The sequence below is a fragment of the Pseudomonas sp. OVF7 genome (genome assembly GCF_030644265.1).
Lineage (GTDB): Bacteria > Pseudomonadota > Gammaproteobacteria > Pseudomonadales > Pseudomonadaceae > Aquipseudomonas > Aquipseudomonas gorinensis.
In genome coordinates this window covers 5095904-5153574 of sequence record NZ_CP128996.1, presented here as the reverse complement: position 1 = coordinate 5153574, position 57671 = coordinate 5095904, and the positions used below count along the sequence as shown (strand labels likewise).

The 57671-nt window shown below is 62.0% G+C and carries 49 protein-coding genes (2 of these 49 running past the window's edge); 20 read left to right on the top strand and 29 right to left on the bottom strand.

The window, feature by feature from the left end; translation table 11 throughout:
• Together QU606_RS23240 and QU606_RS23235 are read right to left on the bottom strand one after the other, a co-directional pair.
• Positions 1 to 643, bottom strand: partial view of an AraC family transcriptional regulator gene (locus tag QU606_RS23240; protein WP_024076263.1) — the 5' portion only. Its footprint begins 392 nt before the window's first position; only the first 643 of its 1035 coding nucleotides appear in the window; the start codon lies at positions 641 to 643; its stop codon lies beyond the left edge, outside the window.
• Between the two features lie 4 nt (positions 644 to 647).
• A complete protein-coding gene (locus QU606_RS23235; RefSeq protein ID WP_069076546.1) occupies positions 648 to 1778 on the bottom strand; it encodes a carbon-nitrogen hydrolase family protein in 1131 nt (376 codons plus the stop codon).
• A 212-nt stretch (positions 1779 to 1990) separates the two neighbouring features.
• On the opposite strand from QU606_RS23235, the gene QU606_RS23230 reads away from it, so the two are divergent.
• Both QU606_RS23230 and QU606_RS23225 read left to right on the top strand, forming a co-directional pair.
• Positions 1991 to 4030, top strand: a complete 2040-nt coding sequence (locus QU606_RS23230) for an NADPH-dependent 2,4-dienoyl-CoA reductase (RefSeq protein WP_069076545.1) — start codon at positions 1991 to 1993, stop codon at positions 4028 to 4030.
• Between the two features lie 58 nt (positions 4031 to 4088).
• On the top strand, positions 4089 to 4979 hold the full coding sequence (locus tag QU606_RS23225; RefSeq protein ID WP_069076544.1) for a 1-aminocyclopropane-1-carboxylate deaminase/D-cysteine desulfhydrase: 891 nt from the start codon (positions 4089 to 4091) through the stop codon (positions 4977 to 4979).
• Here QU606_RS23225 and QU606_RS23220 read toward each other — a convergent pair.
• From QU606_RS23220 to QU606_RS23210, 3 genes are all read right to left on the bottom strand, one after another.
• Complete coding sequence (locus tag QU606_RS23220) at positions 4976 to 5521, bottom strand: cytochrome b (RefSeq protein WP_069076543.1); 546 nt, start codon at positions 5519 to 5521, stop codon at positions 4976 to 4978. The two genes, QU606_RS23225 and QU606_RS23220, sit on opposite strands and share 4 nt — an antisense overlap.
• A gap of 114 nt (positions 5522 to 5635) precedes the next feature.
• Positions 5636 to 6463, bottom strand: coding sequence for a phosphonoacetaldehyde hydrolase (phnX, locus tag QU606_RS23215; RefSeq protein ID WP_069076542.1), 828 nt, complete (start codon positions 6461 to 6463; stop codon positions 5636 to 5638).
• A gap of 29 nt (positions 6464 to 6492) precedes the next feature.
• The gene (locus QU606_RS23210) at positions 6493 to 7602 is read right to left on the bottom strand and encodes a 2-aminoethylphosphonate--pyruvate transaminase (protein WP_304997569.1); all 1110 of its coding nucleotides are present in this window, start codon (positions 7600 to 7602) and stop codon (positions 6493 to 6495) included.
• Positions 7603 to 7727: 125 nt separating this feature from the next.
• Between QU606_RS23210 and QU606_RS23205 the strand changes: the two genes are divergently transcribed.
• Both QU606_RS23205 and QU606_RS23200 read left to right on the top strand, forming a co-directional pair.
• On the top strand, positions 7728 to 8636 hold the full coding sequence (locus QU606_RS23205) for a LysR substrate-binding domain-containing protein (RefSeq protein ID WP_069076540.1): 909 nt from the start codon (positions 7728 to 7730) through the stop codon (positions 8634 to 8636).
• Positions 8637 to 8745: 109 nt separating this feature from the next.
• Positions 8746 to 9453 (top strand): YebC/PmpR family DNA-binding transcriptional regulator, encoded by a 708-nt coding sequence (locus QU606_RS23200; RefSeq protein ID WP_069076539.1) that lies wholly within the window; start codon positions 8746 to 8748, stop codon positions 9451 to 9453.
• Between the two features lie 385 nt (positions 9454 to 9838).
• On the opposite strand, the gene QU606_RS23195 is transcribed toward QU606_RS23200, so the two are convergent.
• From QU606_RS23195 to QU606_RS23180, 4 genes are all read right to left on the bottom strand, one after another.
• On the bottom strand, positions 9839 to 11152 hold the full coding sequence (locus QU606_RS23195) for a protein kinase (protein WP_304997568.1): 1314 nt from the start codon (positions 11150 to 11152) through the stop codon (positions 9839 to 9841).
• A gap of 39 nt (positions 11153 to 11191) precedes the next feature.
• Positions 11192 to 12286 carry a cell division protein ZapE gene (zapE, locus tag QU606_RS23190; RefSeq protein WP_304997567.1) on the bottom strand — a complete coding sequence of 365 codons (1095 nt, stop codon included), beginning with the start codon at positions 12284 to 12286 and terminating at the stop codon, positions 11192 to 11194.
• Positions 12287 to 12488: 202 nt separating this feature from the next.
• On the bottom strand, positions 12489 to 13226 hold the full coding sequence (locus QU606_RS23185) for an anti-sigma factor (RefSeq protein WP_304997566.1): 738 nt from the start codon (positions 13224 to 13226) through the stop codon (positions 12489 to 12491).
• A complete protein-coding gene (locus QU606_RS23180) occupies positions 13223 to 13729 on the bottom strand; it encodes an RNA polymerase sigma factor (protein ID WP_102624838.1) in 507 nt (168 codons plus the stop codon). The genes QU606_RS23185 and QU606_RS23180 overlap by 4 nt, the downstream gene beginning before the upstream one ends.
• 168 nt (positions 13730 to 13897) lie before the next feature.
• On the opposite strand from QU606_RS23180, the gene QU606_RS23175 reads away from it, so the two are divergent.
• Positions 13898 to 14980, top strand: a complete 1083-nt coding sequence (locus tag QU606_RS23175) for a catalase family peroxidase (protein ID WP_102624853.1) — start codon at positions 13898 to 13900, stop codon at positions 14978 to 14980.
• A complete protein-coding gene (locus QU606_RS23170; RefSeq protein ID WP_024076249.1) occupies positions 14977 to 15516 on the top strand; it encodes a cytochrome b in 540 nt (179 codons plus the stop codon). Before QU606_RS23175 ends, QU606_RS23170 begins: the two co-directional genes overlap by 4 nt.
• 35 nt (positions 15517 to 15551) lie before the next feature.
• Here the strand turns inward: QU606_RS23170 and QU606_RS23165 are convergent, their stop codons facing one another.
• On the bottom strand, positions 15552 to 16703 hold the full coding sequence (locus QU606_RS23165) for a M14-type cytosolic carboxypeptidase (RefSeq protein WP_024076248.1): 1152 nt from the start codon (positions 16701 to 16703) through the stop codon (positions 15552 to 15554).
• Positions 16704 to 17168: 465 nt separating this feature from the next.
• Entirely contained in the window at positions 17169 to 17519 is a 351-nt protein-coding gene (locus QU606_RS23160; RefSeq protein WP_024076247.1) for a DUF3077 domain-containing protein, read from the bottom strand.
• A gap of 131 nt (positions 17520 to 17650) precedes the next feature.
• On the opposite strand from QU606_RS23160, the gene QU606_RS23155 reads away from it, so the two are divergent.
• Positions 17651 to 18286 carry a LexA family transcriptional regulator gene (locus tag QU606_RS23155; RefSeq protein WP_024076246.1) on the top strand — a complete coding sequence of 212 codons (636 nt, stop codon included), beginning with the start codon at positions 17651 to 17653 and terminating at the stop codon, positions 18284 to 18286.
• Here QU606_RS23155 and QU606_RS23150 read toward each other — a convergent pair.
• The 4 genes from QU606_RS23150 to QU606_RS23135 form a co-directional block, all read right to left on the bottom strand.
• A complete protein-coding gene (locus QU606_RS23150; RefSeq protein ID WP_304997565.1) occupies positions 18283 to 20208 on the bottom strand; it encodes an acetyl/propionyl/methylcrotonyl-CoA carboxylase subunit alpha in 1926 nt (641 codons plus the stop codon). The two genes, QU606_RS23155 and QU606_RS23150, sit on opposite strands and share 4 nt — an antisense overlap.
• Positions 20205 to 21011: a gamma-carboxygeranoyl-CoA hydratase gene (locus QU606_RS23145; RefSeq protein WP_024076244.1), complete on the bottom strand. Its 807-nt coding sequence runs from the start codon at positions 21009 to 21011 to the stop codon at positions 20205 to 20207. Before QU606_RS23145 ends, QU606_RS23150 begins: the two co-directional genes overlap by 4 nt.
• A gap of 133 nt (positions 21012 to 21144) precedes the next feature.
• The gene (locus QU606_RS23140) at positions 21145 to 22752 is read right to left on the bottom strand and encodes a carboxyl transferase domain-containing protein (RefSeq protein ID WP_024076243.1); all 1608 of its coding nucleotides are present in this window, start codon (positions 22750 to 22752) and stop codon (positions 21145 to 21147) included.
• An 11-nt stretch (positions 22753 to 22763) separates the two neighbouring features.
• Positions 22764 to 23927, bottom strand: a complete 1164-nt coding sequence (locus QU606_RS23135; RefSeq protein ID WP_024076242.1) for an isovaleryl-CoA dehydrogenase — start codon at positions 23925 to 23927, stop codon at positions 22764 to 22766.
• Positions 23928 to 24077: 150 nt separating this feature from the next.
• On the opposite strand from QU606_RS23135, the gene QU606_RS23130 reads away from it, so the two are divergent.
• Complete coding sequence (locus QU606_RS23130; protein ID WP_024076241.1) at positions 24078 to 25715, top strand: AMP-binding protein; 1638 nt, start codon at positions 24078 to 24080, stop codon at positions 25713 to 25715.
• A gap of 571 nt (positions 25716 to 26286) precedes the next feature.
• Here the strand turns inward: QU606_RS23130 and QU606_RS23125 are convergent.
• From QU606_RS23125 to QU606_RS23115, 3 genes are all read right to left on the bottom strand, one after another.
• Positions 26287 to 27186, bottom strand: coding sequence for a hydroxymethylglutaryl-CoA lyase (locus tag QU606_RS23125; protein ID WP_024076240.1), 900 nt, complete (start codon positions 27184 to 27186; stop codon positions 26287 to 26289).
• A 16-nt stretch (positions 27187 to 27202) separates the two neighbouring features.
• The gene (locus tag QU606_RS23120; RefSeq protein ID WP_024076239.1) at positions 27203 to 27598 is read right to left on the bottom strand and encodes a MerR family DNA-binding transcriptional regulator; all 396 of its coding nucleotides are present in this window, start codon (positions 27596 to 27598) and stop codon (positions 27203 to 27205) included.
• A gap of 115 nt (positions 27599 to 27713) precedes the next feature.
• Entirely contained in the window at positions 27714 to 28649 is a 936-nt protein-coding gene (locus tag QU606_RS23115; RefSeq protein ID WP_024076238.1) for a LysR family transcriptional regulator, read from the bottom strand.
• Between the two features lie 151 nt (positions 28650 to 28800).
• On the opposite strand from QU606_RS23115, the gene QU606_RS23110 reads away from it, so the two are divergent.
• Entirely contained in the window at positions 28801 to 30030 is a 1230-nt protein-coding gene (locus tag QU606_RS23110; RefSeq protein WP_024076237.1) for an acyl-CoA dehydrogenase, read from the top strand.
• Between the two features lie 123 nt (positions 30031 to 30153).
• On the opposite strand, the gene QU606_RS23105 is transcribed toward QU606_RS23110, so the two are convergent.
• Positions 30154 to 31488, bottom strand: coding sequence for a phosphate ABC transporter substrate-binding/OmpA family protein (locus QU606_RS23105; protein WP_304997564.1), 1335 nt, complete (start codon positions 31486 to 31488; stop codon positions 30154 to 30156).
• A gap of 211 nt (positions 31489 to 31699) precedes the next feature.
• Positions 31700 to 32512: an exodeoxyribonuclease III gene (gene xthA, locus QU606_RS23100; RefSeq protein ID WP_024076235.1), complete on the bottom strand. Its 813-nt coding sequence runs from the start codon at positions 32510 to 32512 to the stop codon at positions 31700 to 31702.
• Between the two features lie 168 nt (positions 32513 to 32680).
• On the opposite strand from xthA, the gene QU606_RS23095 reads away from it, so the two are divergent.
• The 8 genes from QU606_RS23095 to QU606_RS23060 all read left to right on the top strand — a co-directional run bounded on the left by QU606_RS23095 (position 32681) and on the right by QU606_RS23060 (position 45347).
• On the top strand, positions 32681 to 33331 hold the full coding sequence (locus tag QU606_RS23095) for an N-acetyltransferase (RefSeq protein ID WP_304997563.1): 651 nt from the start codon (positions 32681 to 32683) through the stop codon (positions 33329 to 33331).
• A gap of 64 nt (positions 33332 to 33395) precedes the next feature.
• Entirely contained in the window at positions 33396 to 35123 is a 1728-nt protein-coding gene (locus QU606_RS23090; RefSeq protein WP_304997562.1) for an autotransporter assembly complex family protein, read from the top strand.
• Complete coding sequence (locus tag QU606_RS23085) at positions 35123 to 38806, top strand: translocation/assembly module TamB domain-containing protein (protein ID WP_304997561.1); 3684 nt, start codon at positions 35123 to 35125, stop codon at positions 38804 to 38806. The genes QU606_RS23090 and QU606_RS23085 overlap by 1 nt, the downstream gene beginning before the upstream one ends.
• A 164-nt stretch (positions 38807 to 38970) precedes the next feature.
• A complete protein-coding gene (locus QU606_RS23080; RefSeq protein WP_168233670.1) occupies positions 38971 to 40008 on the top strand; it encodes an IS110 family transposase in 1038 nt (345 codons plus the stop codon).
• Positions 40009 to 40678: 670 nt separating this feature from the next.
• Entirely contained in the window at positions 40679 to 41152 is a 474-nt protein-coding gene (locus QU606_RS23075) for a MarR family winged helix-turn-helix transcriptional regulator (protein WP_024076231.1), read from the top strand.
• A complete protein-coding gene (locus tag QU606_RS23070) occupies positions 41149 to 42600 on the top strand; it encodes an efflux transporter outer membrane subunit (RefSeq protein WP_024076230.1) in 1452 nt (483 codons plus the stop codon). The genes QU606_RS23075 and QU606_RS23070 overlap by 4 nt, the downstream gene beginning before the upstream one ends.
• Positions 42601 to 42615: 15 nt before the next feature.
• A complete protein-coding gene (locus QU606_RS23065) occupies positions 42616 to 43818 on the top strand; it encodes an efflux RND transporter periplasmic adaptor subunit (protein WP_024076229.1) in 1203 nt (400 codons plus the stop codon).
• Entirely contained in the window at positions 43818 to 45347 is a 1530-nt protein-coding gene (locus tag QU606_RS23060; RefSeq protein ID WP_150056049.1) for a DHA2 family efflux MFS transporter permease subunit, read from the top strand. The genes QU606_RS23065 and QU606_RS23060 overlap by 1 nt, the downstream gene beginning before the upstream one ends.
• A gap of 154 nt (positions 45348 to 45501) precedes the next feature.
• Here QU606_RS23060 and lpxH read toward each other — a convergent pair whose 3' ends face one another.
• Positions 45502 to 46251: a UDP-2,3-diacylglucosamine diphosphatase gene (gene lpxH / locus QU606_RS23055; RefSeq protein ID WP_024076227.1), complete on the bottom strand. Its 750-nt coding sequence runs from the start codon at positions 46249 to 46251 to the stop codon at positions 45502 to 45504.
• Entirely contained in the window at positions 46248 to 46751 is a 504-nt protein-coding gene (locus QU606_RS23050) for a peptidylprolyl isomerase (RefSeq protein WP_024076226.1), read from the bottom strand. Before QU606_RS23050 ends, lpxH begins: the two co-directional genes overlap by 4 nt.
• A gap of 249 nt (positions 46752 to 47000) precedes the next feature.
• On the opposite strand from QU606_RS23050, the gene QU606_RS23045 reads away from it, so the two are divergent.
• Both QU606_RS23045 and cysS read left to right on the top strand, forming a co-directional pair.
• Positions 47001 to 48701: a glutamine--tRNA ligase/YqeY domain fusion protein gene (locus QU606_RS23045; protein WP_024076225.1), complete on the top strand. Its 1701-nt coding sequence runs from the start codon at positions 47001 to 47003 to the stop codon at positions 48699 to 48701.
• Between the two features lie 20 nt (positions 48702 to 48721).
• Positions 48722 to 50110 (top strand): cysteine--tRNA ligase, encoded by a 1389-nt coding sequence (gene cysS / locus QU606_RS23040; protein ID WP_024076224.1) that lies wholly within the window; start codon positions 48722 to 48724, stop codon positions 50108 to 50110.
• Between the two features lie 501 nt (positions 50111 to 50611).
• Here cysS and QU606_RS23035 read toward each other — a convergent pair.
• Positions 50612 to 51175 (bottom strand): dihydrofolate reductase family protein, encoded by a 564-nt coding sequence (locus tag QU606_RS23035; RefSeq protein ID WP_024076223.1) that lies wholly within the window; start codon positions 51173 to 51175, stop codon positions 50612 to 50614.
• A gap of 146 nt (positions 51176 to 51321) precedes the next feature.
• Here QU606_RS23035 and lepB point away from each other — a divergent pair, with 146 nt between their 5' ends.
• Entirely contained in the window at positions 51322 to 51990 is a 669-nt protein-coding gene (gene lepB, locus QU606_RS23030; RefSeq protein WP_277379495.1) for a signal peptidase I, read from the top strand.
• A gap of 174 nt (positions 51991 to 52164) precedes the next feature.
• On the opposite strand, the gene QU606_RS23025 is transcribed toward lepB, so the two are convergent.
• The 6 genes in view from QU606_RS23025 to QU606_RS23000 are tightly spaced (each overlapping or abutting the next) and all read right to left on the bottom strand, a layout consistent with a single transcriptional unit that may run on beyond the window.
• On the bottom strand, positions 52165 to 52503 hold the full coding sequence (locus QU606_RS23025; RefSeq protein WP_069076526.1) for a Na+/H+ antiporter subunit G: 339 nt from the start codon (positions 52501 to 52503) through the stop codon (positions 52165 to 52167).
• Positions 52500 to 52778 carry a K+/H+ antiporter subunit F gene (locus tag QU606_RS23020; RefSeq protein ID WP_024076217.1) on the bottom strand — a complete coding sequence of 93 codons (279 nt, stop codon included), beginning with the start codon at positions 52776 to 52778 and terminating at the stop codon, positions 52500 to 52502. The genes QU606_RS23025 and QU606_RS23020 overlap by 4 nt, the downstream gene beginning before the upstream one ends.
• Entirely contained in the window at positions 52775 to 53263 is a 489-nt protein-coding gene (locus QU606_RS23015) for a Na+/H+ antiporter subunit E (RefSeq protein ID WP_024076216.1), read from the bottom strand. Before QU606_RS23015 ends, QU606_RS23020 begins: the two co-directional genes overlap by 4 nt.
• Entirely contained in the window at positions 53260 to 54936 is a 1677-nt protein-coding gene (locus QU606_RS23010) for a monovalent cation/H+ antiporter subunit D (RefSeq protein ID WP_024076215.1), read from the bottom strand. Before QU606_RS23010 ends, QU606_RS23015 begins: the two co-directional genes overlap by 4 nt.
• On the bottom strand, positions 54933 to 55277 hold the full coding sequence (locus QU606_RS23005) for a Na+/H+ antiporter subunit C (RefSeq protein ID WP_007986256.1): 345 nt from the start codon (positions 55275 to 55277) through the stop codon (positions 54933 to 54935). The genes QU606_RS23010 and QU606_RS23005 overlap by 4 nt, the downstream gene beginning before the upstream one ends.
• A protein-coding gene (locus QU606_RS23000) for a monovalent cation/H+ antiporter subunit A (RefSeq protein ID WP_024076214.1) crosses the window boundary here: on the bottom strand, positions 55277 to 57671 show its 3' portion. The gene runs 527 nt beyond the window's last position; 2395 of the gene's 2922 nt are visible here — the last part of the coding sequence; the start codon falls outside the window, past its right edge; the stop codon is at positions 55277 to 55279. Before QU606_RS23000 ends, QU606_RS23005 begins: the two co-directional genes overlap by 1 nt.

The following is a 57671-nucleotide window of genomic DNA, read 5'->3' as shown; positions in this document are numbered from 1 at the left end:
GACAGTGCTGTGGGTTGCGCAGGGCCAGGGTTTGTTGGCTGAGGCGCAGTTGATTGATGTCTGCGCCGAAGTGGACCAGGCCGTCACCCAGCATGCTGTACTGGTCGCTGTACTCGGGGGCGTCGAATTCAATCTCGATGCGCTGTGCCTGCACCGGTTGCTGGGCCAGGCTCGACAGTTGGTGCAGCCACCCGGCGATGATCGAGTCCACCACAAAGCGGTTGTAGGCGTTGTAGGGGCTGATGGAATAGAAGCGCAGCCAGGCGCCTTCGGCATCCTCATGAAAACTCGATTGCCCGCGATAGTTGGAACCGTACAGCGCTTCGAAGCGTGTGAGGGTGCGCGCCGCTTCACGCACGTTGGGCGCCTGGGCGGCCGTGACCCCGGCCAGGCCGGCTTGGCTCAAGCGACTGAGTTGGCCCATGCGCAGGCCCAGGGCCTGGTCGCCGGTGAGTTGGATGGCGGCATGGCCCAGGCGCATATAGCGCGGGATCGACAAGCGCGCGCCCGCTTCGGCGAGGCGTGCCGGGTCAAGGCCGTATTGCAGCAGCAGGGGGTGCGGGTCGAGGCCGTGGCTGTGGATTGCGTCGGCCAGGGTGTGCACGAAGCCCACCGACAGATCCCCCAGGCGCACCGGTTTCACGGCATTACAACCAGATATTCAGCAGGCGTGCGCCGCGGGCGTCGCCGTCGGCGATGATTTGCCCGTTGCTGCTGAGGAAACTGTGCCCGGCAGTGCCCAGGTCCCAGAACTGCCCACGCAGGAACACGCTCATGCCGGCGCTGGCCTGGCTGATGGCGGGCTGGCTGATGAGGGTGAGACGGCGCCAGGCCTCGCCCTCGCTGAGCTCTTCGGGCTTGAGGCTGATTTCCGGTGGGGTGGACACACTTTTGAAGCCACGCCATGGGCGGTCCCAGGTGTCGCGACCGATGACAAACGCCGGCACCGCGATCAGCTGTGCGCCTTGTTCGTTGAGCTTGCGATAGTTGTCCGGGTACCAGCTGTCACTGCCGATCAGGATACCCAGGCGTCCAGCCGGGGTGTCGACTACGCTGACGATGGTTTCATCGCCCGGCTCGATAAAACCGCGCTCATCGTAGATCGGGTAGAGCTGGCGTTGCGGCTGGCCCACGGGCAAACCGTCGGCGGCAAACACCAGGCTGGCGTTGTACAGCGCACCATGGCCGACCTGCAAGTGACCTTGGCGGACGCTGGGGTTGGGCAGGGCGATGGAGCCGGCCACCAGGGTCACGCCAAATTCCTTGGCCAGGCCGCCGAACAGTACCTGGTAATCGCGCGCCATCTCCGGGGCTTTCATGCGCAGGTAGGCATCGTCCATGCGGTTATCGCCGGTGGCGCTGATCCAGGCCCGCAGGAACTGCAACGGGTTGCTGATCGACAGCCAATTCATCGCATCTTTGACATGGGGCGCTTGGTACAGCTCGTTTTTCTCACCGCCGAGCATCAGCCAGGTGCCGATGTGTTCCGGCAGCACCACGATGGTCTTTTCATTGATCAGCCCCTGGTCGCGGGCTTTTTGCAGGTAGGCCGCCAGCTTCAGGTGCAGGCGTTCCAGGCTCTGGTAGTCAGCGGGGAACAGCTCGGGCTGGATGCCCAGCAGATTGCCGCGGTCGGCCGGCTGGCCTTCGTTGACGGCCAGGGTAATGCGCAGGTCGGACAGGTAATGCGCCACGGGGCGCTCCTGGGTCCAGACCAGATACGCGGCGATGGCGGCAACCAGGGCCATGGTGACGGTAAGAACGAGAAGTTTACGCATGGGGGAACAGACAACGGACCAAGTGCAGGGTTCGCACCTAGGGTAGGGCCCATGCCCCGGCTTGCCAAGGGGCACTGTGCATTTGGATCAATAACTTGTCAGTTTCAGTCATTGAGCCGTCATCCCTCGCCTCTTAGTCTGTGGGACATAAACCGATGACGGGCCCTACGAGCCTGCCACACCCCCGTGATGATCCGTTGTGGAGCTTGACCATGACCGCTGCTGCGTACCCGCACCTGCTGGCCCCGTTGGACCTGGGTTTTACCACCTTGCGCAACCGTACCCTGATGGGCTCGATGCACACCGGCCTGGAAGAGAAACCGGGCGGTTTCGAGCGCATGGCGGCCTATTTTGCCGAGCGCGCCCGTGGCGGCGTGGGCCTGATGGTCACCGGCGGCATTGGCCCGAACGACGAAGGCGGGGTGTATGCCGGCGCGGCCAAGCTGACCACCGAGCAGGAGGCGCAGAAGCACAGGATCGTCACGCAGGCCGTCCATGACGCGGGCGGCAAGATCTGCATGCAGATCCTCCACGCTGGCCGTTATGCCTACAGCCCCAAGCAGGTCGCGCCGAGTGCGATCCAGGCACCGATCAACCCGTTCAAGCCCAAGGAGCTGGACGAGGCGGGCATCGAAAAGCAGATCCAGGATTTCGTCACCTGCTCGCTGCTGGCTCAGTCCGCCGCGTACGACGGCGTGGAAATCATGGGCTCCGAAGGCTACTTCATTAACCAGTTCCTCGCCGCTCATACCAACCACCGTACCGACCGTTGGGGCGGCAGCTACGAAAACCGCATGCGCCTGGCGGTCGAGATTGTGCGCCGGGTGCGCGAAGCGGTGGGCCCGAACTTCATCATTATCTTCCGCCTGTCGATGCTCGACCTGGTCGAAGGCGGCAGCACCTGGGAAGAAATCGTGCAGTTGGCCAAGGCCATCGAGCAGGCCGGCGCCACGCTCATCAACACCGGGATTGGCTGGCACGAAGCGCGTATCCCGACCATCGCGACCAAGGTACCGCGTGGCGCCTTCAGTAAAGTCACCGCCAAGTTGCGTGGCGCGGTGCAGATTCCGCTGATCACCACCAACCGCATCAACACCCCGGAGATTGCCGAGCAGATCCTTGCCGAAGGCGATGCCGACATGGTGTCGATGGCACGACCGTTCCTCGCTGACCCGGAGTTCGTCAACAAGGCCGCTGCCGGTCGCGCCGATGAAATCAACACCTGCATCGGCTGCAACCAGGCCTGCCTGGACCACACCTTTGGCGGCAAGCTGACCACTTGCCTGGTCAACCCGCGGGCGTGCTACGAGACCGAGCTGAACTACCTGCCGGTAAAACAGATCAAGAAAGTCGCCGTGGTCGGCGCCGGCCCCGCAGGCCTGGCAGCGGCTACCGTGGCGGCTGAGCGCGGCCATCAAGTCACGTTGTTTGACTCCGCCAGCGAGATCGGCGGCCAGTTCAATATCGCCAAGCGCATACCGGGCAAGGAAGAGTTCTTCGAAACCCTGCGCTACTTCAAGCGCAAGCTGCAGACCACCCACGTCGAGGTGTGCCTCAACACCCGTGTGGATGTCGCGCAACTGGTGGCGGGCGGCTATGACGAGATTATCCTGGCCACCGGCATTGCGCCGCGTACCCCGGCGATCCCGGGTATCGACAATGCCAAGGTGCTGAGCTACCTGGACGTGATCCTTGAGCGTAAGCCGGTGGGCAAGCGCGTCGCGGTGATCGGTGCCGGTGGCATCGGCTTTGATGTGTCGGAATTCCTCGTGCACCAGGGCGTCTCCACCAGCCTGGACCGTGATGCGTTCTGGAAAGAGTGGGGCATCGACACCCAACTGCAAGCCCGTGGCGGCGTGGCCGGGATCAAGCCCGAGCGTCATGCACCGGCGCGCGATGTGTTCCTGCTGCAACGCAAGGCTTCCAAGGTCGGCGACGGCCTGGGCAAGACCACCGGCTGGATTCACCGCACCGGGTTGAAGAACAAGCAGGTGCAGATGCTCAACAGCGTCGAATACTTGAAGATCGACGATGAGGGCCTGCATATCCGCATCGGCGCCGAGGGCGAGCCGCAGCTGTTGGCGGTGGACAATATCGTCATCTGTGCCGGCCAGGATCCGTTGCGCGAATTGCAGGACGGCCTGGTCGCCGCGGGCCAGCACGTGCACTTGATCGGCGGTGCCGATGTGGCGGCCGAGCTGGACGCCAAGCGCGCCATCAACCAGGGCTCGCGCCTGGCGGCCGAGCTGTAAGGAACCGAGGCGGGGCGGTGTTAGACTACCGCCCCTTTTTCATGCAGATGTTCCCCCGATGGGTCCCTTCGATTGGCTTCCCTGTGCGCCGCTTGAACCCTTGCCGCTGGACTGGCTGAACGGGGTTGAACTGGCCGTGCTGCGCCTGGACCGCATCGACCCGCTGATCAGCGGCAACAAGTGGTTCAAGCTCACCGGGCACTTGGCCCAGGCGCAACAGGCCGGTGCGAACGGAATCATCAGCCTGGGCGGAGCGCACTCCAACCATTTGCACGCGCTGGCGGCGGCGGGCAAACGCTTCGGTTTCCCTACCGTCGGCCTGTTGCGCGGCCATCCTCAAGACACCCCCACCGTGATCGACCTGAAAGCCTTCGGCATGCAGTTGCATTGGCTGGGGTATGGCGGCTATCGCGCACGCCACCAACCTGGATTCTGGGCGCCATGGCGTGAGCAGTATCCGGACTTACATCCTGTGCCCGAAGGCGGCGGCACGCTCTGCGGGGCGTCGGGGTGTGGCGTGTTGGTCGAGCAGGCTCGCGCGCAGTTGGGCAACCTGGGGTGGGCGGATTACACGGCCTGGTGGCTGGCGGCGGGCACTGGCACCACCCTGGCGGGCCTGGTGCTGGCAGAGGCTGGTGCGCATCCGGTGTTTGGCGCAATGGCGGTGCCGGATGATCACGGTGTCGCGCAAAACGTGCAGGCCATCGTGCAGCAGGGATATGAGCTGCTGGACGCCAGCCGGGGCGGGTTTGCCAAGGTTGACCCACTCCTGCTCGACTTTATCGACGCCACCGAACAGGCCTGCGGTGTGCCGCTCGAGCCGCTGTACACCGGCAAGGCGTTGCTGGCGTTGAAGCAACAGGTCGAGGCCGGACGCTTCGGTCGCGGCACTCGCCTGATCTTCATCCATACGGGCGGCTTGCAGGGCCGTCGTGGGATTGGCGCCTAGCGCTTGGGCATCATGCGCAACACCGTGTTATCGCGCATGAAGTAATGGTGGTAAAGGCCGGCCACCGCGTGCAGCCCGATCAACCAATAACCGATCGAACCGCCCAGTTCGTGCCATTCCTTGATCTGCTTGGCCAGGTCCTTGTTTTCACCGATCAGCGGCGGTAACTCGACCCCGTAGAACATCACGGAATGCCCTTGGGCGCTGACGATCAGCCAACCGGCGATCGGCATGCCGATCATGAACACGTACAGCGCCAGATGCATCAGGGTCGCCAGCGAGGACTGCCATGGCGGGGGGGCCGGAACGATCTTCGGTGCAACGCCCAGGCTGCGTGCAAACAGGCGCAGCCACACCAGCACAAACACGGTCAGGCCGAACATGAAGTGCATTTCGACGATCAACGCCCGCCCGCCACTGCCTTTGGGAAAGATCCCGCGAAACTCAATGCAGGCGTAGACCACCGCCAGCAACACCACCATCAACCAGTGCAACGCAATCGACATGGTGCTGTAGCGTGTATCGGAATTTTTCCACGGCATCGCTTTCTTCCTCACTCATCAGGGCAAACCTCCGTTCTTTGGCGACGAAGTCCTTTTACTGTAAGCCTGTTTTGCCGGATTTGCCCGACGCGAATGCCGTTGTGTTGACCTTGATCAGTGCGCTTGCGGCATTTCACCGCGTGCCAGGCGCTGGTTGATGTCCGTGATCACCGCCGGCAGGTCGCTGATGGTGTCGATCAGGTAGTGCGGGCGCGAGGCTTGGAACAGCGTCTCGATGCGCGTGCGTTCGCTGGCCAGGGTGGCGCTGTCCAGTGCGCGAAATTGCGCGTAGGTCAGGCCCAGGGCGTTGCCGGAGCAGGTCAGGGCCACGGTCCACATCCCGGCGCGGCGGCCTTCGAGAATGCCCGGGACGGTGTCGTCGACCTTGACGCAGGCCGCCACATCGTCAATGCCCAGCGCGATCACGTTGGCCAGGGCCTGGGCCGGCCATGGACGGCCATTGGGGACTTCGTCGGTGGCAACCACGTGGTCGGCGCTATAGCCGTTGCGGGCCGCCAGGGCGACAACCTTGTCCATCACTGGCTTGGGGTAGCCCGAGCAGGAACCGATCTTGATCCCCTGTGCACGCAGCGCCGCGATGGTGTCGAGGGCGCCGGGGATCAGGGCCGAGTGTGCGGCGATTTTCTCGATCTGCAAGGGCATGAAGCGCTGGTAGATGGCGGTGACGTCGTCATCGCTGGGCGTGCGGCCGAACACCTTGCGGTAGCGCTCGGCGACCGCCGGTTGGTCGCAGAGGGTGCGGATATGGTCCCACTTGCCCATGCCCATCGGGCCACGGGCTTCTTCGATCGAGACGGGCACGTCGAACTCGGCGAAGGCTTCGACAAAGATCTGCGTGGGGGCGAACGAACCGAAGTCGACTACGGTGCCAGCCCAGTCGAGGATGACGGCCTGGAGGGTGTTGGGGGTTTGATAGTTCATGGGTCGAATCCTGTGGGTCATGGGGAGAATCAAATGTCCAACACTTCCATCTCTTGCAGCACCTGGGCGACCGCCGCCACCGCCGCCTGCATCTCGGCGATATCGACGTGGCCGATGCAGCCGACGCGGAAGGTCTCGACCTCGGTCAATTTGCCGGGATACAGAATGAAACCCTTGGCCTTGACCCGTTCATAGAACGCCTTGAACTGGTAGCGCGGGTCTTTTGGCGCGTGGAAGGTGACGATGATCGGCGCCTGGATCGCTGCCGGCAGGAAGCTGCGCAGGCCCAGTTCGGCCATGCCGTCGAGCAACGCCTGGCAGTTATTGGCGTAGCGCTGATGGCGCGCGGGCAGGCCGCCCTCTTCGTGGTAGTGCAGCAGCGCTTCGTGCAGGGCGGCGACCACGTGGGTGGGCGGGGTGAAGCGCCACTGGCCGGTCTTGGCCATGTAGCTGTGCTGCTCGAACAGGTCCATCGCCAGGGAGTGGCAGTTGCCTTGGGCGGCGGCCAGCGCCTGTTTTTCGGCGAAGACAAAGCCCATGCCGGGCACGCCCTCCAGGCATTTGCCCGAGGCGGCGATCAACGCCTCGAACGGCACTTGGCGGGCATCGATCGGCAGTGCGCCGAACGAGCTCATGGCGTCGACGATCAGGCGCTTGCCGTGGCGTTTGACCACCTCGGCGATCTGCGGCAGCGGATTCAGAATGCCGGTGCTGGTTTCGCAGTGGATCAAGGCGACGTGGGTGATGGTCGGGTCGGCGTGCAGCAGGCGGTCGACGTCGGCGGCGGTAGTGGGTTCGTCCTCGGCGGTCGCAAAGGTGCTGAACGTACGGCCGAGTACTTCACAGATCTTCGCCAGGCGTTTGCCATAGGCGCCGTTGATCAGCACCAGCACCTTGCCGTCGCGGGGCACCAGGGTGCCGATGGCGGCTTCGACGGCGAAGGTGCCGCTGCCCTGCAAGGGGATGCAATGGTGGCTTTCGGCACCGTTGAGGATCGCCAGCAGTTGCGCGCAGGTGCTGGCAGTGAGTTGGTTGAAACGGTCATCCCATGACCCCCAATCCACCATCATTGCCTGGCGAGTGCGGGCAGAGGTGGTCAAGGGGCCAGGTGTCAGCAGGATCGGCGCGGCAGTGCTCATCTCAAGTCCTTGCAAGCTGTTTGGGGGTGAAGCTACGGCGCCTAAATTGCAGTTTGGCTTGTTATCAATCAAATTGTTTGTTGTTATGCGAGCTATCAGTCAGGCCGATAGCCAGGTCAATCCCCATGAACCTGTTCCAATTGCGCGCATTCGATGCCGTGGCCCGCGAGGGTAGCTTTACCCGTGCGGCAGCGCGGCTGTTCATCAGCCAGCCGGCGGTCACCGGGCATATCAAGGCCCTGGAGGAGCACTACCAGATCCCGCTGTTGCGTCGCACGGCGCGGCGGGTCGAGTTGACCGAGGAGGGCGCGCGCCTGGCGGCGATCACGCGCGCGATCTTCGGCCTGGTCGACGAGGCGCAGACCCTGCTGGAGGCCAATCGACAATTGCTCTCCGGGCGCTTGGAAGTGGCGGCGGACGGCCCGCACCTGGTGATGCCGATGATTGCCAGCCTGCGTGCGCGTTACCCCGGCATCACCGTCAACCTGCGCTTGGGCAATGCCCAGGAAACCCTGGCGGCGTTGCTGGCCGAGCACGTGGATGTAGCGGTGCTGACTGAGGCGGAGCCGCGCAATGGCTTGCACCTGCACCCCTTGGGCGAGTCGCGGATTTGCGCGTTGGTACCGGCCAGCCACCCGTGGGCGACGCTGCCCAAGGGCATTGGCCTGGAGCAATTGAACGAGGTGATCATGGTGCTGCGCGAGCCCGGCTCCATCACCCGACGCACCTTCGACGACGCCTGCCTGGCGACCAATGTGCAACCCAGGGTGTTGCTGGAACTGGACAGCCGCGAGGCGGTGACCGAAGCCGTCGCGGCTGAATTGGGGGTTGGCGTGGTGTCGTCGATGGAGGTCAGCCAGGACCCGCGCGTGCAGGCGGTGCCGATCCGCGGCGAGGGGCTGCTGAACCGGCATATGCTCGGGTGCATGGAGCGGCGCCGGTCGTTGCGTTTGATTCAGGCGTTCTTCGAGCTGGCGCCGATGAGGGGCTTGGTGCCGGAGCAGGATGCGACGATCAAACCCTTGCGAACCTGAGGGGTATGGCCGGTTTTTGGTGGATCAGAGCGTTTTTGCCCTATAAACTCTGCCCCCAAAGCGCCGGCCAGTAGACGTTTCGGCGCGATGGACGAGAAGAGAGTGAGTCATGGGCGCACAGTGGAAAGTCAAACATAAAGAAGCGGCAGCCAATGCCAAGGGCAAGATCTTCGGCAAGCTGGTGAAAGAGATCACCATCGCCGCGCGCAATGGCGCCGACACGGCGACCAACGCCCACCTGCGTCTGGTGGTGGAGCAGGCCAAAAAGGCTTCGATGCCCAAGGAAACCCTGGACCGCGCCATCAAGAAAGGTGCCGGCCTGCTGGGTGAAACCGTGCAGTACCACCGGGTGACCTACGAAGGGTTCGCCCCGCACCAGGTGCCGTTGATCGTCGAGTGCGTCACCGACAACATCAACCGCACCGTGGCGGAAATCCGCGTGGCCTTCCGTAAGGGCCAACTGGGGGCTTCCGGCTCCGTGGCCTGGGACTTCAACCACGTTGGCCTGATCGAAGCGTCGCCGGACAGCCCGGACGCTGATCCGGAAATGGCCGCGATTGAAGCCGGCGCCCAGGACTTCGAAGAAGGTGAAGAAGAAGGCACCACCCTGTTCATTACCGAGACCACCGACCTGGACGCCGTGCAAAAAGCCTTGCCGGAGCAGGGCTTCACCGTACTGTCGGCCAAGCTGGGCTACATCTCGAAAAACCCGGTGAGCGGCTTGACCGACGCGCAGATGGCGGAAGTCGAAGCCTTCCTCGAAGGTCTGGACAACCATGACGACGTGCAGGATATGTTCGTCGGCTTGGCAGGCTGATTGAGAGCTGAATAAGCTCGGCTTGAATGTGGGAGGGGGCTTGCCCCCGATGGCGGTGGGTCAGCCAACACACCTGCCAACCGTGCCACCGCCTTCGAAGCCTCGCTAAAGCTCGACATCTCCCACAGGGGATTAGCGGTATCCACGAGATCCACAGCCGGGCTGCTCTCTACCTGCCACCCGCGATCAAATGTGGGAGGGGGCTTGCCCCCGATGGCGGTGGGTCAGCCAACACACCTGCCAACAATGCCACCGCCTTCGAAGCCTCGCTAAAGCTCGACATCTCCCACAGGGGATTGGCGGTATCCACGAGATCCACAGCCGGGCTGCTTTCTACTTGCCACCAGCAACCCAGTGTGGGAGGGGGCTTGCTCCCACATTGGGTTCAGGGGTGTGGGATAGATTGCAGCAGCGCTTCGACTTCCTCGAAACTCGGCCGTGCCAACACCTCCGGCTGGCAGCAACGCGCCTGCAAGCCTTCTAGCACCTGACGCGTGTCGTCGCTCAAGCCCGTGTCGATCCGCTCCAGCAACTCCCCGAGCAACACCCCGAACGCCCGCACTTCAATGCGCTGCAACGCCCTGGTCTCCAGGGTATCTGCCGTGGCATGGAATGACGCGGCGCCAAAATCCCCCAGCAGGCAATCACCCGCCGCATTCCACAGGATATTGTGGCCGTACAGGTCACCATGGGTGATGCCGTGCCGGTGCAGGTGTGCGGCCACCGAGGCGATGCCCCGCGCCATGCGCAATGCCACGGCGAGGCTGAAGCGGGTGGCAGGGTCGTAGATGTCGCGGGTGCAGGACGCGAGGCTGGGCAGGGCGGCGAGGTTACGGTAGCTCGGTTCGATCAGGTCCATCACCAGCGCGGCCTGGCCGTCGGGGTGGCCCACCACACGGCCTTCGACCTTGATCAGGTTGGGGTGCTGCCCGGCCGCGATGCAGGCCTGCATTTCATGCAATGGCGAGCCGTCGCTGGTGATGGCGCCTTTATAGAGTTTGACCGCGACGGGCTTGGCCTCAGGTTGCCACGTGGCCTTGCGAATCACTCCGGAGGCGCCTTCGCCGAGCACGTCGGCGAGCGCCAGTTGCGCCCAGGGAATATCCGGTGTCGCGTCGTCGGCGGCCACGTCAACCGCCATTTCCACCGGGTTGCCAGCGTAGGCCAGCCAGGTCAGGCTCGGCAGTGTCAGCAGCCATTCGGGCAAGCGGGTCAGACGGTTGGAGGCGATGCGGATCAGCTCAAGGTTCTGGCAGTTGGCCAGGCTCGGCGGCAAATGCGCGAGTTGGTTGCCGGCCAGCATCAGTTTTTGCAGCAACGGCCGCTGGCCCAGTTCGTCGGGCAGTTGGCTGATGCGGTTATCGGTGAGGATCAGCCAGCGCAACTGCGGCGGCAGCGCGGCCGCCGGTACGTGGCGGATCTGGTTGGCCTTGAAGCCGATCATGCTCAGTTTGGCGCACTGGCCCAGGCATTCGGGCAGTTCCGTAAAGGCGTTGTCCGAGCAGAACAGTACGCGCAGGTGCGGCAGGCGATGCAGGTCATCCGGCAGGCTGCTCAGGGCGTTGCCGCTGAGGTTGAGGATTTCCAGGGAGTCGGCCAGTTCGAAGATTTCCCGGGGGAATTCAGTCAGCCCGCAGGACAGGTCCAGGCGCGTGATACCGGCCAGTTGGCCGGCCTTGAGTTGGGCGAGGGTATTCATGAACGGCGCGGTCACTCGGCAAGAGGGCGTAAAAGGCGCTCATGATACCGGGTCGGGCGCGCGTTGCGGGCTGACCGTTTGCAATTGGTTCAGGCGGCTGGCCGTGCGGGCCAGGTCGATGGCCTGGCCTTCCAGGGATTTGGCCAGGGGCTGTTCGCCGATCAGGGTCAACTGCTTATCGCGGTCGTAGAGTACGTCTACCAGGTTGATAAAGCGCTGTTGCACGGCGATCGGGCAATCCGCCAGGTATGGCAGCCCATCGATGATCCAGTGGTCGAAGTCGTCGCACAGCAGCAGGTAGTCCATTACCGCAGTGAGTTGTTCACACAGGTCGCTGAAGGTGAAAGCGATGCGGTGTGCTTCGCGCTGGCGGCAGGTCAACTGGCGGGCGCCGACGCTGAGGGGCTGCGGCGGGCAATCGGCGGTGGGCAAGCCAAGGGCCTCACGTTGTGCCGGCGTGCCCGGCCACACGTATTGCCCCTGGGTGAAGCGCTGTTCGGCATGGGCCTGGGGCAGGCTGCGGAAGTCGCGGGGCGAACTGACTTCCAACACCTCCATACGCGCCGCGATCAAGTCGATCACCGGCTTGAAACGCTGGTGGTACAGGGGGTTGGGCAACAGGCCCGCGGGCGGGTAGTTGGAGGTGACCAGCACCAGGACACCGCGCTTGAACAAGGCTTTGAACAGCCGGCTGATCAGCATGGCATCGCCAATATCGTGGACGTGGAACTCGTCGAAGCACAGTACGCGGCAGCCCTCGAGCAGCTCATCCAGGGTCGTGGCCAGTGCGTCTGGCTGCTGACGATGGGCGAACATGCCCCGGTGCAGGCGGGCGAAAAAGTCATGGAAATGCACGCGTTGTTTTTCGGCCATTGGCAACGCCTGGAAAAACCCATCGAGCAGCCAGCTTTTGCCGCGCCCCACCGGGCCGTGCAGGTACAGGCTGCGGGTCGGTTGGCCGGCCAGCAGGTGCGCGGTTTCGCGGGCCATGGCGGCGATCGCCTGGGCCTGGCCGGCGCTGAGGGTGTAGCCCTGTTGCTCGGCCTTGTGCTGAAAGAACATCGGGATGGAGGCGTCGACGCGGGTGCCGGGGTTTTTACCGAGCAGGCGTCGGATCAGGGGAAACACGGCCAATGCAAGTCACTCTGTGGTGCGGTGGTCGCTTACTTTAGAGCCCCGACCATGTTTTGACCAATCGAGAAGGGCGCCGCCAGCCATCTCGAAAAGGCATGGCCTGTAGACACCCGCCCAAGCGCTCAGCAGGCGGCGTGGGTTTGGGAGGGCCGGGTGCACCTGCAACGCCGAGACCTGGACCGATACCGTGGTGCTGGAGTTTCTAGAACTTCAACAGCGGCGCGGTGGGCTGATCCACCGGGCTGACCATCGCATAGTTGTAGCCGGCGCCGGACCAGTATTCGGCGTGTAAGCCGTCAGCGCTGCGGTTGCCACGGGGCAGAAAGCCGTTGTCCGGGCCCGGTGGGCGGATGTAGAAGCTGATGTGTCGACCTTGCGCGTCTTCGTACAACACCATCGCCGCTGCGCCTTGCTCGGTGGTGAGCAAGCGTGCGCTGACCGGCTTGAAACCTGCCTGGCTCAAGTCCGGCAGGCGGTGGGCCTGGTTGAAGTAACGATCAAGCCAGGTTTGCATCGTGCTGCTGTCCGAAGAGCGGTAGTCGGCCGGCATGATGCCGTCCTGGGCAAACAGGCGGTAGGCCTGCATGGCGTCGGCCATGGGCAGCAGCGGCGGTTGCGTGGCTTCACGGGCGTGCCAGCCGCCAATGCCTCCGAGGCTGACGGCAATCAGCAGCACCGCCGCTGTCGCGAAATGGCGGCGGGACTGATGCTTGATGCGCTGGCGAATCAGCATCGGGTCCAGCCCAGGGTTGGCCGGCTGGTGCAGGACGCCACTCAGTGCCGCGCGCAGCAATTGCGCATCCTGCTGCCAGGCGTGGACTTGGGCCGCGACCTCGGGGTGGGCCGCCAAGTAGGTTTCAAGCACACGCCGATCACTCTCCAGGAGCTGGTGATCGACGTAGGCATGCAAATCGCGTTCGCTGGGGGGCAGGCTGATCATTTGAGTATCCGCAGGGAAGGGCTGGCGATTTCGCCATCGCTGAGTTGGCGCAGGGCCTGGCGCGCCCGCGACAGGCGCGACATCACCGTGCCGATGGGCACGTCGAGGATTTCTGCGACTTCCTTGTAGCTCAAACCTTCGACCGACACCCACAGCAGCAGCGCACGTTGCTCGGTGTTGAGTTGATCGAAGGCTTGCAAGGTGGCTTGGGCCATCACCGTGCGCTCGACCGAGGGCTCGGCATCATCGCGCCCGGTGAAAAAATCGAGCATGCGTGCATAGCGGCGGCTGCGTCGATGGGCGTCGAGGAACTGCCGGTAGAGGATCGAGAACAGCCAGGCGCGCAGGTCGCCTTCCAGACGTTTGTCGTCCCAGCGGATGATCGCCCGTTCCAGGGTCGACTGCACCAAGTCGTCGGCGCTGCTGGCGTGACGGGTCAGGGACACGGCAAAGCGCCGCAGCCTGGGGATGAGTTCACGTAACTGTTCGTCGAGTGCGTGCATGGGATGCTGGCTGGTCGCTACGTTGGGACTAGAGAGACGTCCGGCGCTGAAGGTTATTCCCCTTTCTCGAAAATAAATCAAAGGCCAGGGAATAGAGCGGATCGGCATTCGTCTCAATGCACCGACCCTATGTTCACCGCCAAAGGCCCTTGGCCCTGGAGTTTCCTGATGGTAGATCACTCACCACCACCCCGTCTTGCGCTGAGTACTGCGAGCCTGATTGCTCGACTTGTCGGCATCGGTGCGGTTGTTGCGGTTGTTGCGGGGGCGTTTGCCTACGTCAACGGCACCCTCGACCCACAACGCCTGCGGCCCACGACGCTGGTCAATGCCCTGGAAACCAATAACGGTGTGCATCCGGGGTTCCGCCGCAACCACGCCAAGGGTGTGTGCGTCGCGGGTTATTTCGAGAGCAGCGCCGAGGCGCGCGCGTATTCCAGCGCCCAAGTCTTCAGCGCAGCCAAAACCCCCATCATCGGCCGATTTGCCTTGCCCAGCGGCAACCCCTATGCACCGGACAGCAGCGTGCCGATCCGCAGTTTTGCCGTGCAATTTACCCAAGCCAACGGCCAGCAGTGGCGCACCGGGATGAACAGCATGCCGGTGTTCCCGGTGGGCACGCCTGAGGCGTTCTACCAGCTGCTCAAGGCCGGCGCGCCCGACCCGGCCACCGGCAAGCCGAACCCGGCGAGTATGCCGGCGTTTTTTGCTTCTCACCCTGAGACCGCGCCGTTCCTGGCGTGGGTCAAGACCGCCAGGCCATCGGCCAGCTATGCCACTGAAACCTACAACGGCATCAATGCGTTTTACCTGGTGAACGCCGACGGCAAACGCCAGGCCGTGCGTTGGGGCGTCGTACCGCAGAGCCAGGATGCACCCGGCGATAGCGCACCGGCAGGCAATGACTTTCTGGAGAAAGACCTGGTGCAACGCCTGGCGGCAGGACCGCTGCGTTGGCAATTGAACATGACCCTGGCCAACCCCGGTGACCCGCTGGACGATGCGAGCAAGACCTGGGCCGGTGAGCACAAGGTCATCAACGTCGGCAGCCTGGTGCTGGACAGTAGCCAGCCACAGGTCGATGGGGATTGCCGTGACATCAACTTCGACCCGCTGATTTTGCCGAGCGGCATCGAGGCGTCCAATGATCCGCTGCTGGCGGCCCGTTCGGCTGCGTATGCCAGTTCTTACCTGCGTCGCGCTGGCGAAGTCAGCCCCTTGCACAATGCCCCTCAGGAGTCGAAGCCATGAATGCCCAACCACGGTTTTTCACGCCCCTGGCGCGCCTGCTGCATTGGTTGATGGCGCTGATGATCATCGCGATGCTGTTTATCGGTGCGGGGTTGGCCGCGTCGGTGTCCGAGCGGCATGAATGGTTGATTCACCTGCACAAGCCGTTGGGGATTGCGATTCTGGCGCTGGTGATCGTGCGGCTGGTGGTGCGCTTTTCCACGCGCCAACCACCGCTGCCCAGCGATTTGCCGTTGTGGCAAACACTGGCGGCCAAGGCGTCTCACCTGGTGCTGTATGCCTTGATGCTGGTGCTGCCGCTGCTGGGTTGGGCGATGATTTCAGCGGCGGGCGACCCGGTGATGCTGAGCAGTTCGATACAGCTGCCGGCGCTGGTAGGCGCGAATGCACCGTTGTTCGCGGTGTTACGCAAGGCCCATGGGTATCTGGCCTACCTGCTGTTCCTGACGGTGCTTTTGCACCTGGCGGCGGCGTTATTCCACGGGCTGATTCGGCGCGATGGCGTGTTGCAAAGCATGACCGGTACCAAAGACTGAGGCTGCCATTGAACCCTTGCCGGACCAGGCAAGGGTTAGCGCAGGACGGTCACGATATCGGCGATCGTGCTCAACACATCCTTACCCAATTGCATCGAGCGTTTGCCCGACCAGCCGGTGTGTGGGTTGGGCGCATCGTCGTTGTCCTTGAACGGCATTTCCAGGGTCAGCGAAAGGCAATCGTATTTCTCGCCGACGGCATTGCAGGCCAAGGTCATGTTGGCTTCGCCCGGCAGGTCGCGGGTGTAGCCGTGGGTGGTCTGGAAGTCACGGGTCAGCGCGCTCAGGTGGCTGCGGAAGTGTTTTTCCAGGGCTTCGATGCGCGGGGTGTATCCCGGGTTGCCTTCGCAACCGGCGGTGAACACGTAGGGGATTTCCTCGTCGCCATGGATGTCGAGGAACAGGTCGACGCCATGCTTTTCCATCTGTTGCTGCACGAACAGCACTTCCGGGCTGGTTTCCTGGTTGGCGCTCTGCCACGCGCGGTTGAGGTCCTGGCCCATGGCGTTGGTGCGCAAGTGGCCATGGAAGGCACCGTCAGGGTTCATGTTGGGGATCAGGTACAGGTCGGCAACGGCCAGGAGCTTCCTCAGCTCGGCATCGCCATCCTGTTGCAGGCGTTCGATGATGCCTTCCATGAACCATTCGGCCATGTGTTCGCCGGGGTGTTGCTGGGCGATGATCCAGACCTTGCGCCGGTTGCTGCCGCCTTTGCCACGACGTAGCAACTGGATATCACGGCCTTCGACACTTTTACCGGTGGCCAGCAATTTAGCGCCTGCGCGGGTCACGGCCTGCTCGATCAGCCAGTCGTGGCGTTCGCGGCTGTAGGGTTCGAAGTAGGCGAACCAGGCGTGTTTCTCACGGGTTTCGAGGCTGATGTGCAAGGTCTCGCCATCAAAGCGCGTGGGCACGCGGAACCAGTTGATATGGTCGTAGGAGGCGACAGCGTTGTAGCCGCTCCACGCATGCTTATAGGAAGAATGGCTGGCGTTGCTCAGGCGGAAAGTGTGGGTATGGCCCACGTGCATGCCTTCGGCCTTGAAGTGGAACCACTGGAAATGTGCGCTGCGGGTATCGGGTTCGATGGCGAGCAGCAACTGATAGGCATCGCTGGCATCCAGAACCTGGATATTGCCACTGTCGAAGTCGGTGCTGATCTTGATAGAGGTCAAGGCCACGGTCATAGTCGGGTTGCCTGGGTATGAATGTTGTGGCGGTTATATTACACAGGCACCGGGCAAAATCTTGACGCAAAATTGTTGCGGAGGAGGGGGGCGTCGTCCTTGACGCTGGGGCAGCTTAGAATCTATGAGATTGATTCTCAAGCGCTATTTCTCAAAGATCTGGGCTAGAGCCTTCGATCGGCTTTCTTTGGACGATGGTCTTTTGCTACCATGCGCGCCATTCAGCAACACACAGTCTTCATTAGCCTGAAGCCATGCCAGGGAAACTGGCAAAAAAAAAGACCCGGCCAAAGAGCCGGGTCAAAAACCGTGATTAGCCTGATGAGGAGATATTCCAAGAGTCCGACCTAAGGTCCCTTGGTCTATCGACTGATCTCGCGATCAGCTGAGCCCAATAATAATCATTATCATTTGCAAGTCAAATGTTTTTATCCGTGAGATAGAAATATTTTTCCTGCGCGCCCGTCACACGCTTGCCTGAGCCTTCGGCGCCTGCAGCGACTGCTCCACCATCGCCTTCGCCATATCGATCAAATACACCACTGAGAATGCCAGGTCGCGTTGATTGCCTTGATGGCTGTTCGCTGATTCGTAGGCGGTGGCGGCAGCACTGCGCAGCAGGTCCGAGGCGTGCACCAGGGCTTCTTCGTGGCTGATGTCGGGTTTGACGCGAAAGAAGGTGTCATCCGAGGGCGATGGCGACATATCTTCTTTCAAGTAATAGTCCAGGGCTCGCTGGGCGGCGCTGCTGCCGCGCATGTCGAGCAATTCGCTGGTTTCGGGTGTTTCAGGCAGGCGGTGCGGGCTTGTCGTCATAAGGGGCGGTACTCTGGGTGGGTGTCGAAAACCTTATGTTCGATGATAGTACGTATCGTATTTATGTCGTTTTATGGATTACTACAAACTGTTTATTGCCCTGAAAAATACGCATCGTATTGTCACGCACCATGGATAACTGGATAGCGTTGGTCAAAGCCAACATGAAAGACCGCAAGGTCACGCAGGATCAACTGGCCGAACGCCTGGGCATGTCCCAGGGCGGGGTGGGCCATTGGCTCAACAAACGCCGTGTGCCAAGCCTGGCCGACATGAACCGGGTTCTCGCGGAACTGGGGCTGGGCTACCTGGAAGTCGCCTTGCAGATTCGCGAAAAGACCGCCGAGGCACTGCCCGCGCAACCTCCCTACAACCCGTATTTTCGATACCCGGTCAACGATTGGACGGGCATGTGCGAAATTCGCGAAGAGCACGGCGCGTACGCCACCACCCGCTTCGAACTGACGGACTACCACGCCCGCGGGGACGCCTTCTGGCTCCCGGTGAGGGGAGACGCCATGACCGCCCCCAGCGGCCTGAGCATCGGTGCGGGCATGCTGATCCTGGTGGACCCGGCTATCGATGCCCAACCTGGCAAGCTGGTGGTCGCCCAATGGGCTGACAGCCCCCAGGCGACTTTTCGCCAACTCATGGAAGAAAGCGGCCAGCTTTACCTGGTGCCGCTCAACCCCACCTATCCGAAGCAGCGGTTCACCGAGGATTGCCGCATCCTCGGCGTGGTGGTGCAGGCCACGGCGAAGTTCTAGTCGGCTGTTTCGAGCTCCACCAGCGCGCAGCCTTCGGCAACCATTTCGCCTTCCTCGCAGAACAACGCCTTGATCACCCCGGCCTGGGGCGCACGGATGCTGTGTTCCATCTTCATGGCTTCCAGCACCACCAGTTGCGTGCCGGCCTCCACGGCTTGGCCGACTTCCACCAGCACCCGCACGATGCTGCCGTTCATGGGCGCGGTCAGGCCGCCTTGATGGAACTGGCCGGCCTCGACCGCTGCAATCGGGTCGAACAGGCTGACCGCGTGCAACTCGCCATCCCAGCGCAGGTACAGGGTGCTTTCGCTGCGCACCGCCAGATGAGCGCGGCGTACGCCCTGGTGCTCGATCAGCAGTTGTTCGCCGCGCAACAGCGGGGGCTGGGTGGGTAATGTCACCAACCGATCCTGCCCATTGCAGCTCACGTGCAGCGAGACTTCGGCGGGCAGGCCGGCACGAAAACCGCGCGTGTCCGCCCAAGGCCCGTCACCGGCCGGCAAGCTCTGTATGAACGCCGCGGCCGCGGCCTGCCAGAACTCATCGCTCAAGGCGCCAGGTACCGGCAGCAGCTCATCCTGATAGCGCGGGATAAACCCGGTATCCAGTTCCGCCGCGGCAAACGCGGGGTGGGCGATGATTCGACGCAGGAAGCTCAGGTTGGTCCGCAGCCCGCCCACCGCAAATTCATCCAGCATGCTCAACAGCCGCAATCGCGCCTGTTCACGGTCTTCGCCCCAGGCAATCAGCTTGCCGAGCATCGGGTCGTAGAAGGGCGACACGCTGTCGCCCTGCTCGACGCCGCTGTCCACGCGTCGCCCCGGGCCGGGGGCCGATTCGCGGTACAGCGCCAGGTGCCCGGTGGCCGGCAGGAAATCGTTGGAGGGGTCTTCGGCGTACAGCCGTACTTCGATGGCATGGCCGATCAGCGGCACTTGTGCCTGGGTGATCGGCAGCGCTTCACCCTGGGCCACGCGAATCTGCCAGGCCACCAGATCGAGGCCGGTAATCGCTTCAGTCACCGGGTGTTCCACTTGCAGGCGCGTGTTCATTTCCATAAAGAAAAACTCGCCACGGGCATCCAGCAGAAATTCCACCGTGCCCGCGCCCACATAGCCAATGGCCTGGGCTGCGCGTACCGCCGCTTCGCCCATGGCCTTGCGCTGTTCAGTACTCAAGCCAGGCGCCGGGGCTTCCTCGACGACTTTTTGGTGCCGACGCTGGATCGAGCAATCGCGCTCATTGAGGTACAGGCAATGCCCCTGCTGGTCGGCAAACACCTGGATCTCCACATGGCGCGGCTTGAGCAGGTATTTTTCCACCAGCATCTGCCCATTGCCGAACGACGACAGCGCCTCGCGCTGGGCAGAGGCCAATGCCTCGGCCAACTGACTGACATCCTCGACCACTTTCATTCCCTTGCCGCCGCCGCCGGCGGTGGCCTTGAGCAGCACCGGGTAGCCGATACGCGCGCAGGCGTCGCGGAACGTCTCCAGGTCCTGGGCTTCGCCGTGGTAACCCGGCACCAGCGGCACGCCGGCGGTCTCCATCAACGCCTTGGCGGCCGACTTGCTGCCCATGGCGTCGATCGCCGAGGCGGGCGGGCCGAGGAAGATCAAGCCAGCGGCCTCGACCGCGCGGGCAAACCCGGCGTTTTCCGACAGGAAGCCGTAGCCCGGATGAATCGCCTGGGCGCCGCTGGACTGGGCCGCGGCGATCAATTTGTCGATCTGCAGGTAGCTGTCCGTGGCTTTGCTGCCCCCCAGGTCGACGCGGATATCCGCCTCGCGACTATGGCGCGCGTCGCGGTCCGTGGCGCTGTGTACAGCGACGGTGGTCAAGCCCATGGCCTTGGCGGTGCGCATCACCCGGCAGGCGATTTCACCACGGTTGGCCACCAGTACGGTGGTCAGTGTGCTCATGAACGGGGCTCCTGGGATTGCCAGCTGGGCGTACGTTTTTGCAGGAACGCGCGCAAGCCTTCCTGGCCTTCGGCGCTGACGCGAATGCGGGCGATGGCATTTTCGCAATAACGGCGCAGGGCCGGGGTGAGGGCGCCGTTACCGACCTCGCGCAATAAGTCTTTGCTGGCGCGCATCGCCGCCGGGCTGTTTTGCAGCAGGTTGGCAACCCATTGCGCGACCTGTTGTTCCAGCGTATCGGTCGGATAGCTTTCCGCCAGCAGCCCAATATCCCGCGCCCGTTGGCCGCCAAACCGTTCGGCCGTCAGCGCATAACGCCGGGCTGCGCGCTCGCCGATCGCCTGTACCACAAACGGGCTGATCACCGCTGGCGCCAAGCCAATACGCACTTCTGACAGGCAGAACTGTGCGTCATCGGCACCAATCGCCATGTCGCAGCAACTGATCAGGCCCAATGCGCCACCGTAGGCCGCGCCTTGCACCACTGCCAGGGTGGGGATCTTCAGCTTCGCCAGGTTGTACATCAGCTCGGCCAGTTCGCGGGCGTCGTCCAGGTTGGTGTGGTAGTCCAGCTCGGCCGATTGCTGCATCCAGGCCAGGTCGGCCCCGGCGCTGAAGTGCTTACCGCGCCCGCGCAGGACCAGGAAGCGCAGGGACGGATCACCTTGCACCTGGTCGAGGGCGATGATCAGTTCGCGGATCATCTCGGCGTTGAATGCGTTGTTCTTGGCTTCACGACTGAGCCACAGCGTGGCAAAGCCACGGCTGTCGGTGATCAGTTCGAGGGTGTTGAAATCGCTCATGCAAGGAGCTCCATGATGATGAGAGGTCTCCTGTAGGAGCGAGCTTGCTCGCGAAAAACGTCCAGGCAACGCGTTCATCCAGAATGCTCGCGTTATCGTTAACGACCTTCGCGAGCAAGCTCGCTCCTACAGGTTACATGCGGAACACGCCGAAGCGGCTCGGCTCGATGGGGGCATTCAGCGCGGCAGACAGCGCCAGGGCCAGCACGTCGCGGGTCTGCATCGGGTCGATGACGCCGTCGTCCCACAAGCGCGCGCTGGAGTAGTAGGGATGGCCCTGGGTTTCATACTGGTCGAGGATCGGCTGCTTGATCGCCGCTTCTTCTTCGGCACTGAACGCAACCCCTGCACGTTCGGCCTGTTCACGCTTGACCTGCACCAGCACCCCTGCGGCCTGCTCGGCCCCCATCACACCGATGCGCGCGTTCGGCCACATCCATAAAAAGCGCGGGTCGTAGGCGCGGCCGCACATCCCATAGTTACCGGCACCAAAGCTGCCGCCGATGATCACCGTGAATTTCGGCACCTTGGCGCAGGCCACGGCGGTGACCAGCTTGGCGCCATGCTTGGCGATACCGCCGGCCTCGTATTTCTGGCCGACCATAAAGCCGGTGATGTTCTGCAAGAACAGCAGCGGAATCCCGCGCTGGCAGGCCAGCTCGATAAAGTGCGCGCCTTTTTGCGCGGCTTCTGCAAACAAAATCCCGTTATTGGCCAGGATCGCAATGGGATAGCCATGCAGGTGGGCAAAACCGCACACCAGGGTGGTGCCGAACAGGGCCTTGAATTCATCGAACACCGAGCCGTCCACCAGGCGTGCGATCACTTCGCGCACATCGAACGGTTGCTTGGCATCGGCCGGGATCACGCCATAGAGCTCCTCGCTGCTATACAACGGCGCTACCGGCGTGCGTTGCAGCAACTGGCCCTGCTTGTGCCAATTGAGGTGGGCGACGCTGCGGCGGGCCAGGGCCAGGGCGTGCTCGTCGCTGTCGGCATAGTGGTCGGCTACGCCAGAAATCTTGCAGTGCACATCGGCACCGCCGAGGTCTTCAGCGCTGACCACTTCACCGGTCGCCGCCTTCACCAGCGGCGGGCCGGCGAGGAAGATGGTGGCCTGCTGGCGCACCATGATCGCTTCGTCGGCCATCGCCGGCACGTAGGCGCCGCCGGCGGTGCACGAACCCATCACCACGGCGATCTGCGGGATGCCCTGGGCACTCATGTTCGCCTGGTTGAAGAAGATCCGCCCGAAGTGCTCACGGTCGGGGAACACTTCATCCTGGCGCGGCAGGTTGGCGCCACCGGAGTCCACCAGGTAGATGCACGGCAGGCGATTCTGCTCGGCGATGGTTTGGGCGCGCAGGTGTTTCTTCACGGTCAGCGGGTAGTAGGAGCCGCCCTTCACCGTGGCATCGTTGGCGACGATCATGCATTCGACCCCTTCGACCCGGCCAATCCCGGCAATCACGCCGGCGGCAGGCACGTCTTCGCCATACACCTGGTGGGCGGCCAGTTGGCTGAGTTCAAGGAACGGTGAGCCTGGGTCGAGCAAGCGGTTGATGCGCTCGCGTGGCAACAGTTTGCCGCGTGAAGTGTGGCGCTCCTGGGCCTTGGCGCCGCCACCCTGCTGCACGTGGGCGAGCAGGGTGTGCAGGGCGTCGACCTGTTGGCGCATCGCTGCGTCATTGGCGATGAACTCCGCCGAGCGAGGGTTGAGCTGGGTGTGCAAGGTGGCCATGACGTGCTCCTTCAGCGGGTTTCGTTGAAGAGTTCGCGACCGATCAGCATCCGCCGAATTTCACTGGTGCCGGCCCCGATTTCATACAGCTTGGCGTCACGCAGCAGGCGTCCGGCAGGGAATTCGTTGATATAGCCGTTGCCGCCGAGGATCTGGATGGCATCGAGGGCCATCTGCGTCGCGCGTTCGGCGCTGTAGAGGATCACCCCGGCCGCATCCTTGCGCGTGGTTTCGCCACGCTCGCAGGCTTGCGCCACCGCGTAGAGGTAGGCGCGGCTGGCATTGAGTTGGGTGTACATGTCGGCGACCTTGCCCTGGATCAGCTGGAATTCGCCGATGCTCTGGCCGAACTGCTTGCGGTCGTGGATGTAGGGCACGATCAGGTCCATGCACGCCTGCATGATCCCGGTCGGGCCACCGGAGAGCACCACGCGTTCGTAGTCCAGGCCGCTCATCAGCACTTTCACACCGCCGTTGAGGGCACCGAGGATATTGTCTTCGGGGACTTCCACATCATCGAAAAACAGCTCGCAGGTGTTGGAGCCGCGCATGCCCAGTTTGTCGAACTTGTTGCTGCGGCTGAAGCCTTTCCAGTCACGCTCGACGATGAAGGCGGTGATGCCGTGGGGGCCCTTTTCCAGGTCGGTCTTGGCGTAGATCACATAGGTGTTGGCGTCAGGGCCGTTGGTGATCCAGGTCTTGCTGCCGTTGAGCACGTAGCGGTCGCCACGCTTGTCGGCGCGCAGCTTCATCGAGACCACATCGGAGCCGGCATTCGGCTCGCTCATGGCCAGGGCGCCCACATGTTCGCCGCTGATCAGTTGAGGCAGGTACTTGAGCTTCTGCTCATGGTTGCCGTTGCGGTTGATCTGATTGACGCAGAGGTTGGAGTGGGCGCCGTAGGACAGCGCCACCGACGCCGAACCGCGGCTGATTTCTTCCATGGCCACCACGTGGGCCAGGTAACCCAGGCCGGCACCGCCGTACGCTTCCGGCACCGTGATGCCCAGCAGGCCCATGTCGCCAAACTTGCGCCACAGGTCGGCGGGAAACAGGTTGTCGATGTCGATCTGTGCCGCGCGAGGGGCGATCTCCTTGGCCACGAAGGACTGCACCTGGTCGCGCAACATGTCGATGGTTTCACCGAGGGCGAAGTTCAGGGAGGGATAACTCATGGACGGGCACCTTAAGTTGAGCTTTGTTGTTATGTGGGTGGGGCGCCGGGGGAGGGCGATCACCTTTACGTTAACGTAAGCTTGCGTTGCGGTGCTGTCAATCGTAGTTTACGTTTACGTCAACCTACAAAAAAGACAACAGGGGTCGTTATGGATCAACCGAATCCGAGCTACAGCCGTGGCTCCCAGGACAAGACGCTGCTGGCCATGACCATCGGTCAGGCCTTCGATCGCACCGTTGCGCAGCATCCCGATGGCGAAGCCCTGGTGGTGCGCCACCAACAGCGCCGCTACACCTGGCGGCAACTGGCCGAGACCGTTGACCTGCACGCCCGCGCGTTCCTGGCCCTGGGCATGCAAACCGGCGACCGCCTGGGCATCTGGGCGCCCAATTGCGCCGAATGGTGTATCAGCCAAATCGCCAGCGCCAAGCTCGGGGTGATCCTGGTCAATATCAACCCGGCCTATCGCAGCAGTGAGTTGGAATACGTGCTCAAGCAATCCGGTTGCCAGTGGCTGGTGTGCGCCGGGTCATTCAAGACGTCCGATTACCATGCCATGGTGCAGGCGCTGAAGCCCGACCTGCGTGGCGTCATCAGCCTTGACCCCAGCCCGCCCCCGGGTTTCCTGCCCTGGTCGCAGTTGGCGGCACTCGGGGCGGGAGTCGCGCCGGAACAGGTGCGCAGCCGTCAAGCCAGCCTGAGCTTTGATCAAGCCGTCAATATCCAGTACACCTCCGGCACTACCGGCTTCCCCAAGGGAGCCACCCTCAGTCACCACAACATCCTCAACAACGGCTACATGGTCGGCGAAAGCCTGGGCCTCACCGCGCAGGATCGCCTGGTGATCCCGGTGCCGCTGTACCACTGCTTTGGCATGGTGATGGGCAACCTGGGCTGTATCACCCATGGCACCACCATGATCTACCCCAATGACGGCTTCGATCCGCTGCTGACGCTCACCGCCGTCGCCGAAGAGCGCGCCACCGGCCTGTACGGCGTGCCCACCATGTTTATCGCCATGCTCGATCATCCGCGCCGGGGCGAGTTGGAGCTGTCGTCCCTGCGTACCGGCATCATGGCCGGCGCCACGTGCCCCATTGAAGTGATGCGCCGGGTCATCGGCGAATTGCATATGGGCGAGGTGCAGATTGCCTACGGCATGACCGAAACCAGCCCGGTGTCGTTGCAGACCGGCGCCGATGATGACCTGGAGCGTCGGGTCACCACGGTGGGGCGTACCCAGCCACACCTCGAACACAAGATCATCGACATCGACGGTAACACCGTGGCGCGCGGCGAGACGGGCGAGCTGTGTACCCGTGGCTACAGCGTGATGCTCGGCTACTGGAACAACCCGGAAGGTACCCGCGAGGCCATCGACGACGCGGGCTGGATGCACACCGGCGACCTGGCGACCATGGACGCGCACGGCTACGTATGCATCGCCGGGCGCAACAAAGACATGATCATTCGCGGTGGCGAGAACGTGTACCCGCGGGAGCTGGAAGAGTTTTTCTTTACCCATCCGGCGGTGGCCGACGTGCAGGTTATTGGTGTTCCGGATGAGCGTTATGGCGAAGAGATTGTGGCCTGGGTCAAGTTTCACCCTGGGCACGTGGTCAGCGCGCTGGAGTTGCACACCTGGTGCAAGGGGCGCATCGCGCACTTCAAGACGCCCAAGCATTTCAAGTTCGTGGACGAATTTCCGATGACCGTCACGGGCAAGGTCCAGAAATTCCGCATGCGCGAGATCAGTATCGAGGAGTTGGCGTCGCGCAACGACTGAGGGAAAGCGCCTCTGCCTGAGGCCAGGAGGCGTGCACACAGCACAAAGGGGACCCTAGGGTCCCCTTTAATTTGTCGTTGCCTGCTCTTTTTTTATTATTGAGGGGCGGTCTGTTGTTGTTTTTGGTAACCGTGACCCTTTACCGCTGTTTTTGGCGACCCCCATCCGGGGTCAAGAGCAAACGTATTTTTTTGAGCGCTGATCTGCTTCTTCGCAAGCGATCCAACCAGTGGCAGCTACCTGAGGTAGTTTTATTTTTCTCTATCCGGTTGCGGGTTTCGGCATGCCGTACCCTGCGAAGCACATCTTCTCCAAAAAAATCTGTTAGCTGCGTCTCTGCCGTGTTGTTTTTGTTATGTCAGAGTCGTTACGTCTTATTTTTATTAGGTTTGGCGCTTTTTATTCTTGTTATGCCATAGAGATAGCAGAACCCGTGCCAACTTTATAAAGTCTTTTAGAATCAATGAGTTAATTTTTGTGTGCGATTTGGCCTACGGCGAATGCCACAAAATATGTTCCCGTGTTACTCGATGTGTAGCGGTGCGGTAACACATCGTCACGGATCGGTTACTCACTGTGTGCTACGCACCTTGGCCACACGCGAACCGGTGGGGCGGCCCAGCACTGTGCAGATCTGTTGGCCGGCCCGGATCAGTTGCTCCAGGTCGATGCCCGTGTGGATCCCCAGCCCATCGAGCAGGTACACCACGTCCTCGGTGGCGACGTTACCGCTGGCGCCCTTGGCGTAGGGGCAGCCGCCGAGGCCCGCGATAGAGCTGTCGAACACATTGATCCCTTCCAACAGGCTGGCGTAGACATTGGCGATCGCCTGCCCATACGTGTCGTGGAAGTGCCCCGCCAATTTGTCCCGCGGTACCTGCGCACCCACCACCTCGAACAGCCGCCGCGTGGCGCCGGCCGTGCCGGTGCCGATGGTGTCGCCCAGGGACACTTCATAGCAGCCCATGGCATACAGCTCACGAGCCACTGCCGCCACTTGCTCCGGGGCGACCGCGCCTTCGTACGGGCAACCCAGCACACAGGACACATAGCCACGCACACTGATGCCGTGCTGCTTGGCCGCCGCCATGATCGGCGCAAAACGCTCCAGGCTTTCGCTGATGGAACAGTTGATATTGCGCTGGGAAAACGCCTCGGAGGCTGCCGCAAACACTGCGACTTCCTTCACGCCGGCCGCCAGCGCGTCTTCAAACCCGCGCAGGTTCGGTGCCAACGCGCCATAGGTGACACCGGGCTTGCGCTGGATCTGCGCAAACACCTCAGCGGAACCGGCCATCTGTGGCACCCATTTGGGCGAGACGAAACTGCCCACCTCGATATAGCCCAGGCCGGCGGCACTCAGGGCATCCACCAACTGCACCTTGTCGGCCACGCTGATGGGTTGGGCTTCGTTCTGCAAACCGTCGCGCGGGCCGACTTCGACCAGGCGCACGTGGGAGGGGAGGGACATGGCAACTACCTTCTGTTCAATGGCCAGCCTGGCCTTGGATGGTCTCGGCCAGGGCCTGGGTGCAGCGCTCTTCGGCGGTGTCCAGTTCCAGCTTCATTTGTTCGATATCCAGCAACTGTTGCTCCAACTGTTCACGGCGTTCGGCGATCTTCGCCAGCATGCTGTTGAGCTGGATATGGTTGCCGCTGGCGGGGTCGTAGAGTTCGATCAATTCACGGCACTCGGCCAGGGAAAAACCGATGCGCTTGCCACGCAGGATCAGCTTCAGGCTGACCTTGTCCCGCGCCGAGTAGATGCGTTCCTGGCCTCGGCGTTCCGGGGCCAGCAGGCCTTGTTCTTCATAGAAGCGAATGGCGCGGGTGGTGATGTCGAGCTCGCGGGCGAGGTCGGAGATGCTGTAGGTCGTGCTCATGGGGGCGCTCAAGAAGGTCTTGGCGTTAAGCTAATGGCAGGTTGACGTGAACGTCAAGGGCCGCTGCGCAGCCCATCGGGGGCAAGCCCCCTCCCACAGGGGAGGCTTTTCACCCTCAGGCCTGCTGTTTATCCAGCTTCTTTTCGTGAGCCGTGACTTGCTGGCACAACTCGATCATTTGCTCACGCATCCAGCGGTTGGCCGGGTCCTGGTCGGTGCTTTCGTGCCAGTACAGGTGGGTTTCCACCGGCGGCACGTCATTGACCGGCAGGTTGAACCAGTGCAGGTCATGACGGCGGGCGAAGCGTTCGGGCACGGTCATCACCATGTCGGTCTGCTGCAACACTTGGGAGGCCATCAGGTAATGCTGGGAGCGCAGGGCAATCTTGCGCTGGATGCCCATCTTGCCCAGGGCCAGGTCGACATGGCCCAGGCCATTGCGGCGGCTGGAGATATGGATATGGGTCAGCGACAGGTAGTCATCCAAGGTGAATTTGTCCTTGCCCGCCATGGGATGGCCCTTGCGCATGGCACAGACGTAGCGGTCTTCCATCAGCTTGACGTGGCGCACCTGCGGGTCGGTGTTGAGCGGCGCGTCCACGGCAAAATCCAGGCGCCCGGCGGCCAGTTCCTTGGTGGTTTCGCGGCGCTTGGACAGGAAACTCTCGATCACCACCGTCGGTGCCAGGCGGCGCAGACGCTGGAACAGCAACGGCAGGATCACCGCCTCGGTGAGGTCGGTCATGCTGATGCGATAGGTCTTGGCCGCCTGCTGAGGGTTGAAAATCCGGCTTTCCTGCACCGACACCCGCAGCAACGACAACGCATTGCGCACCGGACCGATGATGTTCTGCGCCATCGGCGTGGGCACCATGCCTTGGGCGGTGCGCACGAACAGCGGGTCGTTGAAGGTCTCGCGCAAGCGGGCCAGAGCGTTGGATACCGCTGGTTGGGTAATGCCGACAATCTGCCCGGCGCGGGTCAGGTTGGCTTCGGTGTAGATCGCGTCAAAGACGATGAAGAGGTTGAGGTCGACCTTGCTCAGATTCATTTCGTTGCGCTCTTATTGTTAGGTGGCCATACGTCGATCATATATCGGTGATGAATGTTAATACACGCCGAGAATAGGCTAGGTAAATTATCAACGCTGTTCTAGCATCGAATGCATGACCTAAACAACCTCTCCAAGAAGGGAGCTGCTCATGGATTTCGCCTATTCGCCCAAGGTTCAGGAACTGCGTGAACGCGTTACAGCGTTCATGGACGCTTACGTTTACCCGGCCGAGCCGGTGTTCGAACGCCAAGTCAGCGAAGGCGACCGCTGGCAGCCCACCGCGATCATGGAAGAGCTGAAGGCGAAAGCCAAAGCTGAGGGCCTGTGGAACCTGTTCCTGCCTGAATCCGAGCTGGGCGCCGGCCTGACCAACCTTGAATACGCGCCACTGGCCGAGATCATGGGCCGCTCGCTGCTGGGCCCGGAGCCGTTCAACTGCTCGGCCCCCGACACCGGCAACATGGAAGTGCTGGTGCGCTACGCCAACGAAGAGCAGAAACAACGCTGGCTCCAACCGCTGCTGCGCGGCGAGATCCGCTCGGCCTTCGCCATGACCGAGCCCGATGTGGCGTCCTCGGATGCCACCAACATGGCTGCCCGCGCCGAACGCCAGGGCGACGAGTGGGTGATCAACGGCAAGAAGTGGTGGACCTCCGGCGCCTGCGACCCGCGCTGCAAGATCCTGATCTTCATGGGCCTGAGCAATCCTGATGCACCGCGTCACCAGCAACACTCGATGATCCTGGTGCCGGTGGACGCCCCGGGGGTGAAAATTGTGCGCCCGCTGCCGGTGTTCGGTTACGACGACGCGCCCCATGGCCACGCCGAAGTGCTGTTCGACAATGTGCGCGTGCCGTATGAAAACGTGCTGCTCGGCGAAGGCCGTGGCTTTGAAATCGCCCAGGGTCGCCTTGGCCCGGGCCGCATCCACCACTGCATGCGCTCCATCGGCATGGCCGAGCGCGCACTGGAATTGATGTGCAAGCGCGCCGTCAGCCGCACCGCATTCGGCAAGCCATTGGCACGCCTGGGCGGCAATATCGACAAGATCGCCGACTCGCGCATGGAAATTGACATGGCGCGCCTGCTGACCTTGAAAGCGGCGTACATGATGGACACCGTGGGCAACAAAGTGGCGAAAAGCGAAATCGCCCAGATCAAGGTCGTGGCGCCGAATGTGGCGTTGAAAGTGATCGACCGCGCGATCCAGATTCATGGTGGCGCCGGGGTTTCCAACGACTTTCCGCTGGCCTACATGTACGCCATGCAACGTACCCTGCGCCTGGCCGACGGCCCGGACGAAGTGCACCGCGCGGCGATCGGCAAGTTCGAGATCGGCAAGTATGTGCCACGGGAGATGATGCGCAGCGGGCAGTAACACCGCGTCGCTTGCAATCGGGGGCAAGCCCCCTCCCACACTTTGAATGTATGCCCAAATCAAAATGTGGGAGGGGGCTTGCCCCCGATGAGGCCGGATCAGGCCCTGAAGATCCCACAGCCCTCAGTACACCCAAACCTCCACCCGCCGATTCTTGATCCGCCCTTCATCCGCGGTATTCGCCGCCACCGGCATTTGCGCGCCGAACCCGCGAATATCCCTCAGCACCACGCCGCTCTTGACCAATTCACGGCGCACCGCCATCGCCCGCAATTTCGACAGCAGCGCCGCGCGCTGCGGGTCACTCTTGGCATCGCCAAACCCTACCAGCGTCACCTGCTTGTCGAGCTTGTCGTGGCTTTTGATATAGGCCACCACGCGTTGCAGATCTTGACGCGCCTTGTTATCCAGGCTGGCGCTGCCTTCCTCGAAACGAAAATTCACCGTCAGGCGCTGGGCGTCGCGGGCGATCGCCTGATAGTCCTCGGGCATCGACGCGCGCGGCTCTACCCCAATCGCCTGCACCTGCTGTGCGATAAATCCGTTGGCCGCGACAATCGCCTGGCCTTTGCTGCTCTGGGTAAAGTCCACCAGCGCCTTGGCCCATGGATTACGTGTGGACGGTGGCAGGTAAAAGAACAGTCGTCGGGAGAGAGGGTAATCCTCCGTGGCGATCAGGCTGTTCAAGGGCAACATGGGTTGCGAGTCACCATCGACAATCGCCACCGCCTTGGCCTGACGCACATAGGGCAGGCCGATAAAGCCGATGCCATGGGGGTCACGGCTCACCGCGTCGGACAGTTGCTCGCTGGACTCGAAACGCTTGGCGGACGCCGCCAGGGGTTTGCCGCGCCGGCTCAGCACCAGTTCCTTGAAGGTGTCATAGGTACCGGACTGGTCATCGCGCGCGTACAGATTGATCGTCCCGCCGACACCGCCCAGGGCCTCCCAGGTACTGATTTCGCCATTGAAGATCTGCGCCAGTTGCTCGGTGTTCAAGGTGTCCAGCGGGTTGCGCGGATTGAGGATGATCGCCAGGCCGTCGATGGCGATGACCTGCTCGGCCTCAGGGCTTTTCAGGTCACCCAGGGGTTCGAGCTCCACCAGTTCACTGTCCTTGATCGGGCGGGATGAAGCTGCCAGGTCGGCGCTGGATTTTTTCAGCGCGACAAACCCGGTGCTGGAGCCATGGGCCGCGACCTCTATGGTCACGACCTTGCCCTGGCGCGTCTTGCCGACGCCCCGTTGTTCATTGGCGCCTTCGGCGGGTTCGCTGTGTACGCCTTGCAGCCCCTGCTGCTCCATCAAACCCTTGACCAGCGCCGGCCCCAGCGCTGCGCCAATAGTGTTCGAGCCCTGGATGCGCAGGGCAGGGCCTTGGTCGGGAACGGGTAGAGGGGCAGCAACAGCCGAGAGGGAAAACGCGCTACACAACAGGAACAGAACGCGCAGCATCATGCCGGCACCTTCTCAAGCCAAAGGGAGTGCCGCGAGATTAAGTCAGTCAGGTTGCATAAATATGACTGGCATGCCGCCAATCAAACGGTGGGAGGGGCGGTGCGACGATTCGACAAGCCCGCTCGCCACAGGGGTTCAAGTTTGTCGTGCGACCGCGCTAAATCGGAGATTCAGCGGGACCTCCCCCATTTGACCGAGTCCGGCCAGGGAATCAGCTCAGTTCCAACCAGATCGGCGCATGGTCAGACGGCTTCTCCAGGCCACGCAGATCGTAATCCACACCGGCATCCTTGACGCGCGGCAGCAAGCCATTGGAGGCCATGATCACGTCAATCCGTAGCCCACGCTTTGGCTCATCCTCGAACCCACGGCTGCGGTAGTCGAACCAGCTGAAACGGTCGGTCACATCGGGGTTGAGGTGACGGAAGCTGTCCACCAGGCCCCAGTTCTTCAGGCGGGCCATCCACTCGCGCTCTTCCGGCAGGAAGCTGCACTTGCCGGTTTTCAGCCAGCGCTTGGCGTTGTCGGCGCCGATGCCGATATCGCAGTCTTCCGGGGAAATATTCACGTCGCCCATCACCACCAGTGCCTGGTCATTGCTGAACTGGCTTTCCAGCAGCTGTTGCAGGTCTTCGTAGAAGCGCTGCTTGGCCGGGAACTTGGTTGGGTGGTCGCGGCTTTCGCCCTGAGGGAAGTAGCCGTTCATGATGGTCACCGGATGGCCATTTTCATCGGCGAAGGTGCCCCAGATAAAGCGGCGCTGGGCATCTTCTTCATCGCTGGCAAAGCCTTTGTGCACGCTCAAGGCTTCTTTGCGCGACAGCAGGGCCACGCCGTAGTGGCCTTTCTGGCCGTGGTAATACACGTGATAGCCCAGTGCCTGTACTTCGGCCAAGGGGAACTGGTCGTCATGCACCTTGGTTTCCTGCAGGCCAATCACGTCGGGTTGATGCTTTTCAATCAGCGCCGCCAGCTGATGGGGGCGAGCCCGCAGCCCGTTGATATTGAAGGAGACGATTTTCATGGTCGGCAGTCCAGTCTGGCAAAAGGGCGATGCTAGCGGACAAGTCGGACGGGGGCCAGCGTGGCGGTAGGACAGATGCACTGCTAATGTCTGGGAACGACTGGTGCCGCGTAAGTTCGTACTCATAAGAACGCCATCTTTTGAATGGCGCCCAGGGAGACTCACCGTATGCCTGACTCTTTAACCACCCTTGCCGAAGTTCGCTTGCTCAACAGCGACTATTCCCCCGAGGCCCGCTCCCTGCTGTATCAGGCTTATCGCCATGAGCCGACCTTTTCCTACATCTTCGAAGCCGAGCGCCCAGGCTATGAACAGCGGGTGCGCGCCACCGTGCGCGAACTGGTCAAGCAGCATTTCTTTCAGAAACTTCCCGCCATTGGCCTGTTCGTCAATGACCGGCTGATCGGCATCGCCTTGATCGCGCCGCCGCAACGGCGCCTGGGGATCACCGAAAGCTGGGCCTGGCAACTGCGCATGTGGCTGAGCACGGGTGTGCGTGGCACGCGGCGCTACCTTGATTACCATCATGCGGTGCTGGCATGCCTGCCCGCCGAATCGGTGCATGTGTTGCCGCTGCTGGGTATTCACCCACAGTTCCAGGGCAAGCATTACGGCGAACAGTTGCTGACGGCGGTGCACAACTGGTGTGCCGAGGACCCGCATTCGTCCGGTGTGGTGGTGGACACGGGGAATCCACGCTATCTGGATTTCTACCAGCGTCAGGGCTATGAGGAAATCGGCGAGGTTGCTGTAGGACCTGTCTTGGAACATGTGTTTTTTCACCCCAATCCCCAGGCGTTACAGGCTTCAACGGCTTAACGCAGAATTTTTCAGAATCATCTGTGTTCTAAGTTGCTCCCGAGGTCGTGTAGCATCCGCGCCTATGAAGTTTCCAGGAAGATTTACCAGCGGCTTGGTTCTGCTGTTCACAAGCTGCGGCGCGTTCGCGCAAAGCGAATTGGACGTACGGATCAAGCCAACGAACGATGCGCTGAAGGCCAATATCGAAGGTTATATCGGCGGGGTGGGCGATCGTGATGAAGAGGCCTTGCAACGGTTCAGCCGTGGCGCCGAGGAACAGGCGCGCAAAGCCGCCCAGGCGCTGGGGTTCTATCAGCCACGGATCGCAAGCGATGTGAAGGGCGGCAAGACTCCGCGCCTGATCCTCACCATCGACCCCGGCGAACCGGTGCATTTGCGCAACGTGACCATTCGGGTCGACGGCGAGGCCGCGAACCTCAAGGCGTTCCGCGTACCCGTCAGCGACGACCTAAAATCCGGCGCCGTGCTCAACCACGGCCACTACGAAGACGCCAAGCGTCTGATCCAGAACCAGGCCTCGCGCTACGGTTTTTTCAGCGGGCGCTTCACGCGCCAGACACTCTCGGTGGACCCCCAGGCGGGCGTCGCCGATATCGAACTGATCTATGACAGCGGCCCACGCTACACCTTGGGCAAGGTCAGCTTTGTCGGTGACACGCCGTTTGATGAAGAGCTGCTGCAACGCATGGTGCCGTTTAAAAATGGCACGCCCTACGACTCCGAACTGATCGCCGAACTCAACCAGGCCCTGCAATCCAGCGGCTTTTTTGAAGGCGTGCGCGTGGACGCCGCCCCGGCGGCCTCGGCCAATGATGTGATCCCGGTCGCCGTGCGACTGGAAACCCGCAAGCCGCGCACCATGGGCCTTGGCCTGGGGTATTCCACCGACGTCGGTCCACGGGGCAAAGCCAACTGGACCCGCCACTGGGTCAACCCCCAGGGCCATAGCTACGGCTGGGAAGCCGAACTGTCGGCGCCGCGCCAGAACGTCGGGCTGTGGTACGACATTCCGCTCGACCCGCCGCTCACCGACAAACTGCGGTTTGCCGGCGGCTACCAGAATGAAGAACTGGCCAACACCGACACCCTGAGCAAGCTGCTCACCCTTGGCCCTGAATGGCACAGCAAGTTGCCCAGCGGCTGGACCCGGGTGATCTCCCTCAAATGGCAACGCGAAGAATATCGCCTGGGCGATGACTCGGGCCTGAGCAACCTGGTGATGCCGGGGATCAGCTATTCCTACCTGCGCAGCGATAACCGCATCGACCCGCACCATGGCTACCGCCTGATGTTCGATGCCAAGGTCGCCAAGGAAGGGCTCGGTTCCGATACCAACCTGCTTTACGGCACGGCCACGGTCAAGGGCCTGACCACCCTGTGGGACAATCATCGCTTCCTGGCACGGGCGCAGTTCGGTGGCAGCGCCACCAATGGCTACAAGTCGGTGCCGCCGTCGTTGCGCTTCTTCGCCGGTGGCGACCAGAGCGTGCGCGGCTATGAGTACCAGACCCTGTCCCCGGAAAACGACCAGGGCGACCGCATCGGTGGTCGCTACATGGTGGCCCTGAGCGCCGAGTACCAATATTCCATCGCCGAGAAATGGCGAATCGCGACCTTCGTCGACCAGGGCAACGCCTTCAACACCCTGGAAATCCCCAGCCTGAAAACCGGCGTCGGCGTCGGCGTACGGTGGGTCTCGCCGGTAGGACCGATCCGCCTGGACCTGGCCCATGCCTTGGAAGAACCGGGTGGGTTTCGTGTGCACTTTTCCATGGGGCCTGAGTTGTGATGCGAGGTTTGAAAATAGCGGGGCTGGCCATCGTTGCCTTTCTCGCCTTGATAGGGCTGGCGCTGTGGACGGTGCTCGGGACCCAGGCGGGCAGCCGTTGGGCCTTGGGCCACGTGCCGGGGCTGAGCGTGGAGAATTTCCAGGGGCGCCTGGGCGGCCAGTGGAGCGCCGATCATCTGCTGTGGCAGCAAGACAGCAGCCGTGTCGAACTCGACGCACCGAAGTTTGATTGGTCGCCTGCCTGCCTGCTGCGCCTGACCTTGTGCATCGATCGATTGGAGGTGGATCAAGCCAGCCTGCAATTCCCGCCCAGTACCGAGCAGAGCAGTGGCCCGATCACGCTGCCGGACCTGACGTTGCCCGTCGCCATCCAGTTGGGCGAGGTTCGCGTCGGCCGGCTGCTGTTTAACGGCAGCGAACAACTCAAGGGCCTGCAACTGGCGGCGAATTGGACCGTCGCCGGTATGCAGATCGATACGGTGCACCTGCAACGGGACGACCTGGTGCTGGACCTGTCCGGCCTGCTGCAACCCACGGGCGACTGGCCGTTGACTGCCAGCGGCAACCTGAGCCTGCCTTATGCGCCAGGCGGTGCGCCGTGGAAGGTTGCGCTCAGACTCGACGGCGACCTGCTCAAGACCCTCAAGCTCGATGCCGACAGCAGTGGCTACCTGCCCGCCAAACTCAGTGGCGAACTGCAACCGCTGGTGGAGAACCTGCCAGCGCAGTTGCACATCACCGCCGATGGCTTCAAACCCAGTGCGGACTTGCCCGATACCCTGCAACTCAATCAACTCGACCTCACCGCCAAGGGCGACTTGAGCAGTGGTTACCAACTGCTGGGCAAAGCCATCCTGCCGGCGGAAAAAGGCCCGGTGGATGTATTGCTGCAAGGCACGGTCGACGCCAAGGGCGCGCAGATTTCCGGCCTGGATTTGACCGCCGGTGAGCAACAAAGCCTGAAACTCACGGCACAGCTGGACTGGCAAGAAGGTTTGAGTGCCGAGGCGAAAATCGCTTGGCTGGATTTTCCCTGGCATCGCCTGTATCCGCTGATCGACGAGCCTCAGGTCGCGTTACGTACCTTTAACGGTGAAATCTCTTATAAGGACGGCAACTATCTCGGCAACTTCAAGGCTGATCTCGACGGCCCGGCGGGCCGGTTCAATGTGGTCACGCCCTTCAGCGGCGATCTCAAGCAAGTGTTCCTGCCCGAGTTGAAACTGACCGCCGGCCAAGGCAAGGCCGAAGGCCACCTGAACCTGCAATTCGCCGACGGTATTGCCTGGGACACCGCACTGGACCTTTCGGCCCTGAACCCGGCGTACTGGGTCGGCGAATTGCCTGGCACCCTGGCGGGTCCGCTGCGCAGCAAAGGCGAATTCAAGAACGAGCAACTCAAGCTCAACGCCGACCTTGACCTCAAGGGCCGCCTGCGTGGCCAACCCGCCGTGCTGGCGGCCAAGGCCGAAGGCACAGGCGAGCAATGGACCTTGGCCAACCTGGATATCCGCTTGGGCGACAACCGCATCAACGGCAGCGGCAGCCTGCAACAACGCCTGGCCGGGCAGATCGATATCAGGCTGAGTCGCCTGGCCCAGCTGTGGCCGCAGCTACGTGGGCAGGTCAATGGCCGAATCGATGTGGCCGGTAGCCTCAAGGCGCCACAAGGCAAACTCGACCTCAAGGGCCAGCAATTGGCCTATGTCGATAATCGTCTGCAAAGCCTCACCCTCGACGCCACCCTCGATAGCGCCCAGCGCGCAAAGATCGACCTCAAGGGCAGTGGCATTCAAAGTGGCGACACCCAGGTCGGTACCCTGACCGCCAGCGCCCAAGGCGATATCCGGCGCCAGAGCGTCCAACTCGACCTGGCGGGACCGCTGCTCAAGCTGGCCCTGGCCCTCGACGGCAACCTCGACAACAGCAACTGGCGTGGGCGCCTCGCGAGCGGCGAGGTGCAGGCCGGTGGCCAGGACTGGAAGCTGCAGGCCCCGGCGAAAATCGAACGCCTGGCCGACGGCAAACTGACCTTCGCGGCCCACTGCTGGGTGTCCGGTGCAGCCAGCCTGTGCGGTGAAGACCAGCGCCTGATGCCCGAGCCGAAGCTGCGCTACCACCTCAAGCAATTCCCCATCGACAGCCTGGCGGCCTTTTTGCCGAAAGATTTCGCCTGGCAAGGCAAGCTCAACGCCGACGTTCAGCTCGACCTGCCCGGCAGTGGCCCCAAGGGCGTGGTCTCGGTGGATGCCAGCGGCGGCACCTTGCGTGTCAAGGATAAGGACCAGTGGCTGGATTTTCCCTACGACACCTTGAAGCTGGAAACCACCCTCAACCCCAAGCGTATCGACACCCAGCTCAACTTCCAGGGCGGAAAGCTCGGCGAGTTGCTGTTGCAGGCGCAGATCAACCCGTTGCCGAAAAACAAACCGATCACCGGCAATTTCAGCCTCACGGGCCTCGACCTCGCGGTGGCGCGCCCGTTTGTGCCGATGGTGGAAAAACTCACCGGCAAGCTCAACGGCAGCGGGCGGATCTCCGGTGGACTGTTGGCGCCGCAGGTCAACGGCAACGTGAATCTGGTGGGCGGTGAAGTGTCCGGGCCTGAGCTGCCCGTCAGCCTCGAGGGCTTGAATGTGCAGGCGTTGATTGCCGGCGAAAGCGTGCAACTCAACGGCGCCTGGCGCAGCGGCAAGGCCGGGCAGGGCAGCCTGAAGGGGCAGATCGACTGGGGTCAGGCGCTGGCGGTGGACCTCAGCCTGCAGGGCTCGCAACTGCCGGTCACCGTAGAGCCCTACGCCGCGTTGGAAGTGGCGCCTGACCTGAAGATCAGCTTGAAGAACGACAAGCTGGCGATTGCCGGCAAGGTGCATATCCCTCGTGGCGATATCACCGTGCGCGAACTGCCGCCTTCGACGGTCAAGGTCTCCGATGACACGGTGATCGTTGGCCGCCAGACCGAGGAGGGCAAGCCGCCGATGGCGATGGCCATGGACATCGATGTCGTGGTGGGTGAAGAGCAGCTCAACTTCTCGGGCTTCGGCCTGACCGCCAAGGTTCAGGGGCATGTGCATATCGGCGACAACCTCGACACCCGGGGCGAACTGTGGCTCAACGATGGTCGCTATCGCGCCTATGGGCAACGGCTCACGGTGCGCCGCGCGCGCCTGTTGTTCGCCGGGCCCCTGGATCAACCGTTCCTCGATATTGAAGCGGTACGGGTCACCACCGAGCCGTCCAGGACCGTAACCGCCGGTATTCGCTTGAGTGGCAGTGCCGAACAGCCGACCACGCAGATCTTCTCCGAGCCGGCAATGGCCCAGGAGGACGCCCTGTCCTACCTGGTGCTGGGACGTTCGCGTACCACCACCGGCGAAGACAACAATATGCTTGCGCAAGCAGCGTTGGGCCTGGGCCTGATGGGCAGTGCCGGGGTGACCTCGGATATTGCCAATAAACTTGGCATCCAGGATTTCGACCTCGACACCCAGGGCAGCGGCAACAACACTGCCGTGGTCGCCAGCGGCAAGATCACCGAGAAACTCAGCCTGCGCTATGGCGTGGGGGTGTTCGAACCGGCCAACACCATCGCCTTGCGCTACCTGTTGAGCAAGAAGGTGTACCTGGAAGTGGCCAGCGGCGTCGCCAGTTCCCTGGATATCTTCTACAAGCGCGATTTCTGAGTCCTGCTCGGTCAAAAAAGGTAGGGGCGGCGACTCAGCGGGGGCAAGCGGACTTGTTGTGGCGAGCGGGCTTGTTGTGGTAATGGGATGGACGCCCCCTTCCTAACGGCATCTATGTGCCAAAGTTAAAGTGTTACCCACACTTAACGGAAGGGAGCGTCCTCATGAAGCTTACGACTGTTTCGGTTGACTTGGCAAAAGCCCTGTTTCAACTTCACGCGATCGACGAACAAGGAAAAACGGCGCTAAGGAAGCAGCTTAAACGTGAACAAGTTGTACCGTTTTTTGCCACGTTAGAGCCGTGCCTGGTGGGCATGGAGGCATGTGGCGGAGCCCACTACTGGGCAAGAAAACTGCAGGCACTTGGTCATACGGTCAAGTTAATGGCACCGAAATTTGTGAAGCCCTATGTGAAGTCGAACAAAAGCGATGTAGCTGACGCAGAAGCAATCTGTGAAGCCGTTACTCGGCCCAACATGCGCTTTGTGCCGATCAAGACGGTAGAGCAACAAGCTATTCTGGCCGTGCATCGCGCACGGCAGGGATTCGTAAAGGCCAGAACGGCACAAGCTAATTCGATTCGTGGACTTCTTGGAGAGTTTGGCGTGGTCTTGCCGCAGGGCATTCGGCATATTACCGAGCGTTTGCCGGGCATTTTGGAAGATCGTGACAACGCTCTTCCTCGATCTTTGCGCCAACTGATGCAGCGTTTGAGTGAGCATTTCAAAGAGCTGGATCGACAGGTCGTCGAGTTGGAACGGGAGATTCAACAATGGCATCGCAGCAATGAAGACAGTTGCCGCCTGGCAGAAATACCAGGAGTCGGCCCGCTCACTGCAACCGCGCTAGTGGCGTCAGTGGGTGATGCGAAGAATTTCACTAATGGTCGGCAAATGGCAGCATGGCTGGGGTTGGTGCCACGACAACATTCCAGCGGAGGAAAGCCCACGTTGTTGGGGATCAGTAAACGGGGCGATGGTTATTTACGCACTTTGCTGGTTCACGGCGCTCGGTCGGTGGTTCGAGTGGTGGAGAGTAAAACAGATCCTTCGGCGGATTGGCTGAAGGGGTTATTGGCTCGTCGGCACACCAACGTTGCAGTTGTTGCTCAGGCTAATAAAACTGTCCGGATAGCCTGGGCACTATTGGCCCATGGCAGCAAGTTCCGAGCCGACTACACCCCTGATGTAACAGGGGCGTAGCCGGCTCGGTGGAATCAAAAAGTGGTGCGTTAGAGGGAGTATTTCCAAGGTTGCTCAGGCGATCATGACGTGATGGCAAGACAGGTAGGACCGGGATCGGGTAACTCTGCTCCGCTCACAGCGCTTCGAGCGCGTTGTGGTGATAAGAGCCCGATCAGCGAATTCCATCAGGGACAGAGGCATAGCCTCACTTAAAGTCCGGATGTATGGCTGCAACCTTATCCCGTCTGTGTTTTCACGAATTGAGCGCTTGGCATACTGGGGGCGTCCATGTATGAGCGGGCTTGCCCCGCGTTGGGCTGCGCAGCAGCCCCAAAACCAGGCTCCGCGGTGTGTCAGTAAAAAACACATCGCCTGTAATGGGGCCGCTTCGCGCCCCAACGCGGGGCAAGCCCGCTCGCCACAGTAAGCCCGCTTGCCACAGTTACAGTGTTCGCCTTTAACTGACTGGCATTAAGACAAGCCCGCTCTCCACAGGGATTCCACTTTGCTGTGCGACAGCGCCAAATCGGAGATTGGGTGGGACCACCCAACCCACAGGTTTGACCGCATTTCCCCCCGACCGCCGGCCAATTACCAAGCAAGCTAATTATTTAATTTGACATTCGCTGCCTAAGCAGTAACATCTCGTCATACATTAACTGCCTAGGCAGTAATAAGGTGGCTTTCGATGAAACACTTCACCCCTGACAACTTCCACAACTGCCACCTCGGCCTGTTGCTGGGTCGTGCCGCCATCCTCAAGGACCGCATCATCGACGCCCACATGGAACCCCACGGCATAACCGCCGCGCAGTTCAAGGTGTTGATCATCATGGCCCAGTTCGGTGTCGACACCCCGGCGGAGCTGTGTCGCAACCTGTCCCTGGACAGCGGTTCGATGACCCGCATGCTTGATCGCCTGGAGCAAAAGGGCCTGCTGGACCGCAAGCGTTCCGAACTGGACCGCCGTCAGGTGCAGTTGGTGCTCACCGCCGACGGTCAGCGCTTGGCGGACATGCTCCCGCACATCGGCGCCGACGCGTTGAACCAGTTGGCTGGCGCCTTGGAGCCCGGCGAGCTGGAAACCCTGGAAAAGATCCTCAAGAAAATTCTGATAGCTGCTGGTGATCCCATCACCCTTCAGCGGGTAGGTAAAGAATGAACACACGTGCCCTTTGCCTGGTGCTGATGGCCATGAGCATGGCCGGTTGCGCCAACTTCAGTGGCCTCGACACCCAGGGTCAACGCCTCGATGCCAACACCCTGCAAACCGGCAAGTCCCTCAGTGGCGTGAGCCTGTCGGCCGCCGCCTGGCCCAGCGCCGACTGGTGGAAAAGCCTCGGTGACCCGCAACTCGACAGCCTGATCCAGGAAGCCCTGCAAAACAGCCCGGATATGCAAGTCGCCAGCGCGCGTGCCCACCAGGCCGAAGCAGCGGCGTATGCGGCCAACGCTGCACGTATGCCGACCCTGGACGCCAGCGCCGGCGTCAGCCGTTCACGCCTGGCCAAGGATCAGGACCCGCTGGGTCAGGGCGATGCCTACGCCACCGTGCGCAACATCGGTGCCAGCTTCAATTACAACTTCGACTTATGGGGTGGCCAACGCGCCGCCTGGGAAGCCGCGTTGGGTGAAGCGCGTGCCGCCCAGGTCGACCAGCAGGCCGCGCGCCTGACCCTGGCGGCCAACGTGGCCAAAGCCTACAGCGACCTGGGCCAGGCCCATATCGTGCGTGACCTGGCCAATGACGACCTCAAGCGCACCCGGCAGATGCTCGACCTGGGCAAGCGTCGGCTGAATTCGGGTATCGACAGCCAGTACCAGTACCAGCAGACCGAAAGCCTGGAAGCCAGCTCCCAATCACAACTGATCGATGCCGAAAAGCAACTGCAGAGCGCCAAGATCGCCCTGGCCGTGTTGCTCGGCAAAGGCCCGGACCGTGGCAACGAATTGGTACGCCCCAACGTGCTGAAACCCAGTGCCGTCGCGGTGCCTTCGGTGCTGCCTGCCGAACTGCTCGGCCGGCGCCCGGACCTGATCGCCGCACGCTGGCGGGTCGAGGCCGCGAGCAAGAACGTCGCCGCCAGCAAGACGCGCTTCTACCCCAACCTCAACCTGAGCGCGAGCGCCGGGGCTGAGTCGTTGCTGGGGGATGCGATGTTTGGTTCGGCCAGCCGTTTCTTCAGCATTGCGCCGACGATTTCGCTGCCGATCTTCGACGGTGGCCGCCTGCGCGCCGACCTCGATGCCCGCGATGCCGACTACGACCTGGCGGTGGCCCAGTACAACAAAACCTTGGTGCAAGCCCTCGGCGATATCGGCAATACCCTTTCACAACTGCGCGACACCGGCCGGCAGATCCAGGCCCAGCAACATGCCGCGGACATTGCCCAGCAGTCCTACGACACCGGGTTGCAACGGTACAGCTCCGGCATCGGCAATTACCTGGATGTACTGAGCATCGAGCAGCAATTGCTGCAGGCCCAGCGTCAGCTGGCGACCTTGAATGCCGCACAAATCGATCTGTCGATTCAACTGATGCAAGCCCTGGGTGGCGGCTACAACGCCGCAAACGTGGCGTCGACCACCCCAGCTACACGCACGGAATAATTTGAGGTATTTGTCATGGCCACTGCCGAAAACAGCAATGCAACGCAACAACCCAAAGACGACAGCAACCCCCGCAAACGCAAAGTGATGCTGATCGGCCTGGCGCTGATCGTGATCCTCGGGAGCGTCGGTGTGTGGGGCTGGTATGAGCTCTACGGTCGCTTCAACGAGAGCACCGACGACGCCTACGTGAATGGCAACGTGGTGGAAATCACCCCGCTGGTCACCGGTACCGTGGTCAGCATCGGTGCCGACGATGGCGACCTGGTCCATGAAGGCCAGGTGCTGGTCAATTTCGACCCGAACGACGCAGCGGTCGGCCTGCAAAGTGCCCAGGCCAACCTGGCGCGCACCGTGCGTCAGGTGCGTGGCTTGTACAGCAATGTCGATGGCATGAAAGCCCAGGTGAACGCCCAGAAAGCCGATGTGCAAACCGCCCAGGACAACTACAACCGACGCAAGACCCTGGCCCAGGGCGGGGCGATCTCCCAGGAGGAGCTGTCCCACGCCCGTGACAGCCTGACCGCGGCCAAGAACGCCCTGACCAACCTTGAGCAACAACTCAAAACCAGCAACGCCCTGGTGGATGACACCGTGATCTCGTCCCACCCGGACGTGCAAGCCGCCGCCGCACAACTGCGCCAAGCCTACCTGGCCAATGCGCGCAGCACCTTGATCGCCCCTGTCACCGGCTACGTGGCCAAGCGCACCGTGCAACTGGGCCAGCGTGTCCAGCCGGGCACGGCGTTGATGGCGGTAATCCCGCTCAACCAGCTGTGGATCGACGCCAACTTCAAGGAAACCCAGTTGCGCAACATGCGTATCGGCCAGCCGGTGGACATCGAGGCGGATATCTACGGCAGCGACGTGAAGTTCAGCGGTACGGTCGACAGCCTCGGCGCGGGCACCGGCAGCGCGTTTGCCCTGCTGCCGGCACAGAACGCCACCGGTAACTGGATCAAGATCGTGCAACGGGTGCCGGTGCGCATCCATGTCAATGCCGACGAACTGGCCAAGCACCCGCTGCGCGTGGGCTTGAGCACCGTGGTCAATGTCGACCTGCATGACCAGAGCGGCCCGGTACTGGCGCAACAGGCCCCGCAAAAGGCCTCGTTCACCACGGATGTGTATGAACGCCAATTGGCCGAGGCCGACGCCATGATCACCCAATTGATCCATGACAACAGCGTCGCTGCTCCCAAGGCTGCGCAACGCTGATGAGCAATAACGCCTCCTTCTCACCGCCGAGCCTGTTGATGGCCACCATTGGCCTGTCGCTGGCGACCTTTATGCAGGTGCTCGACACCACGATCGCCAACGTGGCGTTGCCGACGATTTCCGGCAACCTCGGCGTGAGTTCGGAGCAGGGCACCTGGGTGATCACCTCATTTGCGGTGAGCAATGCCATCGCCTTGCCGCTGACCGGCTGGTTGAGCCGGCGCTTTGGTGAGGTGAAGCTGTTCCTGTGGGCCACCCTCCTGTTCGTGCTGGCCTCGTTTCTGTGCGGTATCTCCACCTCGATGCCCGAGCTGATTGGCTTTCGGGTGCTGCAAGGCCTGGTGGCGGGGCCGTTGTACCCGATGACCCAGACCCTGTTGATCGCCGTCTACCCCCCCGCGAGGCGCGGCATGGCCTTGGCGTTATTGGCGATGGTCACCGTGGTGGCGCCGATTGCCGGCCCCATTCTGGGTGGCTGGATCACCGATAGCTACAGCTGGCCGTGGATCTTCTTTATCAACGTGCCCATCGGCATCTTTGCGGTGATGGTGGTGCGTTCGCAATTGAAGGCACGCCCGGTGGTCACCAGTTACCAGCCGATGGATTACGTCGGATTGCTGAGCTTGATCGTCGGTGTCGGCGCCTTGCAGATCATCCTCGACAAGGGCAACGACCTGGACTGGTTCGAATCCAACTTCATCATCATCGGCGCGGTGATCTCGGCGATTGCCCTGGCGGTGTTCATCATTTGGGAACTGACTGACCAGCACCCGGTGGTCAACCTGCGGCTGTTTGCCTACCGGAACTTCCGCATCGGTACCATTGTGTTGATCCTGGGCTATGCGGGGTTCTTCGGCATCAACCTGATCCTGCCGCAGTGGTTGCAAACCCAGATGGGCTACACCGCGACGTGGGCGGGCCTGGCGGTGGCGCCGATCGGCATCCTGCCGGTGCTGATGTCGCCGTTTGTCGGCAAGTACGCGCACAAGTTCGACCTGCGCCTGCTGGCCGGCCTGGCGTTCCTGGCGATTGGCTTGAGTTGCTTCATGCGGGCAGGCTTCACCAATGAGGTGGACTTCACCCACATCGCCCTGGTGCAGCTGTTCATGGGCATCGGCGTGGCACTGTTCTTCATGCCGACCTTGAGCATCTTGATGTCCGACCTGCCACCGCAGCAGATTGCCGATGGTGCGGGCCTGGCGACCTTCCTGCGTACCCTCGGGGGGAGCTTCGCGGCGTCGCTGACCACGTGGATCTGGATTCGCCGGGCGGACCAGCACCACGCGTACATGAGCGAAAACATGACGACCTACGACTCGGCGACCCGTGATGCGTTGAACGCACTCGGCGGGGCAGGGCAGAAGGCTTATGCGCAATTGGACCAGATCCTCACCAGCCAGGCATACATGATGTCCACCGTGGATTACTTCACGCTGCTGGGATGGATGTTCATGGGGTTGATGCTGCTGGTGTGGCTGGCCAAGCCGCCGTTTACCGCGAAGGCGGGGCCGGCTGCTTCCGGTCACTGATTCCGAAAACGTACAGGGATCTAAATGTGGGAGGGGGCTTGCCCCCGATGGCGGTGGATCAGTCACAGCAATATTGACTGGCCTACTGCTATCGGGGGCAAGCCCCCTCCCACATTTGGATCTTTGTTCACATTGGATCAGTGGTGTTTGGGGATCAGGCGCCAGGCAACGCCAGTTGCGGGTTCACAAAATCAAACGCCGCCAACTGAAACCCTTGCTCATCCACCTGCAACGCCCAGCCCTGCTTGTCCCAATCCCCCAGCACAATGCGCTTGGCCGCCTGGTCGCCAATCTGCAACTTGTGGATCGCCGGACGGTGCGTATGGCCGTGGACCAGGGTGCGCACGCCAAATTGCTGCATCACCCGCGGCACTTCTTCCGGGGTGACGTCGACAATATCGTTGGCCTTCATCCGCGTCTGCGCACGGCTTTCGCTGCGCAGCTTGCGCGCCAGCGCGTGGCGGGCGCGCAGTGGCAGGTGACGCAGGATAAACAGCACCAGCGGGTTACGCAGGATGCGCCGCAGCTTCATATAGCCGAGGTCGCGGGTGCAGAGACTGTCGCCGTGCATCAGCAGCACGGGCTCGCCATGGAGCTGCACGACACTCGGGTCCTTGAGCAAGGTAGCGCCTGTGGTTTTGCAGAACGCCTTGCCGATCAGGAAATCGCGGTTGCCATGCATGATAAAAATCGGGGTACCGCTGTCGCTCAGCTCGCGCAGAGCTGCGCAGATCGAACGCTGGAAGGGGGTCATCCCATCGTCGCCAATCCAGGCTTCAAAGAAGTCCCCCAGAATGTACAACGCCTGGGCGCCACGGGCGCGGCCGTGGAGCAGATCCAGAAACGCCCGGGTAATGTCCGGGCGTTCCTCTTCCAGATGCAAATCTGAAATCAGCAATATCACTCAATGATCTCGGCTTTCTCGATGATCACGTCTTCTGCTGGCACGTCCTGGTGGCCGGCCTTGCTGGTGGTGGAAACTGCTTTGATCTTGTCGACAACGTCAGTGCCTTCGGTGACTTTACCGAACACCGCGTAGCCCCAGCCTTGAACGTTCTTGCCGCTGTGGTTCAGGAAGGTGTTGTCGGCCACGTTGATGAAGAACTGCGCGGAGGCCGAATGCGGCTCCATGGTACGGGCCATGGCAACGGTGTACTTGTCGTTGGAAAGGCCGTTGTCCGCTTCGTTCTGGATGCTTGGACGCTTGTCTTTCTTTTCTTTCATGCCTGGCTCGAAACCGCCGCCCTGGACCATGAAGTTGCCGATGACACGGTGGAAAACGGTATTTTCGTAGTGGCCGGCTTTCACGTATTCGATGAAGTTGGCGACGGTGATCGGCGCTTTCTCGGCGTTCAGCTCGATGACGATGTCACCGTGGTTGGTGGTCAGTTTGACTTGAGTCATGTGTACTACTCTTTTCAGGGAATTCGTGGGTTCGGGCGCCTCGGCGCCACGACCGGTTTGGCTAAACGACGGCCAAGACGCGCAGTTTAACGTGCCCTGCAGGAATTTCGAGGTGGTTTTTTACCGCCCGGGCAATTAAACCAGCAGTTTTTGGCCGTGCTCTGTCAGGTGGTTGACAGCATCGGCTATGATATCGCCTTTGTTTTATCTGGCCCCACCCGGCCACGAACCTGTCTGTTCAAGGATCCTATGAGCAAGCCCACTGTCGACCCTACCTCGAATTCCAAGGCCGGACCTGCCGTCCCGGTCAATTTCCTGCGCCCGATCATCCAGGCGGACCTGGATTCGGGCAAGCACACGCAGATCGTCACCCGCTTCCCGCCAGAGCCCAACGGCTACCTGCACATCGGTCACGCCAAGTCGATCTGTGTGAACTTCGGCCTGGCCCAGGAGTTCGGTGGCGTCACGCACCTGCGTTTCGACGACACCAACCCGGCCAAGGAAGACCAGGAATACATCGACGCCATCGAGAGCGACATCAAGTGGCTGGGCTTCGAGTGGTCCGGTGAAGTGCGCTACGCCTCCCAGTACTTCGACCAGTTGTTCGACTGGGCCGTCGAGCTGATCAAGGCCGGCAAGGCCTACGTCGACGACCTGACCCCGGAGCAGGCCAAGGAATACCGTGGCACCCTGACCGAGCCAGGCAGGAACAGCCCGTTCCGCGACCGTTCGGTAGAAGAGAACCTCGACTGGTTCGCCCGCATGCGTGCCGGTGAGTTCCCGGACGGTGCCCGCGTGCTGCGCGCCAAGATCGACATGGCTTCGCCGAACATGAACCTGCGCGACCCGATCATGTACCGCATCCGCCATGCCCACCACCACCAGACCGGTGACAAGTGGTGCATCTACCCCAACTACGATTTCACCCACGGTCAGTCGGACGCCATCGAAGGCATCACCCACTCCATCTGCACCCTGGAGTTCGAGAGCCATCGCCCGCTGTACGAATGGTTCCTGGAGCACCTGCCGGTACCGGCGCACCCGCGCCAGTACGAATTCAGCCGCCTGAACCTGAACTACACCATCACCAGCAAGCGCAAGCTCAAGCAACTGGTGGATGAAAAGCACGTGCATGGCTGGGACGACCCGCGCATGTCGACGCTGTCGGGCTTCCGCCGTCGCGGCTACACCCCGGCGTCGATCCGTAATTTCTGTGAGATGGTCGGCACCAACCGCTCCGACGGCGTGGTCGACTACGGCATGCTCGAGTTCAGCATCCGCCAGGACCTCGACGCGAACGCGCCGCGTGCCATGTGCGTGCTGCGCCCGTTGAAAGTCGTGATCACCAACTACCCGGAAGACAAGGTCGACAACCTCGAGCTGCCGCGTCATCCGCAGAACGAAGCACTGGGCGTGCGCAAGCTGCCGTTCGCGCGTGAAATCTACATCGACCGCGATGACTTCATGGAAGAGCCGCCAAAAGGCTACAAGCGCCTGGAGCCGAACGGCGAAGTGCGCCTGCGCGGCAGCTACGTGATCCGCGCCGACGAAGCCATCAAGGACGCCGATGGCAACATCGTCGAGCTGCGTTGCTCCTACGACCCGGAAACCCTGGGCAAGAACCCTGAAGGCCGCAAGGTCAAGGGCGTGATCCACTGGGTGCCGGCCGCTGCCAGCATCGAGTGTGAAGTGCGTCTGTACGATCGCCTGTTCCGTTCGCCGAATCCTGAAAAGGCCGAAGACAGCGCCAGCTTCCTCGACAACATCAACCCTGACTCCCTGCAAGTGCTCACCGGTTGTCGTGCCGAGCCATCCTTGGGCGACGCACAGCCGGAAGACCGTTTCCAGTTCGAGCGCGAAGGCTACTTCTGCGCGGATATCAAGGACTCGAAACCAGGTCAGCCGGTATTCAACCGTACCGTGACCTTGCGTGATTCGTGGGGCCAGTGATTCTGTTTTAAGGAACTGTCGTGCTAACGATCTACAACACACTCAGCAAGACCAAAGAAGTCTTCAAGCCGCTGGATGGCAACAAGGTGCGCATGTACGTGTGCGGCATGACCGTGTACGACTATTGCCACATCGGCCACGGTCGCAGCATGGTTGCCTTCGACCTGGTGACCCGCTGGTTGCGTTTCAGCGGCTATGACTTGACCTATGTGCGCAACATCACCGACATCGACGACAAGATCATCAACCGCGCCAACGAAAACGGCGAGTCGTTCGACGCGCTGACCGAGCGCATGATCGCCGCCATGCACGAGGATGAGGCGCGCCTCAACATCCTCAAGCCGGACATGGAGCCGCGTGCCACGGACCACATCCCTGGCATGCACGCGATGATCCAGACCCTGATCGACAAAGGCTACGCCTACGCCCCAGGCAATGGCGACGTGTACTACCGCGTCGCCAAGTTCATGGGCTACGGCAAGCTGTCGCGCAAGAAAATCGAAGACCTGCGCATCGGCGCGCGTATCGAAGTCGACGAAGCCAAGCAGGATCCGTTGGACTTCGTGCTGTGGAAAGGCACCAAGCCCGGCGAGCCGAGCTGGGAGTCACCATGGGGCGCCGGGCGTCCGGGCTGGCACATCGAATGCTCGGTGATGTCCACCTGCTGCCTGGGCGAGACCTTCGACATCCATGGCGGCGGCAGCGACCTGGAGTTCCCGCACCACGAGAACGAAATCGCCCAAAGCGAAGCCGCCACCGGCAAGACCTACGCCAATGCCTGGATGCACTGCGGCATGATCCGCATCAACGGCGAGAAGATGTCCAAGTCCTTGAACAACTTCTTCACCATCCGCGACGTATTGGAAAAGTACCACCCGGAGGTGGTGCGTTACCTGCTGGTATCCAGCCACTACCGCAGCGCCATCAACTACTCGGAAGACAACCTCAAGGACGCCAAAGGCGCCCTGGAGCGCTTCTACCACGCGTTGAAAGGCTTGCCCGCCGTTGCACCGGCTGGCGGCGAAGCGTTCGTGGCGCGGTTTACCGAAGTGATGAACGACGACTTCGGCACCCCGGAAGCCTGCGCCGTGCTGTTCGAAATGGTGCGCGAGATCAACCGCCTGCGCGAGAGTGATCTCGACGCAGCGGCGGGCCTGGCGGCGCGCTTGAAAGAACTGGCCAGCGTCCTGGGCGTGTTGCAGATGGAAGCCGACGACTTCCTGCAAGCCGGCGCCGAAGGGCGTGTGGATGCGGCTGAGGTCGATGCGCTGATCCAGGCGCGTCTGGCGGCTCGTGCCAACAAGGACTGGGCGGAATCCGACCGTATCCGTGACCAACTGACCGCGATGGGCGTGGTGTTGGAAGACGGCAAAGGCGGGACGACGTGGCGGTTGGCCGACCAGGCTTGATCAGCAAACCCTGAATAAAAAACGCCCCGACTGGTTCGGGGCGTTTTTTTGCGCCCTGTTTTTAGTGAGCGGCTCACCCGATCCAGTGTGGGATTGGCGGTATCCATGCGATCCACAGCCGGGCGGCTCTCCACCTGACACCCGCGATCAAATGTGGGAGGGGACTTGCCCCCGATGGCGGTGGGTCAGCCAACACACCTGCCAACAGTGCCGCCGCCATCGAAGCCTCGCTAAAGCTCGACATCTCCCACAGGGGATTGGCGGTATCCACGAGATCCACAGCCGGGCTGCTCTCTACCTGCCACCCGCGATCAAATGTGGGAGGGGGCTTGCCCCCGATGGCAGTGGGTCAGCCAACACACCTGCCAACCGTGCCACCGCCTTCGAAGCCTCGCTAAAGCTCTACATCTCCCACAGGGGGATCGGCGGTATCCACGAGATCCACAGCCGGGCTGCTCTCTACCTGCCACCCGCGATCCAGTGTGGAAGGGGGCTTGCCCCCTATTGCGCGGTGCGAGAGCCTGCTGCCACTTGATATCGACTCTGCACAAAACCATTGTCCGACACGTACGTTCCGACGTGGTGGAGCTCATGCTCACTGCCAACCTGACTGAATAGCGGGATCCCTTGCCCGAGTAAAACCGGGATACGGGTAATGATCAGCTCATTGATCAGGCCCGCTTCAAGAAACGCCTGGATCGTTTGGCCACCGTCGATATAGAGATGCTTCATGCCGCGCTCAGCTAACGCCGCCACGAGTGTGGTTGCATCTCCCGCCATGACCTCGACCTTGCCCTCCAGATGTGCAGGGATTTGCAGCGGCTGGTGAGAGAGCGCAATGACCGGTGTACCCTCATAGAGCCACTTGGGGAAGGAGACTACTTTCTCCAGGGTTTTTCGGCCCATCACCAGCGCATCGACCGTGGCGATAAAGCGTTCATAGGTCATGCCTTTCAACTCAGCGGTTTCATATTCCGGCCGGAGCAACCATTCGATATCACCGTCTGGACGGGCAATAAAGCCGTCGATGCTGGCGGCGATAAAGACAGAACATTTGATCTCCATGGTGGACACTCCTCTTTATGCGCTGGACGCAACGACAGTCAACGGGGGCTTTTAGCCTGGCGCTAATGTTAATTTAATCTTTGCGTGTAACAACCGAGCGGCGATAAAGATAGCCCTTACGCCCCCTTTCTGCCGTGCGAGGATGTATGCGAAGTTGGTTGATCCGTTACCGTTACGCAATTATTTTCTGGTTGTGCTTCGGCGTTTTCCGTACATCCCTGGCCGACTGGAATCCCATTCCCTCTGGCTCCATGCGCCCGACATTGCTGGAGGGCGATGTGGTGTTGGTCAATCGCGTGGCCTACGACCTCAAGCTGCCGCTCACGGACATCTCCCTGGCCAAACTCGATAACCCCCAGCGCGGCGATGTGGTGACGTTCTCGTCGCCCAAGGATGGCATGCGCCTGATCAAGCGCATCGTCGGTATTCCCGGTGACACCCTGGAAATGAAGGATGAGGTGTTGTGGGTCAACGGCGTGCCTGCCACGTACAGTGACGCGCAGGACATCAGTGAACCCATCGTTCCCGGCCATACGGTGCCGGGGATCAAGCTGACGGAGCGGGAAGATACCCGTCAGCGCACCATCCAGTTCATGCCTACGGTTCGGGCTTTACGCAATTTCGGCCCAGTCACCGTGCCGGCCGACAGTTACTTCATGCTCGGGGACAACCGCGATAACAGCGATGACTCCCGGTATATCGGCGTTGTTCCACGTCGGCTGTTGATCGGGCGGGCGCATCATGTGCTGGCGTCGGCGGAGATCCTGGACCATTGGATGCCACGCCTGAACAGATTTGGCGCACCGATCCTGTAGGCGCCCTACCGCTAAGCGTTGCGCGGCCCCATCAGATCTTATGCCTGGCACCCATTCAAGTGTGGGAGGGGGCTTGCCCCCGATGGCGGTGTATCAGTATCAGATGCACAGGCTGACACACTGCAATCGAGGGCAAGCCCTCTCCCACATTTTCAATCGAGTCTGTCTGAGAGGTCAGCGGCGGCTGCTGACCTCGGCCGGCACATCGTCACCGGCCATGCGCTTGCGGAACAGCGCGGTCCTTGCCAGCAGCAGGGTGGTCACCGGCACGGTGATCGACAGCAAAATCGGAATCAACCAGCCGTGCAGCACCGGTCCGGACTTGAGCACCGAAAAATAGATAATCGATGCCAACGCCACACTCCACGCGCCCAGCGTCGAGGCCAGTGCCGGCGGGTGCATGCGCTGGAAGAAGTCTTTCATGCGCAGCAAGCCAATCGCGCCGATCAGTGCGAACACGCTGCTCAATACCAACAGTACCGCGACGACGATTTCCATCCATAACGGCATCATTCAATCACCTCCCCACGCAGCAGGAATTTCGCCAGGGCAAATGAGCCGACGAAGCCGAACAGCGCAATCAGCAGCGCCGCTTCAAAGTAGGTGTCACTGGCATACCGGATACCCAGCACCAGCATCATCAACATCGCCAGGATGTACAGGTAGTCCAGCGCCAGTACCCGGTCCTGGGCCGAGGGGCCTTTGAACAGGCGGATCAACGTCAGCACCATGGCCAGGGAGAACAGGAACAGGCTGAACAGGATCGCATTGGAGAGCAGGGGGCTCATTCGAAGATCTCCATCAGGGGCCGTTCGTAGGCGTGTTTGAAGTGCTGGATAAACTGCGCGTCGTCATCCAGATCGAACACGTGCAACAGCAGAATGCTGCGGTCCAGGGCCAGTTCGGACCAGACGGTACCGGGCGTCACGCTGGTGATCATTGACAGCACAGCCAGCCCATTGGGGTCGCGCAGGTCCAGGGGGATTTTGACGAAGCGCGAACGCGGTGGTCGCGAGCCGCACACCAGCACCCCCCAGGCCACCTGCAGGTTGGAGATGATCACGTCGCGGCCGACCAGAAAGAACAGGCGGATGATCACCCCAGGGCGGCGGATGCGGATCGGCAGCGGACGCAGTGGCGCCATCAGCAGCGGCGCGAGAAAGCCCAGCAGTGCTCCTAGCAGCAGGTTGCCGGGGCTGACGGACAGGTTGAGTACCAGCCACAGCACCCACAACGCCAGCGACAGCCACGGGGCAGGGAACAGGCGCTTCATGGTTGCACCTCCAGCGCGGCGCGGGCTTCGGGGCTGGGTATCGGGCGCTGAGCCATGACGGCCATTACGTAGCGTTCTGGGTTGTTCAGGCTCTTGGCGATGTCCAGGGTGTAGTTCATCAGCGGTTCGGCCTTGAACGTCAGCACGACGCTCAAGCCCAGCAGGAAGAAAATCGGCAGGCATTCGAAGCGGCGCAGCAGCGGCGAAGGGCGCTCTTCCGGGGTCCAGAAGCGCTGGATGCCCAGGCGGGCGAAGGCCATCAGCGATGCGAGGCCCGACAGGATCAACAAGGCGGCCAGGCCCCAGGCAGCCGGGCGAATCGGCTCATCAATGCTGAACCACAGGCCGATCGGATTGAGCAGCGCACTCAGCAGGTTGAGTTTGCCGATAAACCCCGACAACGGGGGCATGCCGATAATCAGCAGGGCGCAGGCAATAAAGCTCAGGCCGAGGAACGCCATGGTCCAGGGAATGACCTGGCCGACCACGGCTTTCTGTTCGTCATCGAGGTTGACGCCTGGCCGTGGATGTAAGGACTCCATGGCTTTGGGCAGCGCATCGATTTCTTCATCCAAAGGCAGGTCGTTGGCCGAGCGCGATCGCTCGATCAGTTCCGCCAGCAGGAACAGGGCACTCAGCGCCAATGTCGAGCTGACCAGATAGAACAATGCGCCTGCCGTCAGGCTTGGCTGGGCGAACCCCACCGCTGACAGCAGGATGCCGGCCGATACCAGAATGCTCAGACTGGCCATGCGCTCCAGGCGCTGCGCCGCCACCATGGCCAGTGAGGCGCAGATGATCGTGGCCATGCCGCCGTACACCAGCCAGTCGCCGCCGAACAGTGCCGACGCGCCGGCCTGGCCAGAGAACAGCAGGGTCCACAAACGTAGCACGGTGTACACGCCGACCTTGGTCATGATCGCGAACATCGCCGCCACCGGCGCGCTGGCCGAGGAGTAGGCGGGTGCCAACCAGAAATTCAGCGGCCACATGCCCGCCTTGGCCAGGAATGCGGTGGCGAGGATCGCCGCGCCGGCATGCAACAGGCCGCGATCGGCTTCCGGCACCAGCGGGATTTTCAACGCCAGGTCGGCGAAGTTCAGCGTGCCGGTGACGCCATAGACCATCGCCGCGCCGATCAGGAACAGCGACGAGGCCAGCAGGTTGATCGCGATGTAATGCAGCCCCGACGACACCCGTGCGCGCCCCGAACCGTGCAGCATCAAGCCATAGGACGCGGCCAGCAGCACTTCGAAGAAGACGAACAGGTTGAACAGGTCGGCGGTCAGGAAGGCACCGTACAAGCCCATCAACTGAATCTGGAACAGCGCATGGAAACTGGTGCCGGCACGGTCCCAGCGGGCCATGGCAAACAACAGCGCGCTGACGCCGACGATGCCGGTCAGCACCAGCATCAGCACCGATAACTTATCCGCCACCAGCACGATGCCGAACGGCGCTTGCCAGTTGCCCAGCAGGTAAACCACCACCGCATCGCTACTGCCGTGCATCCACCCCATCAGGAACACCGAGAGGCCGAGGCCGAGCAGGGTCGAGAACAGGTTGATACGGGCCTTGAGTGGCCGGCGCTTTTCGCCAAGCATCAGCATCAATGCCGCGGTCAGCAGGGGCAGCAGGATCGGCGCGGCGATCAGGGAGTACGCCAGGTTCATTCCTTGGGCTCCCGGCCGTCCACATGGTCGGTGCCGGTCAGGCCCCGCGATGCCAGCAGCACCACGAGGAACAACGCGGTCATCGCGAAGCTGATCACGATCGCCGTCAGCACCAGTGCCTGGGGCAGGGGGTCGGTGTAATGCAGCAGGTCTTGCGGCACGCCGTCCTTGATGATCGGCTCCTTGCCGATAAACAGGCTGCCCATGCTGAAGATGAACAGGTTGACCCCGTATGACAGCAGGCACAGGCCCATCACCACCTGGAACGTCCGTGGCCGCAGGATCAACCAGACGCCCGAGGCAGCCAGGACCCCAATGGCAATTGCAATGACTTCTTCCATCAGGCGGCTCCTTCCGTTGCGGCAACCACTTTGGCCTGGTTGCTCGGTTTATGGGCCCGTACCGACTGGTGACCGAGGGCGGTGAGCATCAACAGGGTCGAGCCGACGACCATGGCGTACACGCCGACGTCGAAGAACAACGCGCTGGCGATATGAATGTCGCCCAGCACCGGCAAGCTGAAATGCCACGTATGGGTGGTGAGGAATGGGTAGCCGGCAAACAAAGCACCCAGCCCGGTGAGGGTCGCCGAGAACAGCCCGAAGCCCATCCAGCGCATCGGCCGCAAACTCATCTGCGCCTCGACCCACTGGGTGCCGGCGACCATGTATTGCAGGATAAACGCCACCGACATCACCAGCCCGGCGACAAACCCGCCGCCCGGTTGATTGTGGCCGCGCATGAACAGGTAGAACGACACCACCAGCGCAATCGGCAGCAGCAGGCGCACCAGCACTGCCGGCACCATCATGAAGCCCAGGGCGGTGTCGCTGGCCTGGCGCGGGTTGACCAGGTCGGTGGCCACGTCCGGCGCCAACTGGCGCTGTTGCGGCGGCAATTCCATGCTCTCTTTTGACGGGCGGAAGCGCCGCAGCAGGGCGTAGACGGTCAGCGCGACGGCGCCGAGCACGGTGATTTCGCCGAGGGTGTCGAAGCCGCGGAAGTCCACCAGCATCACGTTCACCACGTTGCTGCCACCGCCTTCGGGCAGGGCGCGGCTGAGGTAAAACGATGAGATGTCGTTAGGCGTCTGGCGCGTCAACATCGCGTAGGACAGCAGCGCCATGCCGCCGCCGACCACGGTGGACAGCAGGAAGTCGCGCAGGCGCCGAACGCGTGCCTTGCGCAGCGAGCTGGGCAGTGGCGAGACTTCTTCGATCCGCCGTGGCAGCCAGCGCAGGCCCAGCAGGATCAGCACGGTGGTGACCACTTCGACCACCAGTTGCGTCAGCGCCAGGTCCGGCGCCGAGAACCACACGAAGGTGATGCAGGTCATCAGGCCACACACGCTGACCATGGTCAGGGCGGCCAGCCGATGGTACTTGGCTTGCCAGGCAGCGCCCAGGGCGCAGGCAATCGCCAGCAACCACAGGGTCACGAACACGATGGAGCCCGGGATCTTCGGCCGGTCGCCCCAGCTGAGGCCGCTGTTGATCACGGGGATCATGCCGCCGATCACGGCCACCAGCACCAGCAGGAACAATTGGGTCTGCAGGCGCTTGGTGCTGATGCGTTTCTCGATCTTGCGCACGCCGCGCATCATCACCACCAGGCTGCGTTCGAAGCCGCGCTTGCCGTTGAAGTAGCTGATGATTGGCGGGTATTTGAAGCGGCCACGCTTGAGTTGCTTACGCAGCAGCAGGTACAGCACCACACCGCCGGACATGGCCACCAGGCTCATGATCATCGGTGCATTCCAGCCGTGCCAGATCGCCAGGCTGTACTCCGGCAGCACGCCGCCGACCACCGGCAGCGCGGCGGCAGCGAGGATCGAACCGACCACTTGGGCCGGGAAGATGCCCACCAGCAGGCAGGTAAACACCAGCAGCTCAACCGGCGCGCGCATCCAGCGTGGCGGTTCGTGGGGCGTGTGCGGCAGGTCGGTGGCGGCCGGGCCGAAGAACACATCCACGGTAAAGCGCAGGGCGTAGGCCACGCTGAACGTACCGGCGATGGTCGCGATCATCGGCAGGGCGATTTCCACCCAGGCGGTTGCCGAGATAAACACGGTTTCGGCGAAGAACATCTCTTTGGACAGGAAGCCGTTGAGCAGTGGTACGCCGGCCATGGATGCACTGGCCACCATCGCCAACGTCGCGGTAAACGGGATCAAGCGCACCAGGCCACTGAGTTTGCGGATGTCCCGGGTGCCGCTTTCGTGGTCGATGATGCCCGCCGCCATGAACAGCGAGGCCTTGAAGGTGGCGTGATTGAGGATGTGGAACACTGCTGCGACGGCGGCCAGCGGGCTGTTCAGGCCAAGCAATAAGGTGATCAGCCCGAGGTGGCTGATGGTGGAGTAGGCCAGCAGGCCTTTGAGATCATTCTGGAACATGGCGCAGTAAGCGCCGAGAAGCAGGGTAATCGCGCCGGCACCGCCGACGATATAGAACCATTCTTCGCTGCCGGACAGCGACGGCCACAGGCGGGCCAGCAGGAACACGCCGGCCTTCACCATCGTCGCCGAGTGCAGATAGGCTGAAACCGGGGTGGGCGCTGCCATCGCGTGGGGCAGCCAGAAGTGGAACGGGAACTGCGCGCTTTTGCTCAGCGCGCCAATCAGCACCAGGGCCAGCATCACCGGGTACAGGGAATGCGCACGTATCTGATCACCCGCCGCCAGCACCTTGTCCAGGTCATAGCTGCCGACGATATGCCCCAGCAGCATCACGCCC

Coding starts and splice junctions, on each gene's coding strand:
- QU606_RS23235 (WP_069076546.1), bottom strand. CDS start 1,778: ATGCGTAAACTTCTCGTTCTTACCGTCACCATGGCCCTGGTTGCCGCC.
- QU606_RS23230 (WP_069076545.1), top strand. CDS start 1,991: ATGACCGCTGCTGCGTACCCGCACCTGCTGGCCCCGTTGGACCTGGGT.
- QU606_RS23225 (WP_069076544.1), top strand. CDS start 4,089: ATGGGTCCCTTCGATTGGCTTCCCTGTGCGCCGCTTGAACCCTTGCCG.
- QU606_RS23220 (WP_069076543.1), bottom strand. CDS start 5,521: ATGCCGTGGAAAAATTCCGATACACGCTACAGCACCATGTCGATTGCG.
- phnX (WP_069076542.1), bottom strand. CDS start 6,463: ATGAACTATCAAACCCCCAACACCCTCCAGGCCGTCATCCTCGACTGG.
- QU606_RS23210 (WP_304997569.1), bottom strand. CDS start 7,602: ATGAGCACTGCCGCGCCGATCCTGCTGACACCTGGCCCCTTGACCACC.
- QU606_RS23205 (WP_069076540.1), top strand. CDS start 7,728: ATGAACCTGTTCCAATTGCGCGCATTCGATGCCGTGGCCCGCGAGGGT.
- QU606_RS23200 (WP_069076539.1), top strand. CDS start 8,746: ATGGGCGCACAGTGGAAAGTCAAACATAAAGAAGCGGCAGCCAATGCC.
- QU606_RS23195 (WP_304997568.1), bottom strand. CDS start 11,152: ATGAATACCCTCGCCCAACTCAAGGCCGGCCAACTGGCCGGTATCACG.
- QU606_RS23185 (WP_304997566.1), bottom strand. CDS start 13,226: ATGATCAGCCTGCCCCCCAGCGAACGCGATTTGCATGCCTACGTCGAT.
- QU606_RS23180 (WP_102624838.1), bottom strand. CDS start 13,729: ATGCACGCACTCGACGAACAGTTACGTGAACTCATCCCCAGGCTGCGG.
- QU606_RS23175 (WP_102624853.1), top strand. CDS start 13,898: ATGGTAGATCACTCACCACCACCCCGTCTTGCGCTGAGTACTGCGAGC.
- QU606_RS23170 (WP_024076249.1), top strand. CDS start 14,977: ATGAATGCCCAACCACGGTTTTTCACGCCCCTGGCGCGCCTGCTGCAT.
- QU606_RS23165 (WP_024076248.1), bottom strand. CDS start 16,703: ATGACCGTGGCCTTGACCTCTATCAAGATCAGCACCGACTTCGACAGT.
- QU606_RS23160 (WP_024076247.1), bottom strand. CDS start 17,519: ATGACGACAAGCCCGCACCGCCTGCCTGAAACACCCGAAACCAGCGAA.
- QU606_RS23155 (WP_024076246.1), top strand. CDS start 17,651: ATGGATAACTGGATAGCGTTGGTCAAAGCCAACATGAAAGACCGCAAG.
- QU606_RS23150 (WP_304997565.1), bottom strand. CDS start 20,208: ATGAGCACACTGACCACCGTACTGGTGGCCAACCGTGGTGAAATCGCC.
- QU606_RS23145 (WP_024076244.1), bottom strand. CDS start 21,011: ATGAGCGATTTCAACACCCTCGAACTGATCACCGACAGCCGTGGCTTT.
- QU606_RS23140 (WP_024076243.1), bottom strand. CDS start 22,752: ATGGCCACCTTGCACACCCAGCTCAACCCTCGCTCGGCGGAGTTCATC.
- QU606_RS23135 (WP_024076242.1), bottom strand. CDS start 23,927: ATGAGTTATCCCTCCCTGAACTTCGCCCTCGGTGAAACCATCGACATG.
- QU606_RS23130 (WP_024076241.1), top strand. CDS start 24,078: ATGGATCAACCGAATCCGAGCTACAGCCGTGGCTCCCAGGACAAGACG.
- QU606_RS23125 (WP_024076240.1), bottom strand. CDS start 27,186: ATGTCCCTCCCCTCCCACGTGCGCCTGGTCGAAGTCGGCCCGCGCGAC.
- QU606_RS23120 (WP_024076239.1), bottom strand. CDS start 27,598: ATGAGCACGACCTACAGCATCTCCGACCTCGCCCGCGAGCTCGACATC.
- QU606_RS23115 (WP_024076238.1), bottom strand. CDS start 28,649: ATGAATCTGAGCAAGGTCGACCTCAACCTCTTCATCGTCTTTGACGCG.
- QU606_RS23110 (WP_024076237.1), top strand. CDS start 28,801: ATGGATTTCGCCTATTCGCCCAAGGTTCAGGAACTGCGTGAACGCGTT.
- QU606_RS23105 (WP_304997564.1), bottom strand. CDS start 31,488: ATGATGCTGCGCGTTCTGTTCCTGTTGTGTAGCGCGTTTTCCCTCTCG.
- xthA (WP_024076235.1), bottom strand. CDS start 32,512: ATGAAAATCGTCTCCTTCAATATCAACGGGCTGCGGGCTCGCCCCCAT.
- QU606_RS23095 (WP_304997563.1), top strand. CDS start 32,681: ATGCCTGACTCTTTAACCACCCTTGCCGAAGTTCGCTTGCTCAACAGC.
- QU606_RS23090 (WP_304997562.1), top strand. CDS start 33,396: ATGAAGTTTCCAGGAAGATTTACCAGCGGCTTGGTTCTGCTGTTCACA.
- QU606_RS23085 (WP_304997561.1), top strand. CDS start 35,123: ATGCGAGGTTTGAAAATAGCGGGGCTGGCCATCGTTGCCTTTCTCGCC.
- QU606_RS23080 (WP_168233670.1), top strand. CDS start 38,971: ATGAAGCTTACGACTGTTTCGGTTGACTTGGCAAAAGCCCTGTTTCAA.
- QU606_RS23075 (WP_024076231.1), top strand. CDS start 40,679: ATGAAACACTTCACCCCTGACAACTTCCACAACTGCCACCTCGGCCTG.
- QU606_RS23070 (WP_024076230.1), top strand. CDS start 41,149: ATGAACACACGTGCCCTTTGCCTGGTGCTGATGGCCATGAGCATGGCC.
- QU606_RS23065 (WP_024076229.1), top strand. CDS start 42,616: ATGGCCACTGCCGAAAACAGCAATGCAACGCAACAACCCAAAGACGAC.
- QU606_RS23060 (WP_150056049.1), top strand. CDS start 43,818: ATGAGCAATAACGCCTCCTTCTCACCGCCGAGCCTGTTGATGGCCACC.
- QU606_RS23050 (WP_024076226.1), bottom strand. CDS start 46,751: ATGACTCAAGTCAAACTGACCACCAACCACGGTGACATCGTCATCGAG.
- QU606_RS23045 (WP_024076225.1), top strand. CDS start 47,001: ATGAGCAAGCCCACTGTCGACCCTACCTCGAATTCCAAGGCCGGACCT.
- QU606_RS23035 (WP_024076223.1), bottom strand. CDS start 51,175: ATGGAGATCAAATGTTCTGTCTTTATCGCCGCCAGCATCGACGGCTTT.
- lepB (WP_277379495.1), top strand. CDS start 51,322: ATGCGAAGTTGGTTGATCCGTTACCGTTACGCAATTATTTTCTGGTTG.
- QU606_RS23025 (WP_069076526.1), bottom strand. CDS start 52,503: ATGATGCCGTTATGGATGGAAATCGTCGTCGCGGTACTGTTGGTATTG.
- QU606_RS23020 (WP_024076217.1), bottom strand. CDS start 52,778: ATGAGCCCCCTGCTCTCCAATGCGATCCTGTTCAGCCTGTTCCTGTTC.
- QU606_RS23015 (WP_024076216.1), bottom strand. CDS start 53,263: ATGAAGCGCCTGTTCCCTGCCCCGTGGCTGTCGCTGGCGTTGTGGGTG.
- QU606_RS23010 (WP_024076215.1), bottom strand. CDS start 54,936: ATGAACCTGGCGTACTCCCTGATCGCCGCGCCGATCCTGCTGCCCCTG.
- QU606_RS23005 (WP_007986256.1), bottom strand. CDS start 55,277: ATGGAAGAAGTCATTGCAATTGCCATTGGGGTCCTGGCTGCCTCGGGC.